The organism is Streptomyces sp. NPDC088923, assembly GCF_044749745.1.
Classification (GTDB): Bacteria; Actinomycetota; Actinomycetes; order Streptomycetales; family Streptomycetaceae; genus Streptomyces.
The window spans coordinates 1-57,671 of sequence record NZ_JBIVIO010000010.1 but is presented as its reverse complement, the minus strand read 5'-3'; the positions used below and the strand labels follow the sequence as shown (position 1 = coordinate 57,671).

The window sequence follows — 57,671 nt, the reverse complement described above, 5'->3', positions numbered from 1 at the left end:
CCCGCTTGCGCCCCGACTTGTCCCGGTCGCGGTAGGTGAAGTAGCGGAACCCGATGTAGTTGAAGACGATCGAGATGATCGTGGCGATGACGCTCGCGCGCACGTAGGCGAGCGAGGTGAAGTGCCGTACGAGGTTGTAGGCGGCCATGTTCACGAGCACGCCCGCGCCGCCGACCGCGCCGAATTTCGCCAGCTCCGCGACGATGCGTCTCAGCCGCGAGGGCGGGGCACTGGCGTTCGTCATAAGGCGTTTGTCCCCAGGAGACGGGTAAGGACGGTCCCGGCCATGCTAGGCGCTGCGGCCGCCGGGCGCCCGGCCACCGGGTGGACCAGCAAGAACGGATAGGCTGGGGAGGTGACATTCCCCGTAGTCGGCATGGTCGGCGGTGGTCAGCTCGCGCGTATGACGCACGAGGCGGGCATCCCGCTCGGCATCACGTTCAAGCTGCTCAGCGATACCCCGCAGGACTCGGCCGCCCTCGTGGCGCACGAGGTCGTCGTCGGGGATTACCACGATCTCGATGTGCTCCGCGACTTCGCGCGCGGCTGCGACGTGATCACCTTCGATCACGAGCACGTCCCCACCGAGCACCTGCGCGCCCTGGAGGCCGAGGGCATCCCGGTCCGTCCGGGGCCCGCCGCGCTCGTGTACGCGCAGGACAAGGGCCTCATGCGCGCCCGCCTCAGCGAGCTCGGCGTCCCGTGCCCCCGGCACCGCCTCGTCGCCGATCCGGCGGACGTGACGAAGTTCGCCGAGGAGGGCGAGGGCTACCCCGTCGTCCTCAAGACGACGCGCGGCGGCTACGACGGCAAGGGCGTGTGGGTCGTCGGCTCCGAGGCGGAGGCCGCCGAGCCCTTCCGCGCCGGGGTCCGCGTCCTCGCCGAGGAGAAGGTCGACTACGTACGGGAGCTGGCCGCGAACGTCGTGCGCTCCCCGCACGGGCAGGCCGTCGCGTATCCCGTCGTCGAGTCGCAGCAGGTCGACGGCGTGTGCGACACCGTGATCGCCCCCGCGCCCGGCCTGGACGAGGAGCTGTCCGGGATCGCGCAGGAGATGGCGCTGCGGATCGCCAACGAGCTGGGTGTCATCGGGCACCTCGCGGTCGAGCTGTTCGAGACGCTTGATGGCCGCGTCCTCGTCAACGAGCTGGCCATGCGGCCGCACAACTCCGGGCACTGGACGCAGGACGGCGCGGCGACCTCGCAGTTCGCCAACCACCTGCGGGCCGTGCTCGACCTCCCGCTCGGCGACCCGCGCCCGCGCCAGCCGTGGACGGTCATGGTCAACGTGCTCGGCGGCGACTTCCCCGACATGTACAGCGCGTACCTGCACTGCATGGCCCGCGACCCCGGGCTGAAGATCCACATGTACGCGAAGGGCGTGAAGCCCGGCCGCAAGGTCGGCCACGTGAACACCTACGGCGAGGACCTGCCCGAGGTCCTGGAGCGCGCGCGGCACGCGGCCGGCTACCTGCGAGGGACGATCACAGAGTGAGCACCACCGCCCAGCCCCTCGTGGGCATCGTCATGGGTTCCGACTCCGACTGGCCCGTCATGGAGGCCGCGGCGAAGGCGCTCGACGAGTTCGCGATCCCCTACGAGGTCGACGTCGTCTCGGCGCACCGGATGCCGCGCGAGATGATCGCGTACGGCGAGGACGCGGCCGACCGGGGCCTCAAGGCGATCATCGCGGGGGCGGGGGGCGCGGCGCACCTGCCCGGGATGCTCGCCTCCGTGACGCCGCTGCCGGTCATCGGCGTGCCCGTGCCACTCAAGTACCTCGACGGCATGGACTCGCTGCTCTCCATCGTGCAGATGCCCGCCGGAGTGCCCGTCGCGACCGTCTCGGTCGGCGGCGCGCGCAACGCGGGCCTCCTCGCGGCCCGCGTCCTCGCGGCGCACGACCCCGAGCTGCTCGCCCGGATGCGCGACTTCCAGCAGGACCTGAACGCGCAGGCCACGGAGAAGGGCAAGCGGCTGCGGACGAAGGCAGCGCAGAACGCGAGCGGGGGCTTCGGGTTCGGGGGCTGAGGCCCGGCGTACGTTCTTCCTCGTACGTCACGGGGGTGACGCCGCGTTCCGCGCGGGGCCGCCCCCGTCCCCCTTTCGGAGAAGAGGTCCCGCCTTGGCCACCCCCCAGCCCTCCCCCGCCCGGCTCGAAGAAGCCCGCGCGCTGCTCGCCAACGCCCCGGTCGTCGACGGGCACAACGACCTGCCGTGGGCCCTGCGCGAGCAGGTGCGGTACGACCTCGGGCGGCTCGACATCGCCGAGGACCAGCGCGGCAGCCTCCACACGGACCTCGCGCGGCTGAGCGCGGGGGGCGTCGGCGGGCAGTTCTGGTCGGTGTACGTGCCGGCCGAACTGGCCGGGGACGAGGCCGTCGCCGCGACGCTCGAACAGATCGACTGCGTGGACCAGCTCATCGCCCGCTACCCCGAGCGGCTCGCCGAGGCACGCACCGCCGACGACATGGAGGCCGCCCGCGCATCGGGCCGGATCGCCTCGCTCAAGGGCGCCGAGGGCGGCCACTCGATCGCCAACTCGCTCGGCACGCTGCGGGCGTTGTACGCGCTCGGCGTCCGGTACATGACGCTCACGCACAACAGCAACACCGACTGGGCCGACTCCGCGACCGACGAGCCCGCTCACGACGGGCTCACGCGCTTCGGCGTCGAGGTCGTGCGCGAGATGAACCGGCTGGGGATGCTCGTCGACCTCTCGCACGTCGCCCCCGCGACGATGCGCGCCGCGCTGGACGCGAGCGAGGCCCCGGTGATCTTCTCGCACTCCTCCGCGCTGGCCGTCTGCGACCACGTGCGCAACATCCCGGACGACGTCCTGGAGCGGCTGCCCGCCAACGGCGGCGTCGCGATGGCCACGTTCGTCCCGAAGTTCATCCTCCCCGAGGCGGGGGAGTGGACGCTGCGCGCCGACGAGAACCTGCGCGCCCGGGGCTTCCACCACCTCGACACGACGCCCGCCGCGATGGCGGCGCACCGCGCCTTCGAGGAGGCCAACCCCCGCCCCTTCGCGACCGCTTCGACCGTCGCCGACCACCTCGACCACATGCGCGAGGTCGCCGGGATCGACCACCTCGGCATCGGCGGCGACTACGACGGCACCGCCTTCACGCCGAAGGACCTCGACGACGTCGCCGGTTACCCGAACCTCGTCGCCGAACTCCTCACCCGCGGCTGGTCCGAGGCCGATCTCGCCAAGCTCACCTGGTCCAACGCGGTCCGCGTCCTGCGCGAGGCCGAGATCGCCGCGAAGGAGATCCAGCGCGGGCGCGGCCCGTCCAACGCGACGATCGAAGAGCTGGACGGCGGGAAGTAGCAGTATCCGCACGGGGGTTGGGGCTGCCGCATCCCCAACCCCCGCCATTCGGCTTCTTGTTGAAACTTGTCGCGGAACCGGACACGAACCAACAGTGGCGAACATTGGTCTATGCCTGGCCTGTTCGGCGTGCCTACTCTCGTCAATGCGGCGCCCCCACAGCGTCGGGGCGTCGTTGTTCCACCCCCACTCCTGGAACAACGAGAGGCCGTCACCCCCATGCATCGCAGACCCGTCATACGCATCGCCCTGTCCACGCTCGCCCTCCTGGGAGGTCTCGGCGTCGCCGCCGGGGCCACCGGTACCGCCCAGGCGGACAGCAGGCCCGAAAAGCCCGCCTCTGCAGGGCTGTTGACCGCCCTGCAGAAGGACTTCCACCTCACCGCGCAGCAGGCCGAGACCCGGCTCGCCGCCGAGAAGCAGGCCGCGAAGACCGACCGCGCGGCCCGCAAGGCTGCGGGCTCCGCCTTCGCCGGCTCCTGGTTCGACGCGAAGAAGGGCACGCTCACCGTCGCGCTCACCGGCACCCGTACCGCCGACGCCGTCCGCTCCACCGGCGCTCAGGTCCGCACCGACGCGCGGCACAGCGAGTCCCAACTCGTCGCTGTGAAGCGGGAGATCGACTCCATCAAGGCGCCCACCTCGGTCACCGGCTGGCGCGTGGACCCGCGCACCAACCGCGTCGTCGTGGACGTCCTGGCCAAGGACCGCTCCGACAAGGCCGTCCGCGCCTTCCTCGCCAAGGCCGAGGCCGCCGGACCCGTCGCCGTCCACGCCGTCGAGGGCGCCCCCGAGAAGCCCCGCCCGCTCGCGGCCGGAACGGTCGGCGGCGACCCCTTCTACACCGGCAACGTCCGCTGTTCCATCGGCTTCTCGGTCGTCGGCGGCTTCGTCACCGCCGGGCACTGCGGACAGCCGGGACAGGCCGTCTACGGCTGGGACAACAGCTACATCGGCAACATCCAGGGCTCGACCTTCCCCGGCGACGACATGGCCTGGGTGAACGTCGGCAGCGGCTGGTGGACGACCCCCGTCGTGCTCGGCTGGGGCACCGTCTCCGACCAGCTCGTGCGCGGCTCCAACGTGGCCCCGGTCGGCAGCTCGATCTGCCGCTCCGGCTCGACCTCGCACTGGCACTGCGGCACCGTCCTCGGCCTCAACGAGACCATCAACTACGCGAACGGACCGGTCTACCAGGCCACCCACACCAACGTCTGCGCCGAACCCGGCGACTCCGGCGGCGCGTTCATCAGCGGCGACCAGGCGCAGGGCGTGACGTCCGGCGGCTTCGGCAACTGCACGAGCGGCGGCGAGACGTGGTTCCAGCCGGTCAACGAGATCCTCGGCCGGTACGGGCTGACGCTCGTCACCTCGTGACGCCCCGCGACGGGCACTGAGACCCGGGTACGGGGCGGGGGCGGCCGGCGGCCCCCGCCCCGTACCGTCACCCGATCGGCCGCTCCGGCGTGAAGGGCGGCGGGCCCCGTGGCACGGTGGGCGCACCATCCCCGTACCACCGCCCCCGTACCCGAGCGAGCACCGGAGCCCTTCCATGGCGCACCTGCGGGACGACGCCCTCCCCGACGACCCCTTCCCCGAAGGCACCGACCCGCTCGGCGGCGACGCCACCGCGCCGCGCTCCGCGCCCGAGGACATCGCGGCCCTGCTCGCCGCCCACCCGGTCGCCGACGGCTACAGCGGGCTCGCCTGGACGCTGCGCCACCTGCCCTGGTGCGAGTTGGAACTCGGCGACAGCGCGCTCGGCGCCGACATACCCCGACTGCGGTCCGGCGGGGTCGGCGCGCAGTTCTGGTCGCTCAAGGTGCCGGGGGACGAGGGCGCGAGCCTCACCCGCACCCTCGAACAACTCGACTTCGCGCGCGCGGTCGTCGCCGCGCACCCCGGGGCCCTGCGCCTCGCCCGCACCTCCTACGACGTCGCCGACGCGCACGGCCGCGGCCGGATCGCCGTCGTCCCCGGCCCCGCCGACGCGCGCGGCATCGACGACTCGCTCGCGAACCTGCGCACCCTCGCGGAACTCGGCGTCCGCTCCCTGACCCTCGCGGGGGCCCGCTGGGCGGGCGAGGAGGGGCTGAGCGTCTTCGGGACCGAGGTCGTACGGGAGGCGAACCGCCTCGGGACGCTGCTCGACCTCACCGGCGCACCCGCCGCCGTCGTCACGCGCGTCCTCGACATCTCGCGCGCGCCCTCGCTCCTGCGCGCCGGAGCCGCCGCCGTCCGCGCGCACGCGGGCAACGCGCCGGACCCGGTGCTCGCCGCGCTCGGCGCAGCGGGCGGCCTGTGCCTCGTCCCGCTCACCGAGCCGCTGACCGGCCCCGCGCTCACCGACACGGCCGACCACATCGACCACGTCCGCGCCGTCGCGGGCCCCGGCGCGGTCGCCCTGTGCGGGGCCCACGACACGGGCGAACCCCACCCCGAGGGCCTCACCGACCCCACCGGCTACCCGCCGCTGCTCACCGAACTGCGCGCCCGCGGCTGGAGCGACACCGAACTGGCCGCGCTCACCTGGGAGAACGTCGTCCGCGTCCTGAAGGAGGCGGACGAGACGGCAAGAGCGACGAGCGCGAGACGCGGCCCGAGCACGGCGAGGCTGGAGGAGCGGGACGAGCTGACGCCGAGGGCGGTGCCGGGACTGGGGTTGTGACGTGCAAGGGTCAGGCCAAATGAGCCCCTCCGGCGTTTGAGGAGCGGGGGTCCGGGGCGGAGCCCCGGGAGGCCACTCAGGCGTTCGGCCGCCCCATCGCCCGGTACGTCCACCCGGCCTCCCGCCACCGCTCCGCGGAGAGCACGTTCCGCCCGTCCAGCAGCACCTTCCGCTGCACGACCTCACCCATCTCCGCCGGATCGATCTCCCGGTACTCCCCCCACTCCGTGAGGTGGAGCACCACGTCCGCCCCCCGCACCGCGTCCAGCGCCGTGTCCGCGTACCCCAGCGTCGGGAAGACGCGCGCCGCGTTCGCCATCGCGCGCGGGTCGTGCACCGTGACCTGGCCGCCCTGGAGGTGGATCTGCCCCGCGACGTTCAGCGCGGGCGAGTCCCGTACGTCGTCGGAGTCCGGCTTGAAGGCCGCGCCGAGCACCCCGACCCGCACGCCGAGGAAGGAACCGCCCACGGTCTCGCGCGCGAGGTCCACCATCTGCGCGCGGCGGCGCATGTTGATCGAGTCGATCTCGCGCAGGAAGGTCAGCGCCTGGTCGGCGCCGAGTTCGCCCGCGCGGGCCATGAAGGCGCGGATGTCCTTGGGCAGGCAGCCGCCGCCGAAGCCGATCCCGGCGCGCAGGAACTTCCGCCCGATACGGGCGTCGTAGCCGATGGCCTCGGCGAGCTGCGAGACGTCGCCCCCCGCGGCCTCGCACACCTCGGCCATCGCGTTGATGAAGGAGATCTTCGTGGCGAGGAAGGAGTTCGCGGAGACCTTCACCAGCTCGGCGGTCGCGTAGTCCGTGACGAGGAAGGGCGTGCCCTCCGCGATCGGGCCCGCGTACACCGTACGGAGCAGTTCCTCGGACTCCTCGTCGCGCACCCCGACGACGAGCCGGTCGGGGTGGAGGGTGTCCTCGACGGCGAAGCCCTCGCGCAGGAACTCCGGGTTCCACGCGAGCCGCGCGCCCTCGCCCGCCGGGGCCAGCTCCGCGAGTCGCGCCGCGAGGCGCTCGGCCGAGCCCACGGGGACCGTCGACTTGCCGACGACGAGCGCCGGGCGGGTGAGCAGCGGCGCCAGCGACTCGACGGCGCTGTCCACGTAACTCATGTCGCAGGCGAGGTCGCCCTGCCGCTGCGGGGTGTTGACGCACACGAAGTGGACGTCGCCGAAGTCGGCGATCTCCTCCCAGGAGCTCGTGAACCGCAGCCGCTTGGTGGAGCCGTCGAGCCCCGCGACGTGCTTGCGGAGCACCTCTTCGAGGCCCGGCTCGTACATCGGGGTCTCGCCGCGCGAGAGCGACTCGATCTTCTCCGGCACGACGTCGATGCCGAGCACGTCGAAGCCCAGCTCCGCCATGGACGCCGCGTGCGTGGCACCGAGATAGCCGAGACCGATGACGGTGATCCGGGGGGACTGGACCGGCGGCTGGCTCATGGACGGCTCCTGTGCGACGGGGATACGTGGCGGGGCTGCGTACGCGCCGCCGGAGCGGCCGACCGGCGGGTCGCGCGGGCGCCTCCCCGGCGGATGCCGAGCATAGTCGGCGGGTGCCGGAGCGCTTCGGGGGCGCGGCCGGGAACGCGCGCGGGCTGTCGGAAAGGTCACTCAAGGTGCGCGTTCCGTAGGCGCGGCAGGCTTCGCGGCCTATCATTCGGAACCGTAGGTTACTAACCGGTAATGAGCGTGCGGGGAAACTCCCGGGGCCCTTCGCGGCACCCCCCGGGACCGTTCGCGCCGGGCCGTTCGAGAAGGAGACCAGCACCGTGTCCGACTTCGACCTGTACCGTCCGGCCGAGGAGCACGACATGCTCCGCGAGACGGTCCGCGCCCTCGCCGAGGCGAAGATCGGCCCGCACGCCGCCGAGGTGGACGAGCAGGGCCGCTTCCCGCAGGAGGCGCGCGACGCGCTCACCGCCGCCGACCTGCACGCCGTGCACGTGCCCGAGACCTACGGCGGCGCCGGGGCCGACGCCCTCGCGACCGTCATCGTCATCGAGGAGGTCGCCCGCGTCTGCGCCTCCTCCTCGCTCATCCCGGCCGTCAACAAGCTCGGCTCGCTGCCCGTCGTCATCTCCGGCTCCGAGGAGCTGAAGGCGAAGTACCTGGGGCCGCTCGCCAAGGGCGACGCGATGTTCTCGTACGCGCTCAGCGAGCCCGACGCGGGTTCGGACGCGGCCGGGATGAAGACGAAGGCCGTGCGCGACGGTGACTTCTGGGTCCTCAACGGCGTCAAGCGCTGGATCACCAACGCGGGCGTCTCCGAGTTCTACACGGTCATGGCCGTGACCGACCCGACCAAGCGCAGCAAGGGCATCTCCGCGTTCGTCGTCGAGAAGGGCGACGAGGGTGTCTCCTTCGGCGCCCCGGAGAAGAAGCTCGGCATCAAGGGCTCGCCCACGCGCGAGGTCTACTTCGACAACGTCCGTATCCCGGCCGACCGCATGATCGGCGCCGAGGGCACCGGCTTCGCGACCGCGATGAAGACGCTCGACCACACCCGCATCACCATCGCCGCGCAGGCTCTCGGCATCGCGCAGGGCGCGCTCGACTACGCCAAGGGCTACGTCCAGGAGCGCAAGCAGTTCGGCAAGGCCATCGCGGACTTCCAGGGCATCCAGTTCATGCTCGCGGACATGGCCATGAAGATCTCCGCCGCCCGCGCCCTCACCTACCAGGCCGCCGCCGCCTCCGAGCGCGGCGACGCCGACCTCACCTACCAGGGCGCGGCGGCGAAGTGCTTCGCCTCGGACGTCGCGATGGAGGTCACGACGGACGCCGTCCAGCTCCTCGGCGGCTACGGCTACACGCGCGACTACCCGGTCGAGCGCATGATGCGCGACGCGAAGATCACCCAGATCTACGAGGGCACCAACCAGGTCCAGCGCATCGTCATGGCCCGCAACCTGCCGTAACGCGCCGGGCGCGGGGTACGGAGCGACGCCGGGCGCCCTGCCCCGCGCCCCCGCCCGCGCCCCCCTCGCGCCCCCGAGTCGCGCCGCGACCCGTGACCCCCGCCCGTCCCCGCCCGTTGTGCTCTGCGTCCGCCCCCCACCCCTGAGAGGGACCCAGACACATGAAGCACGACAAGCTCGCCAAGGCAGTCTTCGCCGCCGGTGCCGTCCTCGCCGCCGGTGCCGCCGCCACCGGCACCGCCTCCGCCGCCGCGCCCACCGACGCGCTCGGCGCCCTGCCCCTCGGCTCCGTCACCGGCGCCCTGCCGGTGGGCGACGTGGCCGGGCAGGTCGCCTCCGGCGAGATCACGGAGAACCCGCTGGAGAACGAGACGGTCGCCGGTGCCGTCCACTCCGTCGAGCAGACCGGTGGTCAGCTCGCGGGCCAGGTCCAGCAGGCCCGCGCGGGCGGCCAGGGCCAGGGCAACGCCCCGATGGTCGGCGGCCTCCCCGCCGCCGGGCTCCTCGGCGGCCTCCCGGTCGGCGGCCTCCTCGGCGGCCTGCCGATCGGCTGAGCCCCACCCCGTGGCGGCGCTCCCGCCGCACCCGCCCCGCTCCCCGCACCCACCGGGGGAGTGGGGCCCTCGTCGTCCCGTACGCCTGGAGGTCCCCATGGACGACCCCTCCGACCGGTACACCGCCCTCGCCCGGCACGAGGAGCGAGTACGGCACGAGGAACGGCGCCGCCGCGAGGCCAGGGCCGCCGCCATACGGCGTGCCGCCGACGAGGCGTGCCGTCCCGCCGCCGTCCGCCGCCCGCGCCCCACCGACACGCTCGTCCCGCCGCGCCCGCACTCCGGCGAGACCCCGCACGTCCCGGGCCCCCGGCCCCGCGCGCTCAGCCTCGACGACTTCGCCGAGTCCGCGATGGCCGTCGTACGCCCCGTACCCGGCCAGGAGGTCGATCTCGACCTGCGCCTCGGCCCGTCACCCGCCCTCGAAGCCCTGGCCGCCCCGCCACCGGCTCGCGAAGCCCCGGCCGCCCCGCCGCCGGCCGCGCCCGCGAGTGCCCCGCCCGCCGACTGGCGTGCCGCGCTGCGCCCCGCCACGGTGCTCGACGCGGCGACGGCGGGGCCGTGGACCGCGTACGGGGTCAGTACGCGCGGGACACCGGGACGCCCCCGCACCGACGCGCTCGCCCTCGCCCCGTACGGCCCCGGGCTCCTCCTCGCCCTCGCGAGCGGACCCGCCGCCGAGGACGCCTGCGCGGCCGTCTACCGGCACGCCCTGCGCACCGCGCCCGCGCTCCACGAGGCCCTGCGCACGCGCGACGCCGAAAGGTACCGGCGGCTCGGCGAGGAGAGCACGCGCGCCTGTGCGGCGGTCCTCGCCGACACGGCCGTACGGCACGGGACGTCGCCCGCCGACCACACCCTGCGCCTCCTCCACGTCCCCGTGGACGACCCGGGGGCACCGTGCGGGCTCGTGGTGCTGGGCGCCTCCCCCGGCTCCGGCGGCGGTACGGCCGTCCTGCGCCCCGGCGGCGACTGGTACGAGACCCCCGCCACCGCCGCCCGCCTCCTCGAAGGCCCGCACCCGGGCGGTGCCCTGCTCCTCACGACCGGCCGCCTGCCCGCCGCCCCGGCCACCCGCGCCCGGCTCGCGGCGGCGTGGGCACCGGGACCACCGCCGACCGGGCCCGTCTCGCTCCTCGGCCAACCGCTCGGCGGGGCGGGGGACATGACGGCCGTGGTGCTGTGGCGGCGCTGAGGCGGGTCAGGGCTTGCGGGCGACCGCCGCGTATCCGGAGCTGAAGGTGCCCTCGCCCGCCGGTACCACCTCGCCCAGCTCGGGGTGCCAGTCCTCCAGCACCACGACGCCCGGATCGAGGAGTTCCAGGCCGTCGAAGAAGGCGGTGAAGCGGGCCCGGTCGCGCAACTCCATCGTCATGGCACCCGACTTGTAGAAACCGGTGACCCCGCTCGCCATGTCCTTCGGGGCGAAGTCGCCCGTCAGGTTCGAGAGCGTCAGGTAACTCCCGGGCGCGAGCGCCGAGACGAGCCGCTCCACCAGAGCGCCCGCCCCGTCCTCGTCGCTGAGGAAGTGCAGCAGCGCGATGAGCGACAGCGCGACGGGTTCGCCGAAGTCCAGCGTCCTCGCCGCCCGTTCGATGATCGTGTCCGCGTCGCGGGCGTCGGCCTGGACGAAGTCGACGGAGCCCTGCGGGGTGCTGTCGAGCAGCGCGCCCGCGTGGGCGAGCACGATGGGGTCGTTGTCGCAGTAGACGACGCGTGCCCCGGGCACCGCCTCCTGCGCGATGCGGTGGAGGTTCGGCTCGGTGGGTATCCCCGTGCCGATGTCCAGGTACTGCCGCACGCCGCGTTCGGCGAGCCAGCGCGTCGAGCGGTGCATGAAGGCGCGGTTCTGCCGTGCCGCCAGGGGGATGCCGGGCGCGATGGCGAGGAGCTTGCGCCCCAGCTCCTCGTCCACCGGGTAGTTGTCCTTGCCGCCCAGGTACCAGTCGTAGAGGCGGGCGGGGTGCGGGCGGGTGGTGTCGATGACGGGAGAGGGGGTGTCAGGGGTCGCTTCGGCCACAACGTTCTCCAAGTCGCCAGCAGGGTGGGGGAATCGGGGGGAGCGCGCCGCGGGATCAGGGCTTGCGCGCCACCGCCGAGTAACCGGCCTTGACGACGTTCTCCTCGCCGGGGACCGGCTCACCGAGTTCGGGGTGCCACTCGCCCTCGGAGACGATGCCGGGCTCGACGAACTCCAGGCCCGCGAAGAACTTCACGAACTCCGCGCGCGGGCGCGGGTGGAGCGAGGCCGTGCCCGACTGGTAGAGGCTGCCGACCTGCTCGGCCTTCTCGGGCTGGAAGTCGGCGGTCACGTGCGAGAGCACGAGGTAACTCCCGGGCGCCAGGAGGTCGACGAGCCCCGAGACGATCTCGTGGGCACCGGCCTCTGTCCCGGTGCCGTCCCCGTTCCCGACGAAGTGGAGCAGCGCGATGAGCGAGAGGGCCACCGGCTTGCTGAAGTCGAGCGACTTGGAGGCCCGTTCGACGATCGCCGCGCTGTCGCGGACGTCGGCCTGCACGTAGTCGACACAACCCTCGGGGTGGCTGCGCAGCAGCGCCTCGGCGTGCGCGAGGACGATCGGGTCGTTGTCGCAGTAGACGACCCGGGCGTCGGGCGCGACCCCCTGCGCCACCTGGTGGAGGTTGGGCGAGGTGGGGATGCCCGTGCCGATGTCGAGGAACTGCCGTATTCCCTGCGAGGCGAGCCACCGCGTGGCCCGCCGCATGAACTCCCGGTTCATCCGGGCGAGTACGGGGACGTTGGGCTCGATGGCGAGGACCTTGCGCCCCATCTCCTCGTCGACGGGGTAGTTGTCCTTGCCGCCGAGGAACCAGTCGTACATGCGGGCCGGGTGGGGGCGGGTCGTGTCGATGTAGGGGGAGGGGGTGTTCGGGGCCGCTTCGCTCATGCCGCTGCTCTCCAAGTCACGCTTCTGCCGTCATGTAGCAGCGAGAATATGCGAGTTGTGGCAGGTGCGCAGGGCGGGGCGGTGGGCTGGGCGGGAGCCGCGCCGGGGCGGCCCGCGCCCGTTGGGCCGGGAACGGCGCGGCGGGGCGCCCCGGACCCGTAGGTGCCGGAACGCCCCGCCGTGAAGGGCCCGTTCAGTTGCCCGAGACCGTGACCTTGTCGTCGTTCTTCAGCTCGTTGACGAGCTGTTTGACCTTCGGCATGTCCCAGGCCAGGTTGCCGCCGACGCTGCCCGAGATCGGCATGTTCATCTGCTTGCCGTCGCCGCCCGTGACGCCCTTCATCGCCCAGAACATCGACACGAGGTTCCACAGGCTCATGTCCTTGTCCACGACGAGCGAGCCGAGACCCGAGCCCATCACGGGGTAGAGCTTGAAGGGGTTGAGGACCGTGCTCGGGGTCGCGACCTGGTGGGCGAGCGCCGCGAGGAACTTCTGCTGGTTCTTCGTGCGGTCGAGGTCGCTGCCGGGCAGCGCGTACCGGGTGCGGACGAAGGCGAGGGCCTGCTCGCCGTTGAGGGTCTGCTTCCCGGCCTTGAAGTCGGCGCCCGACTTCTCGTCCTTGAAGCCCTTCGGGATGTCCATCTCGACGCCCCCGACCGCGTCCACGATGCTCGCGAAGCCGCCGAAGCCGATCTCCGCGTAGTGGTCGATGTGCAGCCCGGTGTTGTACTCGACGGTCCGCACGAGGAGCTCGGGGCCGTCGAAGGCGTACGCCGCGTTCAGCTTGTTCGCGCCGCGCGCCGGGTACATCTTGCCCGAGTCCGAGCCCTTGAAGGACGGGATCGTGACGTTCGAGTCGCGGGGCAGCGAGATCATCGTGGTCCCGTTGTCGCCCGTGTGCAGGATCATCATCGAGTCGGTGCGCTTGCCCTCGGCGGAGCCGGTGTGCAGGCGCTTCTTGTCCTCCTTGGACATTCCCTCGCGGCTGTCGGAGCCGACGATGAGGTAGTTGGTGCCCTTGCCCTCGTCGGGGCGGTCGATGACCTTGGAGAGGTCCACCTCGCGGCGGATCTTGCCGTCGGCCCAGAAGTACGTCGAGACGGTCGTCACGACGAGCGCGGCCACCACGACGATCGCGGTCCACTTGATCCGCTTGCGCCAGTTCGGCGCGGGGCGCGCCGGGCGGCCCTGTGCCGGGCCGCCGGGGCCGCCGGGGTGCTGCGGTCCGCCGGGCGAGCCGTAGACCTGCCCGGTGTTGTAGCCGCTGTCGTACTCGCCGTAGCCGTCCTGGTACGGGCCCTGCCGCTGCCCGTACTGGTCCGGCGGCGGGTACTGGCCGCCCTGCTGCCCGTACTGCTGCTGCGGGGGAACGGGAGCAGGACCCCCGGGCTGCCCGGTCCCTCCGGGCCCGCCGCGCCGCACGTGCGGCATCGAGCGGGCACCCTCGGGCTGCGCCTCGGCGCTCCCGCGCCCGTATCCCCGGCTGTCGGATCGCTCCCCGTCCCAGCTCTGCGGCCTCTCGTTCATGTGACAAGTCTGCCGCCCCCGGGGGCTCGCCATACAGGGCGGGGAAGGAATCGGAGCGGGCCTGTTGCAGAGCTGATGCAAAAGCGGGGGTGACCCGGCGGACATAAAGTGGACGGTATGACTGACCCGGCACCGCGTACGGACCCGGAGATCCCGGGCAAGCCGACCTCGGCATCCCGTACGACGCTCTCCCACATCATGACCGCCACCGACACGAACCTCTACGGCACCGGCCACGGGGGCGTGATCATGAAACTCGTCGACGACGCCGCGGGCGCCGTCGCCGGACGGCACTCGGGCGGGCCCGCGGTGACGGCCTCGATGGACGAGATGGTCTTCCTGGAGCCGGTCCGCATCGGCGACCTCGTGCACGTCCACGCGCAGTGCAACTGGACCGGGCGCACGTCGATGGAGATCGGCGTGCGCGTCATGGCGGAGCGCTGGAACGAATCGACCCCGGGCCAGCAGGTCGGCACGGCCTACCTCGTCTTCGCCGCGGTCGATGCCCAGGGCCGCCCGCGCCCCGTGCCCCCCGTACTCCCCGAGACGGACACCGACGAGCGCCGTTTCCAGGAGGCCCAGATCCGCCGTACCCACCGCCTCGCCCGCCGCCGCGCGATCCGCGAGCTGCGCGAGAAGCGGGTGGCGGAGGGGCTGCTGGACTGAGGGACGCGGGAGCGGGGGGACGGGGCGGCGGGGACGGGGGAGGGGCCCTGCGGCTCATGCGCCCCTCACGAGGGGCACGTCACCTCGTCGCCCCGGACCGCCCCGTACTCGTTCTCCTCCGGAGCCTCGGCCGGGTCCTCCGCGCGGACCCTCGCGACGGCCGGGTGGTCCTTGCCGATCCTCACCTCCAGGGTGGCGGCGAGGCCCTTCTCCTCGACCAGCGCGGCTCCCGGCAGTGCGGTGGCGAGGCTCTTGGCCGAGCGGTCCCAGCCGGGGTCGTGGGCGAGCGTCGTCCGGGCGGGACCGGCCGCCTCCGTCGCCGCCGCCCGCGCCGTGAAGCCCGTCGCCCGCAGCGCCTTCGCCACGCGCTCCGCCTCGCCTCCGGTCCCCGCGCCGCCCAGGACCCGTACCGAGATCTGCCGGGGCGGGACGTCGACCGGGAGGGGGGCCGGGCCCGCGGCCGGCTTGTGGGCGGCCAGGGGGCGGTCCTCGCGCAGGGCCGTGAAGAGGGCCCTCGCGCGGCTCGCGTCCCACACCAGCGTGTCGCCGACGTGCGGGACGTGGCGGCCCTTCGGCGCGAGCGGCATCGAGACGAACTCGGAGGAGGAGGGGCCGAAGCCGCGCATCGCGCGGGCCAGGTCCAGGATCTGGTCCGTGCCGAAGCCCTTGTCGGCCCGTACCGAGGACAGGAGCGCGTTCGCGACGTCGTGCAGCCGGACCGGGTTGAGGAGCGTCCCGCCGCTCGTCGCGCGGTCCACGACGGCCGCCAGGAACCGCTGCTGCCGCCGCATCCGGCCGAGGTCGCTCGCGGCGTCGACGTGCCGGGCCCGTACGTACTGGAGCGCCTGCCCGCCGTCGAGCGTGTGCGAGCCCGCGGCGAGGTCCAGGCCCGTGTACGAGTCCTTGAGCGGCTTCGCCGTGCAGATCTCGACGCCGCCGAGCGCGTCCACGGTCCGCATGAAGCTCGTGAAGTCGACCTCCACGTAGTGGTCGATCTTCACCTTCGTGAGCTTCTCGACGGTCCGCACGGTGAGCTGCGGGCCGCCCTCCGCGTACGCCGCGTTGAGCTTCACGGGGTGCTCGTGGTGGTGCTCGCCCGAGGTGCGGTCGACGTGCGGCGGCAGCATCGCGTACGAGTCGCGGGGCAGGCTCACGACGCTCGCGCGGGAGTGGTCGGCCGACAGGTGCACGACCATCAGCGTGTCCGTGCAGTGGCAGGGCGCGCCGCCGAGCCGGTACCGCTGCCGTGTCCCCTTGTCGAGCCCCGCGCGCTCGTCGGTCCCCGCGAGCAGCAGGTTCATGCCGTGACCCGCGGCCGGGCGCCCCGCGAGGCCCTTGAACGCGTCGACGCGGCCGATCTTGTGATCGACGCCGCTGAGCAGCGTGTGCCCCGCCCCGGCGGTGAACAGCACCGCGAGGGAACAGCCGGTCAGTCCCCGTACCGCCCAGCGCAGTGCCCGGCGGCGACGGCTCGGCGGACGGCGCGGCGGGCGGCGGGCGCTCGGGGCGCGACGGGGACGGGGGGTGGTGTGGCGGCTGGGGGCGGGCACGGTACCTCCGCACGACGGACACCGCCGCGCGGGCGGCACGGCGGGACGGGATGAGCCAGACCGTAAGCCGGTATGACTGTCGTACCGCTGTACTGGCCCATCCGCCGCGCCTCAGATCCCCCCTTCGGCGGCAGGGCACCGCCGAAGGGGGCGCTCACCAGGAGTACGCCGGGTCCACCTTCATGCACGCCGAGTCGTCCGCACCGTTGAGCGCCTGCGCCGACTTCGGCAGCGCGTCGTCGTCATCGTCGTCCTTCTTCGGGAAGCGCGTGCCCTCGCGCCAGTCGGAGCCGATCACGACGGTCACACCCGTGACGTCCGCGCTCTCCTTGACCCGCCGCAGCGGGATCTTCAGGGCCTTCGCGACCGACTGCGCGTCGGCTTCGGCGTCCCCGCCCGGGTAGCGGACCTCCGTCTTGTCCTCGCTGCCCGTGTGCGTCTGGTCGGCGGTCGTGCGCGCGAAGTCCTTGGTGACGAGCTGCTGCGCGATGGTGCCCGCGCGCTCCGGTACGAGGGCGAGCTGGTCGGTCGCCGTGGCGTTGCGCACGGACACCTCCACCTCGCCGGGCGCGGCGGCCCGGTCGCTGATGTCCTTGACCTTCGGCTTCTTCTTGTCCTTGCCGTCGAGCGCGATGTCCTCGCGCACGAGCCGCCACAACTGCTCCGCGTCCCCGGCCTTGGGCGCCACGCGGGCCCCCTCGTAGACGAACGGCATCGTTGTCAGGGTGATGCGCTCCGGGGGCACCGCGCGCAGGTCGTTACTCAGGTCGTAGATCTTCTTGACGCTGCCGAGGGCGTCGTCGACGGTGAGCGCCTTCGTCGCCGCCTCGGCGAGCGCGCGCAGCTTGCCGGGGTTGGTGAGCGTCGCGTTCTCGCGCAGCTGCCGCACCATGGCGCTCATGTACATGTGCTGGGCCTGGGCGCGCCCGATGTCGGTGCCGTCGCCGAAGCCGTAGCGCGTGCGCAGCCACTGGAGCGCCTGCTTGCCCTTGACCGGGTGCGTGCCCTTCTCCAGCTTGAGGCCCGAGCCCTTGCCCGTGGAGGTGTGCGAGTAGATGTTGCGGTCCACGCAGACCGGGACGCCGCCGACCGCGTCGGCCATCGAGACGACGCCGGAGAAGTCGACCATCATGAAGTGGTCGATGTGGATGCCGGTCGTCGCCTCCCACGTCGCGACGGTGCACCCCGGTCCGCCGCGTCCGAGGGTCTCGTTCGTCATGCGCCGGGTGGTCGTGGCCGGGTGGACCTCGCCCGTGTCGGGGTCCTTGCACTCGGGGAGCTTGAGGAGCGTGTCGCGCGGCATGCTCACGACCGACATGTTGCTGCGGTCCGCCGAGACGTGCACGAGCATCTGCACATCGGCGAGCGGCTTGCCGCCCACCGTCTCCTTGGCCCCGCCGAGCTTGAGGTTCTCCTTCGTGTTCCGGCTGTCGGAGCCGATCACGAGGATGTTCAGCGGCGTCTGCCCGGCAGTGTTCGGCGTCGGCGCGGGTGGTCGCTTCTCCGGTGCCACGGGGGTCAGTTCGGCCTTGACGATGTTGCCGTTGAGGTGCTGGTAGTAGAGGTAGCCCGCGGTCGCGGTGCCGGCGATCAGCACGGCGAGCGACAACGCCGACCAGGCGAGGACGCGCCGCGCCCGGCGCCGCTTGCGGGGCGGGGCGGGGGCGGTCGCGACCTCCGGCGCGGGGGCGGTCGCGTCCTCCGGCGCGGGCTCGTGCGCGGTTTCCGGTACGGAGGCGGTCGCGGTTTCCGGTACGGCGTGCGTGGCCGCGTCCGGCTCGGGGGCGTCCGCGGTATCCGGTACGGATTCCGTCTCCGCCGCGGGTCCCGGTATGCCGTCCGCGCCCTGCTCGGGTATTCGCCCGTCGGGGCCCTCGGACGTGTCGCCCGGCGCGGGCCCGGCTGCCGGTTCCCCCGCCCGTACGGACTCCCCCGAACCGAGCCCCGGGAGCTTCCCGCTCGCCGTGTCACCCGTCATCTCGTCCCGCCTTCCCGCCCCATGCCCCTCCGGCACCCCTCGGTGCCGGGCCGTGGCCCCCACCCTCAGACCTGCGAACACACCGAAACGTTGTGCCGCTGGTCATGGTCGGGCCAACATGCCGGGCGGGAGGCTCCCTTGCCTCCCGCCTGCCCCCTTTTTTCCCCCCCGAGCGGGCCCGTTCAGGACGCGCAGACCTTCTTGTCCGCCTCTTGGCGCGGGACGGCCTTCGGCGCCTCCTTGGGCGCCGTGATCGAGACACCGGGACCCTTGAAGTCGGGGCCCAGCACGAGCTTCATCGCCGGCAGCCCCTGGTCGTTCTCGATGCTCTCGCCGGGCTTGAGCGCGGACCCCGGCAGCCCCATGATCTCGGCGAGCTTGCGCGCCTGCGGGGCCTGGTCGGCCGCGTACTCCAGCGTCGTGGCCTTCTGCTGGGGCGCGTCGCCCTGCTGGCTCGACTTGGTGACGCCCTGGTTGGTCTGGAGCCAGGTCAGCTGTGCCTGCGCCATCCCGGTCGCCGCACCGCCGTTGAAGATCTCCACGCGGACGTCGGACGCCTCGGACCTGCTTCCCTTGAGCCGCGCCGCCTCGGCCTGCTTCTCCTTGCTCTCCGCGGCCTTCTTCTTGCTGTTGACCTCGGTGAGCGAGACGTCGTTCTTCATCATCGCGAAGAGCGGTTCCGCGTTCGCCTGGTCGAGGACGACGGTGGCGTGCACCTTCTCCGCCGGGTTGTCGACCACCGGGAGCGTCGCGAAGGTGATGTTCTTCGGGTTGATGTGCTGCAACTCCTTGGCCAGCGACATCAGTTTGGTGATGCTGCCGATCCCGGAGTCCACCGTCAGCGCGTCGGTCGCCGCCTCGGCGACCTTGTAGAGCTTCTTCGGACTCGTCAGCGTGTCCTCGGACTTGAGCTGGCGCGCGAGCGAACCGAGGAACTGCTGCTGGACCTTGATGCGGTCGAGGTCGCCCTGGTTGCCGAAGCTGTGCCGGGTACGGACGAAGGCGAGCGCCTGCTCGCCCTGCACCTTGTGCGTGCCGGCCGAGAGCTTGAGGTGCGAGTCGGGGTCGTCGACGTCCTTCGCCACGCACACCTCGACGCCGTTGACGGCCGTCGTCAGGTTCTTGACCGCGTTGAAGTCGGCCATCATGAAGTGGTCGACCTTGAGCCCGGTCAGCTTCGTCACGGTGCGCATCGTGCAGCCCGGGTCACGGCCCTCCTGCCCGAGGCTCGTGTTGAAGCGGACGTTCTGGGTGCCCGGGATCGTCTTCGTGGAGCCGTCGTCCTGCTTGGTGGGGCAGTCCGGGATGTTCGTGATGAGGTCGCGGGGGATGCTGAGCCCGGTCGCGTTGGTGCGGTCGGCGGAGACGTGCAGCAGGATGTTGGTGTCCGCGTGGCCCGGGCTGTCCTTGTCCCCGTAGCCCTCGTTGCCCTTGCCGGTGCGCTTGTCGGTGCCGATGACCAGGATGTTGATCGGCCCGTCCGGGGCGGCTTCCTTGTTGCCCGCGTCGCCGATGTCGACCTTGTCTATGTTGCCGTTGAGGTGTCGGTAGTAGGCGTAGCCGCTGCCGGCCACCGCGACGAGGACGAAGCCGAGCCCCCCGGCCGTCCACAGCAGCGCCTTCTTCTTGCCGCCGCCCTTGCGTGCCTTGCGCGAGGCGGCCCGCCCGCCGCCCTGTTTACGGGCCGCCGCCCGCCCGCCGCTCGCCGCCTCCTGGCGCGCCGCCGCTCGACCGCCCTCGCGGGGGGTGCTCTCCGCGCGCGGGGGGCGGGCCTGCTCGGGGACACGGGGCCCGGCGCCGTACGGGTCGGTCCTGCGGGGACGCGCGGAGCCGTCGACGTGGTCCCAGGCCCCGCCGCCGGAACCCGACGGCGGCGGCGACTGCTCAGCGGAGCCGCCGAGTCGCAGTTCGTATTCGCCGGTCTGCGGATTGAGTACCCATTGGTCTGCGGGGTCGAATTCTTCCCCCCGCCCACGGCCTTGCGCGTCCACGGTTGTCCAAATCCTCCGTCACGGGGCACGCGGCGCCGACCCGCCCTCCAGGTGGGTTGGAGACGCGGCGGGAGGCACTCGGTCAGTCGGTGACGCGCCGCGATGCGTACGGTCGCGGCCACCGGGATCGCTCACATTAGCCGCCCACCGCCCCGCACGACGACGGCGGTGACACATTCCACTTCCCTTATAACCGGGCATTCCATGGCAATTGTGGAAGTGATTGAACTCCGGGCGGTCATTCCTTTACTTGACGGGGCCGAGTGGCGCACAGACCGCCGACAGCGCGCTCACTTACGTCCCCGAGCACCCCGCGTCGGCCGCGGTCGTCCCCCGGTAGCGGTCCTGCTTCGGGGCAGCGGGCGCGTCACGGCCCGTATTCGTCGCGTCACGACCCGTGCTTGCCGCGTCGCCGCCCGTACCCGCCGGGTCGTGCCCCCTCGCGGCCTCGGCGCCTTCGCGGCCCGCCTCCGTGCGGTCGGGTCTGCCGCTTTTGCCCGGGCTCGCGCTCGCGGTCGGCGCGGGCGAGGCGCTCGGACGCGGGTCCACTCTGACCGGTGAATCACTGCGCAACTGCGCGAAGAGGCGTTCCGCGTCGGGCTGTACCAGTTGGTCCCGGTTCGGGTCGGCCGCGTACGCCTCGCGCGGGACCGTCAGGAAGCGGACGTCCTTGGTCGGTACGGAGCGGACGCCGCGGACCATGCCGTACAGGTCGCGCAGGCTCGCGAGGCCGGGATCGGTGGTGAGCGCCGAGGTCGCGGCGTCGAGCACCGGGTAGAGCTTCGCGGGGTTGTAGAGGACGTCGCCGCCGCTCATCTTCGACACGAGGGCGGCGAGGAACTTCTGCTGGCGGTCGATCCGGTCGGTGTCCGAGCCGTTCCCGAGCGTCTTGCGCACCCGTACGTACCCGAGAGCCTCCTCGCCGTCGAGCTTCTGGGACCCGGCGGCGAGCTTGAGGTGCGCGTCCTTGTCGTCGATGGGCCGCTCGACGCACACGTTGACCCCGCCGACCGCGTCGACCATCTTCTTGAAGCCCTCGAAGTCGACCACGACGTAGTGGTCGATCCGCACGTTCGTCATCTTCTCGACCGTCCGTACGGTGCACGCGGTGCCGCCGCTCTCGAAGGCCCAGTTGAACTGCGCGAGGCGTTCGTTCCCGCGCTTGCCGTCCGCACCCCGGCAGGAGGGGATCGTGACCATCAGGTCGCGCGGCACCGAGACGGCGGTCGCGTGCTTCCTGTCCCGCGAGACGTGCAGCAGGATCGTGGTGTCGGAGCGCTGCGTGCCACCGTCGCGCCCGTACTCCTTGTTCTTGCCCGCGCGCGAGTCCGAGCCGATGAGGAGGATGTTCTGCGCGCCCTTCGCGACGGACGAGGGCCGCTCGCGGTCGTACTTGCGCAGCTCGGCCGCGGCCGAGGTGTCCTCCTTGATGTTCCGGTCGAGCTTGCGGTAGAAGCCCCAGACGACGGCGGCGAGGACGAGCAGCAGCACGGCGAGCCCGAAGGCGACCCAGCGCACCCAGTGCTGACGGAGGACGTGCGCGATGTTCACTGGACCTCCGCCGCTCGGTGTCGCCTGCCCGCGACTACGACGATGCGGCCTGCGGGGCCCGGGCGCGCGCGGCGAGGGGCAGACGGGTGGGCGACGAGGGGCAGACGGGTGGTTCCGCCCCTCCGGGGTCCCGCTCCCCGAACGCCGGAAGGGCTCAGTTCCCGCTGACCGCCGTCACCCGCTCGTCCGCCACGCGCCGCTCCAGCGCCTGTGGCGCGAGCTGGTCCAGGTGGCGGCACAGCACGACGGACGCCCCCACCGCCAGCGGCGCGTAGAGCCCCGCCGCCAGCCCCGCCCAGTCGTCGAAGCCGAGCCCGCTCAGAAGGCGCTCGCCAGGCCCCACGCCCAGCCGCTCCGCGTCCCCCTGCGCGCGCTCCACGAGCTGCGTGCTCGTCAGCTCCTCGCCCGCCACGATCAGCGCCGGTTCCTCCGGGTCGACGGGGGCGAAGGGCGCGAAGCGGTCGCCCTGGGCCGGGACCTCGACCGCGTAGTCGAGGAAGCCCTCGGGCGTCACGGGGAACCGCACGCCGAGCGGGCGCAGGCTGAGCGCGACGCGTTCACCCGTACAGGCGCGGGCCGGCTCCAGGGCCTCCGGGCCCGCCACGACGAGGTCCGCGCGCGCCGGGTCGCCCGCGAGGTCCACGACGAGCCCGGCCGAGGAGGCGGCGACGAGCCAGACGGCCGACTGCCAGTGCGCGGGCAGGTGCAGCGCGAGCCGGTCGCCCGCGCTCAGGGATAGCTCGCCCTGGATCAGGTTCGCGGTCTTGGCCACCCAATTGGCGAAGGTGGCGACCGAGAGTTCCACGCGTTCGCCGGTCGCGTCGTCGTAGTACGTGACGAAGGGGCGGGCCGGGTCCGTGGCGAGCGCGGAACGCAGCAGGTCGGCGGGGGTGCGGTCGAGAGCGGTCACGCGCCCCAGGCTACGCGGGGCGCCGCGCCCCCCGCGTACGTGCCGCCGCTTGGGCGTCACCGGGGTGGCCGACACACCCTCAACTCCCGTGGACAGCGCCCAAAGGTGTGCCCAATATCGTGAATATGCGTACATTTCTCGCCTCTTCGATAGGTGTCACCTGCGCGGCCGTCCTCGCCCTGCCGCTCGCCCCACCCGCCGCCGCGCACCCCGACGCGCGCCCCCACCCCCGCGCCACCGCGCTCGTGCACCCCACCCCGGCCGCGCACCCCGCCCCGGTCCCCGGCTCCACCGCCTCGCTCCCGCTCACCCGCCTGCCCGCCACCCGCGCGGACGGCCACGACCGCTACGGCGCGAGCCTGTCCCGCCGCACCGTCAAGCCCTTCTCGCTCGTCGGCATCGTCTGGGACGACCCCGCGCGCACCCTCACGGGCACCGCGGAGGTACGGGTACGCGACGCCGCCACCGGCGAGTGGGGCGCCTGGCAGGCCCTGGAGACCCACAACGCCGAGCACGCGGCGGACCCGGAGAGCCGCGAGGCCCGTACCCCCGGCCGCCACGGCGGCACCGCGCCGCTGTGGACCGGGGCGGCCGACGCGGTCGAGGCACGCGTGAGCGGCCCCGCGCCGCTGCCCGCCGGGCTCCGGATCGACCTCGTGGACCCGGGCGCCGACCAGCGCGAGGCCACGAGACCGGCGCCGGGGCCCGTGAGACCCCCCGCGGGCCACGGCTCGCTCCCCCGCGGGCAGGCCCCCGAGCCCGCCATCGTCGACCGGGCCGGCTGGGGCGCGGACGAGAATCTGCGCGAACCCCAATTCGGCTACACGGGACCGGTGCGGGCCGCATTCATCCACCACAGCGCGAGCGGCAACAACTACACGTGCGAGCAGGCGCCCTCCGTCATTCGCGGTATTTACCGCTATCACGTCGAGAGCAATGGGTGGCGCGATCTCGGCTACAACTTCCTCGTCGACAAATGCGGCACCGTCTACGAGGGCCGCGCCGGAGGCGTCGCCAAACCCGTCATGGGCGCCCATACCCTCGGTTTCAACACCGACAGCACGGGGATCGCGCTGCTCGGCACGTACACCGACACCGAGCCGTCCGCCGCCGCGCTCGACGGCCTCGCCCAGCTCACGGCCTGGAAACTCGGCCTGAACAACATGGACCCGGAAGGAAAGGTCACTCTCGTCTCGGACGGCGGCAACCTGTACGAGAAGGGCGAGAAGGTCAGCCTCAACGTCATTTCCGGGCACCGCGACGGATTTGCCACGGAATGCCCGGGGAAGTTGCTCTACGAGAAACTCGGCACCCTTCGCAGCAAAGCGGCGGCGCTCCAGGGCAGGTGACCCGGCCCCGGCACCGGGACCCTCCCGCCCAGGGAGGGTTCCGGCTTCCCCGTAAAGATCCTCATCTGCATAAACTGTCCGGCCGAAAGACATTCGGCCCGGCCCCAGCAGGAAGCAGAGAAGTCAGAGTGACTCCAGCACCGGAAGCGATCCTCCTGGTGGGCGGCAAGGGCACGAGGCTGCGCCCCCTCACGGTCAACACCCCCAAGCCGATGGTCCCGGCGGCGGGCGTGCCCTTCCTCGCGCACCAGCTGGCCCGGGCCCGGGCGGCCGGTGTGGAGCACATCGTGCTCGCGACCTCGTACCTCGCCGAGGTCTTCGAGCCGTACTTCGGGGACGGCTCGGCGCTCGGCCTGCGCATCGACTACGTCACCGAACGCGAGCCGCTCGGCACCGGCGGCGCGATCCGCAACGTCGCGTCCCACCTGGAGTCGGGGCCCGACGATCCCGTCCTCATCTTCAACGGCGACATCCTCACCGGGCTCGACATCGGCGCCCTCGTCGACACCCACGTCACCGCCGGGGCCGATGTCTCGCTCCACCTCAGCCGCGTCGACGACCCGCGCGCCTTCGGCCTCGTGCCCACCGACGCCTCGGGCCGCGTCCTCGCCTTCCTGGAGAAGCCGCAGACACCCGAGGAGATCGTCACCGACCAGATCAACGCGGGCGCCTACGTCTTCCGCCGCCGCGTCATCGACTCCATCCCCACCGGGCGCCCGGTCTCCGTCGAGCGCGAGACCTTCCCCGGGCTCCTGGAGTCCGGCGCCCACCTCCAGGGCATGGTCGACTCCACGTACTGGCTGGACCTCGGCACCCCGCAGGCCTTCGTCCGGGGCTCCGCCGACCTCGTCCTCGGCCACGCCCCCTCACCGGCCGTCCCGGGCCGCTGCGGCGAACACCTCGTCCTGCCCACGGCCGAGGTCGCCGAGGACGCCAAGCTCACCGGCGGCACGGTGGTGGGCGAGGGCGCGGTGATCGGCGAGGGCGCGCGGGTCAACGGCTCGACGATCCTCGACGGCGCGGTGATCGCGGCGGGCGCGGTGGTGACGGACTCGCTGGTGGGGGTCCGCGCTAGGGTCGGCGCGCGAACCGTCCTCGACGGGGCGGTCATCGGGGACGGGGCGGTGGTCGGGGCGGACAACGAGCTGCGGGGCGGGGTGCGGGTGTGGTGCGGGGCCGTCCTGCCGGACGGGGCGGTGCGGTTCTCCTCGGACCAGTAGCGCGGGGCGGAACGGCCACCAAAATCAGCCCCTCCGGCGTTTGAGGAGCGGGGGTCTGGGGGCGGAGCCCCCGGGTCCCGGTAGCCTCGACGCGTGGCCGGCCGTTTTCCCCTCCGTATCCCCGCACCCTCCCGTGCGCCCCTGTCACAGGCTGCCCATCACCGCGAGTGGACCCCCGAAGGCCCCCTCCACCTCGCTCAGGTCCTCGGGTGTCTGCGGCGCGGCCCCGGCGATCCCGCCTTCCGTACGGACGCGAGTGGCGCGATCTGGCGTGTGAGCCGTACTCCCGAGGGGCCCGCCACCCTGCGTGTCACGGCCCTCGGCGGGACCGTGCGGGGGGACGCCTGGGGTCCCGGGGCCGCGTGGTTCCTCGACCGGCTGCCCGTCCTGCTCGGCGGGGAGGACAGTCCTGAGGGGTTCGCGCCCCGGCACCGGCTCGTGGCCGAGGGGCACCGGCGCGCGCCGGGGCTGCGGCTCGCGCGGACCGGGCTCGTCCTCGAATCGCTCATCCCCTCCGTTTTGGAGCAGAAGGTCACGGCGGATGAGGCGTACCGGGCCTGGCGCCGCCTCCTCACCCGGTTCGGCGAGCCCGCGCCCGGGCCCGCGCCCGAGGGGATGGCGGTGCCGCTCGCCGCGCGCGACTGGGCGCTCGTCCCCTCCTGGGAGTGGCACCGCGCGGGCGTCGACAACAAGCGGGCCTCGACGATCCTGCGCGCGGTGCGGGTCGCCGCGCGCATGGAGGAGGCGGCCGGGATGCCGCCCGCCGAGGCCCGTGCCCGCCTGGAGAAGATCCCCGGGATCGGCCCCTGGACCTCCGCCGAGGTCGTCCAGCGCACGCACGGCGCGCCCGACGAGGTCACGACCGGGGATCTGCACCTGCCGCGCATCGTCGGCTGGTCCCTCGTGGGCGAGCGGGACGCCGACGACGCCCGCATGCTCGAACTGCTCGCCCCGTACGAGGGCCACCGCCACCGCGCCGTCCGCTACCTCCTGACGGTCGGCTCGATCCCGCCGCGCCGCGCCCCGAAGATGCGGAAGACCGACATCGCGCGCTGGTAGCGCCGCCCCGCCTCAGCGGACGGTCAGGAAGTCCTCCGGGTCCCGCCCCGCCCTCGGCGCCGGCACCTCCCGCGGGTGCCCGATCGCCACCGCCCCCATCGGGTCCCACTCCTCGGGCAGCTTCAGCACCTCGCGCACCACGTCCCGGCAGAACATCGTGGACGACACCCAGGCCGAGCCGAGCCGTTCCCCCGCGAGCGCGACGAGGAAGTTCTGCACCCCCGCGCCCGCCGCCACGACGAACATCTCCCGCTCCGCCGCGTCGCGCCGCGCGTCGCCGTAGTGGTGCGCGCCCTCCGCGACGAGGCACGGGACGGCGAGGTAGGGGGCCTTGCGCAGGACGTCGCCGCGCCGGACCCGCTTCGCGATCGACTCCTCGCTCTTGCCGTCGCGCCGCAGGTCCGCGATCCACGCGTCCCGCATCGCGTCGAGCAGCGCGGTGCGCGCGGTCTCCGACTCCAGGAGGACGAAGCGCCACGGCGTCGTGTGGTGCGGCGCGGGCGCGGTGACGGCGGCGGCCACGGCGCGGCGTACGGAGCCGGGGTCGACGGGTTCGTCGGTGAAGGCGCGGACCGTGCGGCGCTGGGCGACCGCGTCGCGTACCGCCTCCGAGGTCCCGAGCCGGAACATGTCGTCGCGCGCGGCGCGGACGAGCGCCCGCGCGCCCTCGCCCTCCTCGCCGTCCGCTCCGTCCTCCGTCAGGAGGTGCGCGAGGCCGCTCACGACCGCGACCGGGTAGCCGGCCGCCTTGCCCTTCACGAGGTCGCCGGCCGCCGCGATCTCGTCGGCGAGCGCGACGACGGTCGCGCTGAGCGGGTTGCCGTGCGCGTCGGTGCCGCCGCGCAGGTCGTCGAGGACCCGTACGCCCGAGGCGCCGATCGCGACGTCGGTGAGCCCGGCGCGCCACGGCCGCCCGAAGGTGTCCGTGACGAGTACCCCGACCCGCACCCCGAGCGCCGCCCGCAGTCCTTCGCGGATGCGCGCGGCGGAGGCGTCGGGGTCCTCCGGGAGGAGGAGCACGGTCCCCGCGGCCGTGTTCGAGGCGTCGACCCCGGCGGCGGCCATGACGAGGCCCTGCCGGTTCTCGACGATGCGCAGCGGGCCGCGCCGGGCCACGACGCGCACGGTCTCCGCGTCGATCGCCTCCTCGCGCGAGTCGGCGGCCATGATCCGGCCCTCGGCCTTGGAGACGATCTTCGAGGTGACGACGACGAGGTCGCCGTCCGCGAGGGCGGGGTGCGCGGCGGCGACGAGCGCGGCGATGTCGTCGCCGGGGGCGACCTCGGGGATGCCGTTCAGGGCCCGTACGGTCAGGGAGGGGGACGGGGTGCTCACGCCCGTACCTCCTCGGCGAGTTCGAGTGCCGTGCGGGCCATGCGCGCGCTCGCGTCGAGGTCCGTCATGAGCAGCGGTACGGCGCGGCAGCGGATGCCCTCCGCCTCGACGCGCGCGACCGCCGCCTCGTCCACGGTGTCCACGAGCCAGCCGTCGAGCAGCCCCGCGCCGTAGTGCTCGGCGACGGCGGCCGCGTTCGACTCGACGCCGACGGCCGCGAGGACCTTGTCGGCCATGCCGCGCACGGGCGCGTCCCCGATGATCGGCGAGAGCCCGACGACGGGCACGCCCGCCTCGGCGATCGCCTCCCTGATGCCGGGCACGGCGAGGATGGTGCCGATCGAGACGACGGGGTTGGAGGGCGGGAAGAGGATGACGTCGGCCTGCCCGATCGCCTCCAGGACGCCCGGCGCGGGCTTCGCCTGCTCGGCGCCCACGGGGACGACGGCGAGCGCGGGCACGGAGGCCCGCAGGCGGACCCAGTACTCCTGGAAGTGGACGGCCTTGCGCTCCCCGTCCGTCTCGACGGCGACGTGCGTCTCGACGCGGTCGTCCGACATGGGCAGGAGGCGGACGCCGGGCTGCCAGCGCTCGCACAGCGCTTCGGTGACGGCGCTGAGCGGGTAACCGGCCGCGAGCATCTGCGTGCGCACGATGTGCGTCGCGAAGTCCCGGTCCCCGAGCCCGAACCACTCGGGCCCGACGCCGTAGGCGGCGAGTTCCTCCTTCACCCGGAAGGATTCCTCGCTGCGCCCCCAGCCCTGCTCCTCGTTGATGCCGCCGCCGAGCGTGTACATCACGGTGTCGAGGTCCGGGCACACCTTCAGCCCGAACAGGTGGATGTCGTCCCCGGTGTTGCCGATGACGGTGATGTCCGTGCCCTCGGGTACGGCCTGCTGAAGGCCCCGCAGGAATCGGGCGCCGCCGATGCCGCCGGCCAGAACCACAATGCGCATGGGGACAGTCTCTCGCAGGCGGGGCGCGGGGGGATTCAGGGGTCAGGCGTGGGCGGTCGCGCAGTGTGCCGCGCGGCGGCCCTCGTCGGCGGCGTGCATCGGCATCTCGGTCAGGCCCGGGTGGTAGATGTGCAGGCTCACGGCGGGTTCGAGCGCGTCGTTGACGACCTCGTGCACGTACCCGGGCGCGAAGACGCGCTGCGCGCCGGGCGCGAGGCGGCGTTCCGCGCGCGGCGTGCGCTCGGTCAACTCCCCGTCGAGGACGGTCAGTACGCCGCTGGACGGGCCGTGGTCGTGCGGCCCGCTGCCCTGACCGGGCAGCCAGGACAGGAGCCACACCTCGTAGCCGGGACCGGTGCGCAGGCGGTGGTACCAGCGGGTGGTGGCGTCGAAGCGGACGAGGGGGCGCCACGCGGCGTGGGCGGCGGCGAGAGTACGGGCGAGCCCGGCGAACTCGGCGACGGTCGCCGGGTGGGGGCGCGGGGGCTGGAGCAGGTGCGGGACCTCCAGGAGGTCGCCGGCGATCTGGAGGTCGCTGTCGTCGTTCATGGGAGGTGGTTGTCCTCAGGGGTACGGGCCGGTGCGGCTCGAACGGAGGCCGTGCCGCGCGGGTCCGGGGCTCCGGGAGCGGGGGTGGGCCCGGAGGCGGGGCGGGCACGGCGGTGGCGAAGAGAGGGGGAGGGGAGCCCGACCGCTCGTGGCGGGGCTCGGGCGTCTCGGGGCGGGGCTCAGGCGTCGGACGCGGGCCCGGGGAGCGGTGTGGCCCGGGGCGCGCGAGGCGCGAGGCGCGGTACGGGGAGGAAGCTCAGGCCGTACAGCCGGCGGTACACGGCACGCCGGGCGCCGTACGCGGACACGCGCACGCGGATGCGCTGCGGGAGCGGACCATCCGGGCGGGGGCGTAAGGCGCGAACATGCCCACAAGGCAAGCGGTTCACACCTGAGATGTCAACCGAGCCCGGGCGTCCGCCGAGTGATTCACCTCATCGGGTTGACCCGCGTGCTGAAAGGTTTGTGCACCTCGTTCACGGGACACATGGGGCAGCAGTCCCTCCGCGAGGTGCCGTTGCCTGCTCGTGACCTCTCTGTGATCAGGCTCGCAGTACGGGTCCTCCGCGGAACGGGCGCGGATGCGGTGACGTCTCCTCAGTCGTCGGCGGCCGTCGCGGTGTCCGTGCGGAAGGCGTGCAGGGAGTGTGGCGGGGTTTAGGCCGATTTGAACACTTTCCGCACCCCCTTGGTTCCGCAGAGTGAATAAGGGGCCCAATAGCAGATCCCGGCTTGACTGCCTCGGATCAGCACACTTGTAATTTCACTCGTGTCGTTTGGTCGCCATCGGTAACGGCGGCATCACGGGGATGTAAAGACAGACGAGGGGCGCAGATGACCGAGCTGTTTCAGGAACTGCTGGTCGGCGACGCGTTGGACGCCGAGGAGGAACTGGGCTGGCAGGAGCGCGCGCTGTGCGCCCAGACCGATCCCGAATCCTTCTTCCCCGAGAAGGGCGGCTCCACGAGAGAGGCGAAGAAGGTCTGCCTCGCCTGCGAGGTCCGTTCCGAGTGCCTGGAGTACGCCCTCGCCAATGACGAGCGCTTCGGGATCTGGGGCGGGCTGTCGGAGCGGGAGCGACGTCGGCTGAAGAAGGCCGCGGTCTGAACGGACCGCGCGGTGGTCCCCCGGGACCGCGCTTGCGAACGCACGGGCTCGCGCGAGCGGGCCCGTTCCGCATGTCCGGGGGCGGGAGGCGGTGGGCGTCCTGCGGTGGGTGCGTATTGCGCGGGGCGCGTATTGCGGCGGGTGCGCGTTGCGGCGGGTGCGCGGGGCTCCGCCCCGGACCCCGCTCCTCAAACGCCGGAGGGGCTGGGATTTGTCCCCCGGGCGGGTGCGCCGCGGACTCCGCTCCTCACACGCCGGAGGGGCTGGGATTTGTCCCCCGGGAACCCCTCTCCCCGCCCGCGCGTTGGGCTCGCCGGGGGGCCCATTCGACCCTTACGGGATTCGTTCGACCGCCCCCTAAGGGTTCGCCCCGACACACCCCCACTTGGGCCGATATGACGATCGGTTCGTCATCCCCCGCCTGTGGACAGGCGGCCGAGGCGCCACCCCCGTAACGGCTAGTGTGGGGCCCCGTCCGAGACACCCCCACTTCCCCACGAGGTGGCGAGGGGTCCACTGCAGTCCACCGAACCGGGGCCCGTACCTCGATGTCCGTGCACAATCACCCGGCAGACTTCGCCGCCCACCCCGGCTACGGGGACAGCACCGCAGCGCCCGCGCGCTGGGCGGCCGTCGATCCGAGCCGCCCACCCGAGTTCCCGCGCCACGTCGTCACTGCGGTGCTCGTCGCCCACGACGGCGCCCGCTGGCTGCCCGAGGTCCTCGCCGGGCTCGCCGCCCAGGAGCGCCCCGTGCAGAACGCGGTCGCCGCCGACACCGGCAGCGCCGACGACTCCGCGCGCCTGCTCGGCGAGACGCTCGGCGACCCCTGCGTGCTCCACCTCGCCCGCCGCTCCGGCTTCGGCGCGGCCGTCGACGAGGCGAGCCGCGTCGCGGTCCCGCTCGGCCCCGAGGAGCTTCCGTACCTCAAGCGCCCCAGCGGCTGGGACCCCGTCAGCCGTACGTGGCGCGACGAGACCTACGACCTGCCGGAGCTGCCCCACGGTGAGCCCGTCCAGTGGCTGTGGCTCCTGCACGACGACTGCGCCCCCACGCCCACCGCGCTCGCCGAACTGCTGCGCGCGGTCGAGAACGAGGCGGAGCTGGGCAACGACGTCGCGATCGTCGGGCCCAAGCTGCGCGGCTGGTACGACCGCCGCCAGCTCCTGGAGGTCGGCGTCTCGATCGCGCCCAGCGGCCGCCGCTGGACCGGCATCGACCGCCGCGAGCAGGACCAGGGCCAGCACGACTCGGTCCGCCCCGTCCTCTCCGTGTCCACCGCCGGGATGCTCATCCGCCGCGACGTGTACGAGGAGCTGGGCGGCCTCGACCGCGGACTGCCCCTCATGCGCGACGACGTCGACCTGTGCTGGCGCGCCAACGCCGCCGGGCACCGCGTCCTGGTCGCCCCCGGCGCCGTCGTCCGGCACGCGGAGGCCGCCTCGCGCGAGCGCCGTACCGTCGACTGCGTCGGCCGCACGGCGAGCAGCCCGCACCGCGTCGACAAGGCGGGCGCGGTCCGCACCCTCCTCGTCAACACGCGTACCGCCGCGCTGCCCTGGACCGCCTTCCGCATCCTCCTCGGCACCGTCCTGCGCACCCTCGCCTACCTCGTCGGCAAGACCCCGGGCCAGGCCGTCGACGAGATCACCGGGCTCCTCTCCGTCCTGCTGCGCCCGGGACGGCTCCTCAAGGCCCGCCGCGCGCGCGGCCAGTCCGCCGTCGAGCCCGCCGAACTGCGCCCGCTCTTCCCGCCCCCCGGCGCGACCCTGCGCCTCACCGTCGAACAGGTCGCGGGCTCCCTCGCCGGACGCACCGCGCAGGAGGAGAGCAGCGGCGGCCGGCACGGCGTCGTCGAGTCCGGCCCCGGCGGGGACGACGCGGACTACATGGAGGTCGAGCAGTTCGCCCGGATCAAGCGGCTCAGCCGCAAACCGGGCCCCGTGCTCTTCGCCGTCCTCCTCCTCTTCTCGCTCATCGCCTGCCGCAACCTGCTCGGCACGGGCTCGCTCATGGGCGGCGCGCTGCTGCCCGCGCCCGCCCGCGCGGGCGAGCTGTGGTCCTCCTACATCGACGCCTGGCACGCGATCGGTACGGGCTCGACCGAGGCCGCGCCGCCCTACCTCGCGCTCGTCGCGAGCCTCGCGACGCTCTTCCTCGGCTCCACCTCGGCAGCGATGACCGTGCTCCTCGTCTGCTCCGTGCCGCTCGCGGGCGTCACCGCGTACTTCGCGACCCGGCCACTGGTCGAGTCGCGCCTGCTGCGCGCGTGGGCCGCGATCGCGTACGCCTTCCTGCCCGCCGCGACCGGGGCGCTCGCCGACGGCCGCATCGGCACCGCGCTGCTCGCCGTGCTGCTGCCGCTCATGGCCCGCGCCGCGCTCTCCGCGAGCGGCTTCCTCGGCAGGCGCGGTACATGGCGCGCCGCCTGGGCGCTCGCGCTGCTCCTCACGCTCACCATGGCGTTCACGCCCGTCGTGTGGCTCTTCGCGCTCGTCCTCGGCGCCCTCGTGCTCGCCGTGCGCCGCACCGAACTGCCCGCCTACGGGCCCCGGCTCCTCGCCGTGCTCCTCACGCCGCTGCTGCTCCTCGCGCCCTGGTCGTTCACGCTCTTCTCGGACGGCCTGCTCGGCGAGGCCGGGCTCGACGACCGCGCGGGCGGCGCGAGCGCGACCGACCTGCTCGGCATGAGCCCGGGCGGCCCCGGCACGATGACCGGGCTGCTGCTCATCGGCATCGTCCTCGCGGCCCTCGGCGCCCTCCTGCGTGCCGAGCGCCGCACCGCCGTGCTCACCGCGTGGAGCGTCGCCCTCGTCGGCTTCGCCCTCGCCGTGCTCACCAACCGTGACGGCTGGGCGGGCCCGGCGACCCTCGTGCAGGGCGCGGGGCTGCTCGGCGCGGCGCTCATCGGCGCGCAGGGCGCCCGCTTCCGCGTCGCCGAGCAGAGCTTCGGCTGGCGCCAGCCGCTCGCGGCGCTCGTCGGCATCGCCGCCGCGCTCGGCCCGCTCGTCGCCGCCCTCGGCTGGATGGCGGCAGGGGCCGACGGCCCCCTGGAGCGCCGCTCGCCGACCCAGGTGCCGGCCTTCGTCGCCGCCGACAGCGGTACGCAGGACCGCGCCCGCACCCTCGTCCTCGACGGCGACAACGCCTCCGAGGTCCGGTACTTCCTCATCCGCGGCGCGGGCAACCACCTCGGTGACGCCGAGCAGTTCGCCGCCGCGGGTGCCAACGCCCGGCTCGGCGAGACCGTGGGCCGCCTCGTCGCGGGCTCGGGCGCCGACCAGGCCGGGCAGCTCGGCTCGTACGCGATCCGCTACCTCCTGCTCCGCGAGGGCCGCTCGTCGAGCGCGATGGGCCGCGTGCTGGACGCGACGCCGGGGCTCATGCGCGTCAGCAGGCAGGACGGGCTCGCGCTGTGGCGCGTCGATCGCGAGGTCGCCCGCGTCACGCTCACCGACAAGCAGCACCCGCCGCAGCCCGTCGCCGCCGGACCCGTCGACGTCCACACCCGTGTCCCCGCCGGGGCGGAGGGCCGCGTCCTGCGTCTCGCCGACAGCGCCGATCCCGGGTGGACCGCGAGCCTGGACGGCAAGCCGCTCAGCCGCACGACGGTCGACGGCTGGGCGCAGGGCTTCTCGCTCCCCGCGAGCGGCGGCCACCTCGACGTCACGTACGACCAGCCCCTCACGCGCACCCTGTGGGTCGGCGCGCAGGGCCTGCTGGGCCTCGTCCTCGTCGTCCTCGCCCTCCCGGGCCGCCGCCGCGACGTCGACGACGACCTGCCGGAGGAGGAGCTCGCGGTCCCCGCCCAGGCCGTCGACGGCGAGGGCCGCCGCGCCCGCCGCCTGCGCGCGGCGGCGGAGGCCGAGGGCCAGGAGGGGCGGGATGCCGACGCCCCCGGCCCCGAGGCCGTCCCCGCCTACGCGGCCACGGCCGAGTACGACCCCTACGGGTACGGCTCGGGCGGCGGGTACGACACCTACGCGGGCGGGACCGGCTACGAAGGCGGCTACGAGAACGCGGGCGCGCCCTCGTACGACCCCGACGGCCCGGGCACGGGGCAGCTCCCGCCGTACGAGGAGGCGGGCGGCCCGGACACGGGGCAGATCCCGCCCTACGACGCGAGCGGCCCGGACACCGGGCAGATCCCGCCGTACGACCCCAACGGCCCGGACACCGGGCAGATTCCGCCGTACGACCCCGACGGCCCGGACACCGGGCAGATCCCGCCGTACGACCCCAACGGCCCCGACACCGGCCAGTTGCCGCCCTACCAGGACCAGGGCTACGGCTACCCGCCCGCGCCGGACGGGGACGGCTACGGGCAGGACGGCGGCTACGACAGCCCGTACCCACCGGGGCCCCCGTACGGGCAACAGCCCTACGAGGACGAGAACGGCCCCTACGGTCAGCAGCGGGGCCGTGACGGGCGCGAGCACGGGAGCGACCAGTGAACCGCAGCACGATGACCCTGCTCGGCGCCGTCGCCGCGCTCGCCGTCCTGACCGGGGTGGCCACCGCGACCGCCCCGGACGCCGGTGGCGAGAAGCGGCCCGCCCCGGCCGCCGCGCAGCCCGTCCAGCGCTCCAGCCTGCTGTGCCCCGCGCCGGGCGACTCCGCGCTCGCCGAGACGACGTACACCTCGTTCTCGCCGACGACGAGCGGCACGAACGGCAGCGGCGAGGCCGTGCTGCGGCCCTCGCCCACCGAGGTGCGCGACGGGAAGAACGCGGAGCGGGCGCCGAAGGCGGGCAAGCCGCTGCTGACGGCCCAGAAGCAGGGCACACCCGTGAGCGAGGAGCCCGACTCCTCGAAGACGCCCTCGCTCGTCGGCGAGGCGAGCGGCCCGCTCGCCCCGGGATGGACCGTGCAGCAGACGACCCTCGTGGACGCGGGCGCCGACCGCGCCCTGCGCGGGATCTCCTGCGGCGCGCCCGACACGGACTTCTGGCTGCCGGGCGTGAGCACGGCGAAGGACCGTTCCGACTACGTGCACCTGACCAACCCCGACGACACCGCGGCCGTCGTGGACATCGCGCTGTACGGGCCGAAGGGCGAGCTGAAGTCCGAGGTCGGCGAGGGCATCCAGATCCCGCCGCTCTCCACCGTGCCCGTCCTGCTCTCGACGCTCAGCGGCTCGCCGGAGAAGGACCTCACCGCGCACGTCACCGCGACCACCGGGCGGATCTTCGCCGCCACGGACGCGAGCACGCAGGGCGCGGGCGGCGACTGGCTCGTCCCCGCGACGGACCCGGCCGCGCGGCTCGTGCTCCCCGGCATCCCGGGCGACGCCACGAAGATCCGTCTCGTCGCCTTCGCGCCGGGTGCCAACGACGCGGACCTGAAGGTGCAGTTCGCGCAGAAGGGAAGCACGATCGTCCCGGCCGGGCACGAGAACCTGCTCGTCAAGTCCGGGATGACCGCCTCGCTCGACCTCGACGACATCACGCACGGCGAACCGGGCAGCCTCGTCCTGAGCCCGGAGGACCCCAAGGCGGCGACCCCGGTCGTCGCCGCTCTCGACGTCACGCGCGGCAAGGGCGCCGACCAGGAGACGGCGTTCATCCCCGCGACGTCCCCGGTCGGGGAACGGGCCTCGGTCACGGGCAACACGGGCAAGAGCGTGCGCCTGACCCTGGCGGCGCCCGAATCGGCGGCGAAGGTCGGGGTCACGATCTCGGCGGGCACGAAGGGCGGCAGTCCGGTCACGAAGACGTACAACGTCCCCAAGGGCACCTCGCAGGCGCTCGACATCGCACCGGGCAAGGGCACGAAGGGCGAGTGGTCCCTCACGCTCGCCCCCGGGAAGGGCAGCGGCCCCGTGTACGCGAGCCGTCAGCTCACGGCCAAGTCCGACTCGGGCGCGTCCCTCTTCACCATCCAGCCCCTGGAGGACGACAAGGGCATGGTGCGCGTCCCGCGGACGGTGGAGGACCTGCGGGTGACGGAGGACTGAGGGGGCGGGGGAGCACGGAGCGAACCGCGCCCGGGTCCCTCACTCCTCCCCGTACCTCGGGTCCACCGATTCCGGGGTGAGGCCGAGGAGCTCGGCGACCTGCTCGACCACGACCTCGTGGACGAGCAGGGCGCGCTCCTCGCGGCCCTTGCTGCGGATCTCGACCGGTCGGCGGTAGACGACGACGACCGGGGGGCGGCCGTCCTTCGCGCCCACCGCCGTGCCGAGCGGGACGGGCTCGTCCTGCCAGGCGTCGGGCGCGCTGCCCCCGCCGGGGACGTCCAGAACCATGAAATCCACGTCGGCGAGCTGGGGCCAGCGCCGTTCGAGGCGGTCCACCGAGTCCTGCACGAGGTCGGCGAAGCTCTCCGCCCTGCTCGCCGAGATCGGCACCTGCGGCGGCGCGACGGGACCGCGCATCCCCCGCCCGTGGCGGTCACGGCGGCGCGGGCCCCGAGAGGCGGACGAGGGCGGAAAGGAGCTGTCCATCACCTGAGAAGGGTAGTCCCCGGGGCCCGCCGAGGGGATGCGGCGGCACGCTCCGTGCGGGGCCGGTGACGGGACGGGACGCGTACGCGAGGCGGACCGGACGGGCACGGCGGCGCCGGGGGCGTCGTAGGGGGCCGCGGCCGGGATCGTACGGGCCGGCCCCTGCGGCCTGTGGTCGCGCCTCGGCTTCCGTCGGTGACTGTCCGCGAGGGTCCGACACATGCGGGACACGTATGCGACGGGCGTATTCGGCGGCGGTTTCCGGACACCCCGGTGACAGGTTTTCAGACGCCGACCGCTCGGGGGCGTCCCGGACCGCGTCGCTGTCCCGGGCTCTCTCGCTGTCCGACCCGTACCGACTTCGGCGGACATACGACGACCGGTCTGCCCCCGAGCGGTGCCGAACGCGTACCAGCGGGGGCCTGAAGGGGGTTTCCGTCCGTCTGCCCGGCTTGGGCCGTGGCGACGGTTTCCGGCCACGACACGGCGCGTACCGGCTGATGGGCGTCGTCGCGGCCCGTTCAAGAGTGCGGTACCGTCCAGGACCGTGAGCCCTGTACGTCGTTGTTCTCGCACCGCGTGCGGCAGCCCTGCCGTCGCCACGCTGACGTACGTCTACGCCGACTCGACGGCCGTCCTCGGGCCCCTCGCCACGTACGCCGAACCGCACTGCTACGACCTGTGCGCCGAGCACTCGGAACGGCTGACCGCGCCGCGCGGCTGGGAGGTCGTCCGCCTCGCCGACGCCTCCGCGCCCCCGCGCCCCTCCGGCGACGACCTCGAAGCACTCGCCAACGCGGTCCGCGAGGCCGCCCGCCCCCAGGACCGCCCCGCCGAACGCGAGGCACCCCGGGCGGCGGACCCCATGGAGGTCGCCCGCAGGGGCCACCTCCGCATCCTCCGCTCCCCGGAGAACTGACCCCCGGGCCTACGCCCGAGCCCGCCCCGGAGTCCCCGGCCGCTCCCCGGGGGAGGCCGGACCGCCTTCCCCTGCGGTTCCCGCCGTGACGCGGCGCGCGCCGTCCCGCTGAGCAGCACCGCCCCCGCCAGGCCGCCGAGCCCGACGCCGTTGCACCAGCGCAGCACCGGCTCGCCCGCGTACGTCGAGCCGTCCTCGCGGACACAGGTGAAGCCGAGCGGCAGGTAGGAGTGGCGGGCCGACCACAGGCCCTCGGCCGTCGCGGCGTCGACGTCGCGGCAGGCCGGGGCGGGCGAGGAGTCGGCCCCGTGGGAACTCTCGTTGACGTCGAAGAGCACGAGCCCCGCCCCGAGTACGTAGACGGACACCGCCAGCACCGCGAGCAGCCGGGCGCCCCACCTCGCCAACGCGCCCCGCTCGCGCGGCGCACCTCCCGGCAGCGCGAGCGAGACCGCCTTGAACAGGGCGGCGAACACCACCCCGCACAGCGCGAGAGCGGCGAGCGGCACGAGGAGGAGAAGCGGCAGTGCGAGCATGGCTCGGCCTTCCTGGACGGGACGGGTGCCGGTGGGACGGGTGCCGGCGGAACGGGCGTCGGCGGAACGGGTTTTGCCGCCACGGGCTTTGCCGCCACGGGGGTGACGGCTCGTGAGCGGCGTCACCGCTGACGAGACCCGCGCGCGCCGCGAAAGGTTGTGGCGGGCCGCCGGCGGTCGGCGGTGGCCATGGGGCGAGGGCGCGGCCGGGTAGGTTGTGGTCCGTACCGGAGCGACCGCGTACCTGCCCGGGGGACCGGCGGACGGTGGACGCGGGTCAGCAATCGGGAGCCAGGCAATCGGGAGGCAGGCTGTGGCCGATCTGTCGCAGATCGTGAAGGCGTACGACATTCGCGGGACCGTCCCCGAGCAGTGGGACGAACATCTCGCCGAGCTGTTCGGCGCCGCCTTCGCCGAGGTGACGGGCGCCGAGGCGATCGTCGTCGGGCACGACATGCGGGCCTCGTCGCCGGGGCTCGCCGCCGCCTTCGGCGCGGGCGCGCGGGGGCGCGGCGCCTCCGTCACCGCGATCGGGCTCTGCTCGACCGACCAGCTCTACTACGCCTCGGGCGCGCTCCACCTGCCCGGCGCGATGTTCACCGCCTCGCACAACCCGGCCCGGTACAACGGCATCAAGCTGTGCCGCGCGGGCGCGGCCCCCGTCGGGCAGGACACCGGGCTCGCCGACATCCGCGGGCTCGTCGAGAGCTGGATCGAGGAAGGCGCCCCGGCCCCCGTGGCCCGTACCGGCACGCTCTCCACGCGCGACACGCTCGGCGACTACGCGCGCCACCTGCGCACCCTCGTCGACCTCGCCGGCATCCGCCCGCTCAAGGTCGTCGTCGACGCGGGCAACGGCATGGGCGGCCACACCGTGCCCACCGTCCTCGCGGGCCTGCCGCTCGACCTCGTGCCGATGTACTTCGAGCTGGACGGCTCCTTCCCGAACCACGAGGCCAACCCGCTCGACCCGGCGAACCTCGTGGACCTCCAGGACCGGGTCCGGGCCGAGCACGCCGACCTCGGGCTCGCCTTCGACGGCGACGCCGACCGCTGCTTCGTCGTCGACGAGCGCGGCGAACCGGTCCCGCCCTCCGCGATCACCGCGCTCGTCGCCGCCCGTGAACTCGCGCGCAACGGCGGCGAGGGCACCGTGATCCACAACCTGATCACCTCCTGGTCCGTCCCCGAGGTCGTCCGCGAGCACGGCGGCACCCCCGTGCGCACCCGCGTCGGGCACTCCTTCATCAAGGCCGAGATGGCGCGCAGCGGCGCGATCTTCGGCGGCGAGCACTCGGCGCACTACTACTTCCGCGACTTCTGGAACGCCGACACGGGGATGCTCGCGGCGCTCCACGTCCTCGCGGCGCTCGGCGAGCAGCCGGGACCGCTCTCGGGGCTCGTCGCGCAGTACGACAGGTACGTGGGCTCGGGCGAGATCAACTCGACGGTGAGCGACCAGGCCGCGGCGACCGACCGTGTCCGCCTCGCCTTCGCGTCCCCCGACGTCACGATCGACACCCTCGACGGCCTCACCGTCACCGCCGCCGACTGGTGGTTCAACCTCCGCCCCTCCAACACGGAACCCCTGCTGCGGCTCAACGTGGAGGCACGGGACGCGGGGACCATGACGAAGGTGCGGGACGAGGTGCTCGGGCTCGTACGGGTCCCGTGACGGGCGGCGGGCTAGGCTGGCCCCCGTACCCGTCACCGCCCGCGGAAGGACCCCTCATGCCTCTCGAATCCGGCCTCCTGGAGATCCTCGCCTGCCCCGCCTGCCACTCCCCGCTGGAGGAGCGCACGACCGAGGACGCCGAGGAACTCGCCTGCACCGGCTCCGACTGCGGCCTGATCTACCCGGTCCGCGACAGCATCCCCGTCCTCCTCGTCGACGAGGCCCGCAAGCCGGAGTGAGGGTTGCCCCGGACCCGGCGAAATCCAGCCCGAGAAATACAGCCCGTCTGGGGGCACCTCCCGGCCGAAGGCTGGGGGAGTTTGAGGACCGGGGTCCGGGGCGAAGCCCCGAAAACGCCGCCGCCCCGCCAGGGAGACGCCATGCTCGACGACCTGCTCCTCGACGACCCCACCGCCCTCGCGCAAGCGGACCCGTACGGACTGCTGCCCACCGCCGCCTCGGCCGGCGCCCTGGTCCGCACCGCGCAGCGGCTCGCCGCCGAGGCCGGGCTCACCTCGCTCAAGCCCGAGGGACGCCCCCGTTCGATCCTGCTCGCGACCTCGGGCCCGGCCGCCGAGACCGCCGCCGACGTGACGAGCGCGCTCGCCGCGGGCGCCTGCCCCGTACTGCGCCTCGCCCCCACCGGAGTGGCCGCCGCGCCCGGCGCGCTGCGCTGGGCACTCCCCGGCTGGGCCGGCCCCGTCGACCTGCTCCTCATCGCCACGCCCGACGGCTCCGAACCCGGCCTGCGCCTCCTCGCCGAGCAGGCGTACCGGCGCGGCCTCACCGTCGTCGCGGTCCTCCCGCGCCGCAGCGCGCTCGGCGAGATCGTCGACGGCTCACGCGGCCTCCCGCTCCCGCTCGCGACACCGCCCGAGCCCGGACAGGCGGTCTCGCCCTGGCCCTTCCTCGTCCCGTTCCTCGGCCTCCTGGACCGTACGGGCCTGATCGGCGCCGACGAGGAGACGATCGAGCGCCTCGCGGACCGCCTCGACACGACCGCCGAACGCTGCGGGCCCGTCAGCCCGACCGGCGCCAACCCGGCCAAGTCCCTCGCCGTCGAACTCGACGAGTCGCTGCCGCTGCTGTGGACCGAGGGCCCCGCCTCGGACGCCGTCGCGCGCCGCCTCGTCCGGCTCCTCGCCGCCCGCGCGGGCCGCGCCGCGCTCACCGCCGCGCTCCCCGAGGCCCTCACCGCGCACGCGGCGCTGCTCAGCCGCCCCGCCGAGACGGACAGCGGGGACGACGGCATGGACGACTTCTTCCGCGACCGCGTCGAGGACACCTCCGGCCCGCGCCCCCGCGTCGTCCTGCTCCGTACCCGCACCGCGGACGGCCTCACCGCGGCCCCCGCCGTCCGCGAACTCGCCCACGCCCACCGGGTCCCCCTCACCGAACTCGCCCTCCCCGAGGGCCAGGACCTCGACGTCCTGGCCGAACTCCTCGCCCTCACCGAGTACACGGCGGCGTACCTGTCCCTGGCGGGGCAAAGCTGAGCGGAGGTCACCCGACCCGCGACGGGGGAGGGCGCCCCGCCCCATCCGCCCCGTACGCTCGACACCGGCCGCCGACCTCCACCCGTCCGCCCGCCCGTTGAAGGAACCATGGACCGCCTCCGCAACACCATCCGCCCCTACGCCTGGGGCTCGCTCACCGCCATTCCCGAGCTGCTCGGTGTCGAGCCCAGCGGGGAACCGCAGGCCGAGATGTGGATCGGCGCGCACCCCGGGGCCCCCTCGCACCTCGATCGCGGGCAGGGCGAGGAAGCGCTCTCCGCCGTCGTCGACGCCGACCCCGTACGCGAACTCGGCGCGCCCGCCGCCGAGAAGTTCGGCCCCCGCCTCCCCTTCCTCCTCAAGATCCTCGCCGCGGGCTCGCCGCTCTCGCTCCAGGTCCACCCCGACCGCGCGCAGGCCGAGGCCGGTTTCGCCGAGGAGGAGCGGCGCGGCGTGCCGATCGACGCGCCGGAGCGCAACTACAAGGACGCCAACCACAAGCCCGAGATGATCTGCGCGCTGACGCCCTTCGACGGCCTGTGCGGCTTCCGCGAGCCGACCGCCGCCGCGGCCCTCCTCGCCGGGCTCGACGTCGACAGCCTCAAGCCGTACGTGGACCTGCTGCGCGCCCACCCCGAGGAGGCCGCGCTGCGCGAGGTCCTCACCGCGATCCTCACCGCCGAGCCGCGCGCGATGGCCGCGACCGTCGAGGAGACCGCCCTCGCCTGCGAGCGCCTCGGCGGCCCGTACGAGCCCTACGCGCGCGTCGCCCGCGACTACCCCGGCGACCCCGGCGTCCTCGCCGCGATGCTCCTCAACTTCGTGCGCCTCCAGCCCGGCCAGGCCCTCTACCTCGGCGCCGGAGTCCCGCACGCCTACCTCCACGGACTCGGCGTCGAGATCATGGCCACCTCGGACAACGTCCTGCGCTGCGGCCTCACCCCCAAGCACGTAGACGTCCCCGAACTCCTGCGCGTCGTCCGCTTCGCCGCGACCGACCCCGGCGTCCAGCGCCCCGAGGCCGCCCCCGACGGCGAGGAGGTCTACGCGACCCCCATCGACGAGTTCCGCCTCTCGCGCTACGTCCTCGCCCCCGACGCCACCACCCCCGACCTCACCTCGCCCGGACCGCAGCTCCTGCTCTGCACGGCCGGGCGCGTCACGGCGGGCGAGGAGGCGCTGAGCCCCGGCGAGGCGGTCTTCGTCCCGGCGGGCGAGCGCGTCACCGCGAGCGGCGAGGGCACGCTGTTCCGCGCGGGGGTACGGATCTGAGCCGACGGGCCCCGCCCGGCTCCCACCCGGCCCCGAGGGGCCCCTCACCTCGCCCCGGCGCGGATTCCGCCGCCCGCGCCGGGGCACCCGTCCCCCGTACGGGAGAATGACGCGTCCCGGGAACACCGGCCGACACCGACGACCCAGATGACCCACAGGGGAGACGAGCAGAGATGAGTGCGTCAGGCGGCACCAAGGCGATCGTGGCGGCGCTCTCCGCCAACCTCGCCATCGCCGTGTCGAAATTCGTGGCCTTCGCCTTCAGCGGTTCCTCCTCGATGCTCGCCGAGGGCGTCCACTCCATCGCCGACTCCGGCAACCAGGCACTGCTCCTCCTCGGCAAGAAGCGCTCCGAGCGCGCCGCCACCCCGCAACACCCCTTCGGCTACGGCCGCGAGCGCTTCCTCTACGCCTTCCTCGTCTCCATCGTCCTCTTCTCGGTCGGCGGCATGTTCGCGCTGTACGAGGGCTACGAGAAGATCAAGCACCCGCACGAGCTGGAGCACTGGTACTGGCCGGTCGGCGTCCTCGTCTTCGCGATCATCGCGGAGGGCATGTCCTTCCGTACGGCGGTGAAGGAGTCGAACACGACGCGCGGCACGATGTCGTGGGTCGAGTACATCCGCCGCGCGAAGGCCCCCGAACTGCCCGTCGTCCTCCTGGAGGACTTCGGCGCGCTCATCGGCCTCGTCCTCGCCCTCGGCGGCGTCGGTCTCTCGCTCGGGACGGGCGACGGCGTGTGGGACGGCATCGGCACGCTGTGCATCGGCGTCCTGCTCATCTGCATCGCGCTCGTCCTGGCCGCCGAGACGAAGTCGCTCCTCGTCGGCGAGTCCGCGAACCCGCAGACCGAGGAGACCATCTCCGCCTCGCTCGTCGACGGCACCCTCGTCACCGGGGTCATCCACATGCGCACGCTCCACCTCGGCCCCGAGGAACTCCTCGTCGCCGCGAAGATCGCGGTACGCCCCGACGCGACCGGAACGGAGATCACCGAGGCCATCGACGGCGCCGAGTCCCGCGTCCGCGAGGCCGTCCCGATCGCCCGCGTCATCTACCTGGAGCCGGACATCTTCACCGAGGCGGAGGCCGCGGCGGGCCCGCACCCCGAGGCCACCCCGGGCGGCCCCGTACCGCACCCGGCCGGGGACCACTGACCGCTCGGCACCACCGCGGGGCACCGGGCCCGGGAAGGACACCGTCCCTCCCGGCCCCCCTGTCCCTTCCGGGCCGGGCTGGTAGCTTGGGGGCAGCCAGACGTCGCTGCTGATGGCGGTCGGGCGGCCCCCGCGAGGGGACCGGCCGAGGGAGAGAGGGCCTCCGACGGACTGCGCCGCGCAAGAGGACGGGACACGTGTGTCCGCGTCCGGTCCGGCACGTCCCGTACGTCCTTCCGGGGGTACGGGGACGAGGCCCGGCCTCGGACGCCTCGCACTCGCCCAGGCGCGGCCAGCACACCCGTACCCGCGCCCCGACCCGAGGAGCAGCAGAGCATGACGTCCGCCACCACCCCGCAGGACTTCAAGGTCGCCGACCTCTCCCTCGCCGACTTCGGCCGCAAGGAGATCACCCTCGCCGAGCACGAGATGCCCGGCCTCATGGCGCTGCGCGCCGAGTACGCCGAGTCGCAGCCGCTCAAGGGCGCCCGCATCACCGGCTCCCTGCACATGACCGTGCAGACCGCCGTCCTCATCGAGACCCTCACCGCGCTCGGTGCCCGGGTCCGCTGGGCCTCCTGCAACATCTTCTCCACCCAGGACCACGCCGCCGCCGCCATCGCGGTCGGCCCGAACGGTACCCCGGACAACCCGCAGGGCGTCCCGGTCTACGCCTGGAAGGGCGAGAGCCTGGAGGAGTACTGGTGGTGCACCGAGCAGGCGCTCACCTGGGCCGACGCCCCCACCGGCGGCCCGAACATGATCCTCGACGACGGCGGTGACGCCACTCTTCTCGTGCACCAGGGCGTGGCCTACGAGAAGGAGGGCAAGGTCCCCGACCCGGCGACCGAGGCCGAGAACGACGAGCACCGCGTCATCCTCGAACTCCTCACCCGCACCATCTCCGCCGGCTCCCAGAAGTGGACCAAGCTCGCCTCGGAGATCCGCGGCGTGACCGAGGAGACCACCACCGGCGTCCACCGCCTCTACGAGATGCAGCGCGACGGCTCGCTGCTCTTCCCGGCGATGAACGTCAACGACGCCGTGACGAAGTCGAAGTTCGACAACAAGTACGGCTGCCGCCACTCCCTCATCGACGGCATCAACCGCGCCACCGACGTCCTCATCGGCGGCAAGACCGCCGTCGTCTGCGGCTACGGCGACGTCGGCAAGGGCTGCGCCGAGTCGCTGCGCGGCCAGGGCGCCCGCGTCATCATCACCGAGATCGACCCCATCTGCGCCCTCCAGGCCGCGATGGACGGCTACCAGGTCACGACGCTGGACGACGTCGTCGACAAGGGCGACATCTTCGTCACGACGACCGGCAACAAGGACATCATCATGGCGAGCGACATGGCCAGGATGAAGCACCAGGCGATCGTCGGGAACATCGGCCACTTCGACAACGAGATCGACATGGCCGGGCTCGCGAAGATCCCCGGCATCGTCAAGGACGAGGTCAAGCCGCAGGTCCACACCTGGACCTTCCCCGACGGCAAGAAGATCATCGTGCTCTCCGAGGGCCGCCTGCTCAACCTCGGCAACGCGACGGGCCACCCCTCCTTCGTCATGTCCAACAGCTTCGCGGACCAGACGATCGCGCAGATCGAGCTGTTCACGAAGCCGCAGGAGTACCCCGTCGGCGTCTACGTGCTGCCGAAGGCGCTCGACGAGAAGGTCGCCCGCCTCCACCTCGCCGCGCTCGGCGTGAAGCTCACGACGCTCCGCCCCGAGCAGGCCGAGTACATCGGCGTGAAGGTCGAGGGCCCGTACAAGTCGGACCACTACCGCTACTGAGTCCCCTTCGCCCGTACGCGGACGCAGGACGCGTACGGCGGAGTGACGACGTGACGGAGTGACGGCCCGGAAGCCCCGCGCTTCCGGGCCGTCACGCTTCCCCCGCAGCCCCCCGAGCACCCACCCCAGGACACCCCCCGATGCCCCGAGGCCGCTACTCCCTCCACGACCCGCACGACGGCGGCCTGCTCGCCGAGGAGCACTTCCAGTGCGCGCCCGGGCCCTCCGGCTGGCGGTACGTCGCCCGGCTCACCACCCCCGTGGGCGAGCCGGACGCCGGCACCGTCGACCTCACGCTCGACTCGCGCGGGCGTCCCCTGCGACTCGAACTGCGCGCGGGCGGCTGGCAGGTCCGCGGCGGCGCCCTCGAAGGGCTCACCTGGGTCAGGTCGGACCCGGAGGGGAACCACGCCACCGAGGGCAACGCGCGCGCCCACGCCTTCGGGGGTACGTCCCCCGCCTTCTACGTCGCCACCGCCCGGCTCCTGCGCCTCACCCCGCAATCTCCCCCCACCCGCATCCGACTGGTCTCCTTCAGCGCACCGGTGCTCGCCACCAGGACGGCCGACCAGTCCTGGCAACTGACGGACACCCAAGCACACGCCACTGACAACGGACCCCTGCGCGTGGACTCGTACCAGGTCAGCGACCTGGAGACGGGGGAGCGGCACGAGGTGCACCTGGCGGGGGACGTGGTGCTCGCCGCCCCGGGGATCGAGCTGGAGGACCTGGAGTCCCCGCCGAACGAGTTCCCGCCGGAGCCCGGGGAATGACGAAGGGGGCGGCCGGTGCGCGGCCACCCCCTCGGTCATCCGGCGGTCAGCTCCTGCGCAGCCGCACCGTCAGGATCTGGAACGGCCGCAGCGCCAGCGCGATCCGCCCCTCCACGACCTCCAGCTCCGCCACCGGCTCCTCAAGCAGATCCGTCACCGCCGCCGAGCCCACCGCGAACCCCGCCCCCAGCGAAGCCCGCACCGACCCGCCCCGCGACTCGTAGAGCCGCACGACGACGTCCCCCGAACGGTCGTCCGCGAGCTTCACCGCCTCCACGAGCACGTCCCGGTGCGAGACGCTCACGAGCGGAGCGGCCCCAGCACCCGGCACGACCCGCAAGGGCAGGTTGAGCGCGTACCCGCCGGCCGCCGCGCCCCCGACGTCCGCGCCCGCCTCCAGCGCGTACACGAACGCGTGCCGCCCCCGGTCCGCCTCGGGGTCCGGGCTGTGCGGGGCGCGCAGGAGCGAGAGCCGCAGCGTCGTGGTCGTGCCGCCGTCCGCGCGTGTGTGCCGCCGCACGTCGTGCCCGTACGTCGAGTCCGTGAGCAGCGCGGCGCCGAAGCCGTGCTCGCCGACGTGCACCCACCGGTGCTGCCACACCTCGAAGCGGGCCGCGTCCCAGCTCGTGTTCTCGTGCGTGGGCCGTCGCACGTGCCCGAACTGCACCTCGGCGCTCTCGTGCTCCGCGTGCACGTCGAGCGGCCACGCCGCCTTGAGCACGGCGTCCCGCTCCTGCCAGTCGATATCGGTACGGACCACCAATCGCCGTGCCCCAGCGGTCAGTTCGAGGTCCTGCGCGAGCCGCGAGGTACCGAAGGCGCGCGTCACGCGCACCCGCGCGAGCAGCGGGCCCGCCTCCGTCAGCTCGACCGACTCGGCCCCGGTGAGGTCGCGGACGGTGTTGCGGTAGGAGGCGTCCAGGTTCCAGGCGCTCCACAGCGTCGGGTCGTCGTGGTGCAGTTGCAGCAGGTTGCCCGGCTCGTCGGGGGCGAGCGTCTCGCGGTCCGTGCTCAGGTCCACTACGGAGCGCACCAGCCCTTCGGCCCGGTCGATCCGCACCCGGACGAGCCCGTTGTCGAGGACGAAGTCCCCCTCCTCCTCGCTCGCGGTGACCGGCCGCGGGGCGTCCCCGCCGTCGTCCAGGGTTCCCGCGCCGTCGTCCAGGGTTCCCGCGCCGAGCGCCGGGGCGTGCGCGAGCACCGCGCGCGAGCCGTCCGTCAGCTCCTGCCCGCCCGCGACCGCGCCGGGCACCACCACGACCTCGGTACGGTCCTGCGGCGCCGCGTTCAACACCGCGAACCCCGTACGCGGCGGCCCGAGTTCGCGCGCGGCCGACCCGATGACCTCCTCCAGCGCCGCGTGCACCTCGCGGTACATCTCCTCTGCCTGCTCGTGCACCCAGGTGATCGAGGTGCCGGGCAGGATGTCGTGGAACTGGTGGAGCAGCACCCGCCGCCACAGGGCCTCCAACTCCTCGTACGGGTACGCGCGCCCGCCCCGTACCGCCGCCGTCGCCGCCCACAGCTCCGCCTCCCGGAGCAGTGCCTCCGAGCGCCGGTTGCCGCGCTTCGTACGGGCCTGGCTTGTGTACGTGCCCCGGTGGTTCTCCAGGTACAACTCGCCCCGCCACACCGGCCTTCGCGGATACTCGCGGGCGGCGATCCCGAAGAACTCGGACGGCTTCGCGATCTCGACGCGCGGCGAACCCTCCAGGTCCCGCAGCCGCCTGGCGCGCTCCATCATCTCCCGGGTCGGCCCGCCGCCCCCGTCCCCGAAACCGAAGGGCGCGAGCGAGCGCCCCGCGACGCCCTTCTCCGCGAAGTTCGCCTCGGCGTGGGCGAGTTCGCGTCCGGTCAGCTCGCAGTTGTACGTGTCGACGGGCGGGAAGTGCGTGAGGATACGGGTCCCGTCGATGCCCTCCCAGTCGAAGGTGTGGTGCGGCAGCCGGTTCACGGCGTTCCAGGAGAGCTTCTGGGTGAGGAACCAGCGGGCGCCCGCGAGCTTCGCGAGCTGCGGGTACGCGGCGCTGTAGCCGAAGGAGTCGGGCAGCCACACGCCGTCCTGCTCGACGCCGAACTCCTCCGCGAAGAAGCGTCGCCCGTACACCAGTTGGCGGGCCAGAGCCTCGCCGCCCGGCAGATTCCCGTCCGCCTCCACCCACATGCCGCCCACCGGCACGAAACTCCCCTCGGCCACGGCCTTCTTGATCCGCGCGTACACGTCGGGGCGCCGCTCCTTCATCCACGCGTACTGCTGCGCGGAGGAGCAGGCGAAGACGAGTTCCGGGTACTCCTCGGCGAGCGCGGTGACGTTCGTGAACGTCCGGGCGCACTTGCGGACGGTCTCGCGCAGCGGCCACAGCCAGGCGGAGTCGATGTGCGCGTGGCCGACCGCGTGCACGGTGTGCGCGGAGGCGTGCGCGGGCCGCGCGAGGACGTCGGCCAGGACCTCGCGGCCCCGCCCGGCCGTCGCCGCCACGTCCCAGGGATCGACGGCGTCCACGACCTTGTCGAGCGCCCGCAGGATCTCCCACCGGCGCGGCGCCGACTCCGGTAGCTGGTCCATGAGTTCGCCCAGGACGGCCATGTCCTGGAGCAGGTGCCACACGTCCTCCTCGCGCACCGCGAGATCGGCGACGAGCAGCCGGTAGAGCGGGTCGTCGCCCGAGGTCCGCGGGGAGCTGTAGCGCATCCCGAGCGCCGCGCTGCCCGCGATCTTCGGGTTCGCCGCGAGTTCGACCAGGAGGCTGATCTCCTCGCCCCCGGTGGCGGGTTCGGCGAGCCGGACGGTGCGGTGGTAGGGGTGCAGGCCCTGGAGGGGTTCCCCGGCGGCGGTGTGCACGAAGCCCTCCGCCTGCCCGCCGGGCCCCTGCGTGAGGTCGAAGTCCAGGTCGAAGACGGCCTCGACCCGCCTGCCCGCCCAGTGCGCGGGCACGGTGCCCCTGGCGCGCAGCCACGTCGTGCCCCAGGCCGGGCCCCAGTACTCGCCGGCCTCGAAGGGCTCGTACGTGGCCCGCAGCGCCTCGGCGACGGGCACCGGCTCCCCGGGCACCCGCCACACCTCCAGCGCGAGCGGCAGCGGCTCGGAGTGGAGGGCGGGTCGCAGCCTGCTGGAGACGAACCGTGCGATGCGGTCCTCGGTCGCGGTCCGGTCGTCGTGCATGGTGAGGGTTCTCCTCGGGTGGTGGTGCGGGGTGGGGGAGTAGGGAGGATACGGACAAGGTGGTGGGCGCCCGCGCGGTCGCGTGCCCGGCGCCCGGGTCAGCCGTGCAGGCTCGCCCAGGCCTTCTCGTACTCGGCGCGCATCCGGTCGCCGCCCTCGCGCCGCCACATGCGGACGGTCTCGTCGAGCGAGGAGAGCTTCTCGCGGCCCTGCATGATGCCCTTGAGGACGTCGTCGGTCTTGAGCTTGAGCGCGCCGAACGTCTTCGCGTTGGTCTCCGAGTAGATGCCCTCGGTCGGATTGCGCACGAGGACCTCGGCGGCCCGCGTCTGGAAGGAGTGCTGGCGGTCCACGACGTCGGGGCGCTCGGGGAAGTAGAGCGAGAGCGGCGCGTCCGTGATGAACCCGGTGGGCAGCGCGGTCTCCGTTGTGCCGTCCGGGGTGAGGATCGGGTCGGTGCCCCGACGTGTGTGGTCGTGGCCCTCGATGCCGTACTTGCGCAGCTTGTACGCGTCGGTGCCGAAGGGCGCCGCCATCGCGTTGGCGAGCCGGAGGATCTGCCGGACCCGGGACTTGGGGGCCTTCTTGATGGCGAGGACCGCGAAGCTGGAGTACCCGGCCCAGTGGCTGCCCCTGCCGCCGTCGAAACCCGGCGCGAGCATCCCGTCGATCTCCAGTCCCTTGTTGTTCGGCGCGTACTGCCGGTAGAAGTCGTTCCAGCCCGCGTTGCCGTCGTAGTGCAGCGCGATCTGCCCGTTGCCGAACCAGTCCTTGAACTTCCCGACCACGCTGTAGGCGTCGGGGTGGAGCAGGTGTTCCTTGGTGAGCCTGCGCGCCGCGTCGAGGGCCTCGCGTATCTCCTCGGACTCCAGCCAGAAGGTGAACTTCCCGTCCTCCTCGCGCCAGATGTTCGGCCCGCCCACCATCTCCATCATGAAGTTCAGCGTCGTGATCGGGTCACCGAGCGCGTACCGGCTGTGCTTGGGGTCGGACACGTCCCTGCACAACTGCTGGAACTCCTTGAAGTCCTTCGGATTCGGGTCGAGTTCGCGCTCCTTGAAGCGGTCGGAGCGGTAGAACATGATGCTGCCCGCGTTCGCGCGCGGCATCGGAAGCGCGTAGATCCCGCCGTTGTAGACCGTCCAACGCCAGGCGTCGGTGGGGATGTTGGCGAGGTAGGGGTACTCGCGCACCGCCGGGCCCGACAGGTGCTCGGTCAGGTCCTCGAAGAGCGCGTTGAACATCGCCGGCTGCTGGCTCGCGGTCGGCAGCACGAGCATCGCGTCCGGGAGGTCCCCGCCCGCGACGACCACCGAGAACTTGTTGGGGTAGTCGCCCACGGGCACGATCTCGACGTCGAGATCCGTGCCGAGCTGCTCGTCGAGCGCCCGCCAGTACGGGTTGCGGCCGCGCGGCGGCGGTACGGGATTGAAGGTCAGCGTCATGACGCGGACCCCGGGCCCCTTCGCGGGCGGCCCGTCCGGGAAGGCCGGCGCCGGGTCGGCCGGGTAGTGCCGGTAGCCGTTGAGCACGCCGCCCTTCGTCCCGGCGAGCGCCGGCTTGACGCCCTGGTACGGGACGTAGTCGGGCAGTACGACCTTCGCGTTGTCCGCGAGCGGGATCGCGGGACCGCCGTCGCCGCAGCTCGCGAGCGCGAGGCCGGCCGCCGCTCCCGCCGAAGCGCGCAGCAGTCCTCTGCGCGAGATGAGAGGGCCCATGGGGCTGCTCCTTCGTCGTCGGATGGATCAGGGGTGGAGCGGGGGCCTCAGCCCTTGACGGCGCCGATCATCACGCCCTTGTTCATGTGCCGTTGCAGGAACGGGTAGACGAGCACGATCGGCACGATCGAGAGCACGATGATCGCCGCCTGGAGCGCCTGTGAGGGCGGCAACGGCGCCCCGGCGGCGGACGCCTCGCCCGCGCCGATCGCCGCGTTGTTCACCACGTACGTGCGCAGCACGAGTTGCATGGGCCACTTCGCCGACTCGTTCATGTACAGCAGGGCGTTGAAGAAGGCGTTCCAGTACGAGACCGCGTAGAACAGCCCGACGACGGCGACCGACGCGCGCGAGAGCGGCAGCACGATCTTCGTCAGGATGTTCAGCTCGCTGGCCCCGTCGATCCGCGCCGCGTCCACGAGTTCGCGCGGAATGCTCTGGAAGAAGGAGCGCAGGACGATGACGTTGAAGGCGTTCACCATCGTCGGCAGGATCAACGCCCAATAGCTGTTGATGAGATGGAGCTGCTTGATCAGCAGGTAGCTGGGGATCACGCCCGGCGCGAAGAGCATCGAGAAGAGCAGGATCATCAGTACCGGTTTGTGCCCGAAGGACCCGGGCCGGCTCAGCCCGTACGCGAGCGTGATGCTGGAGAGCAGGCTCAGCGCCGTACCGACGACCGTGACCCCGATGCTCACCGCCATCGCCCGCGTCACGAGCCCGCCGCGCAGGATCGCCGCGTAGGAGTCGAACGAGGGGTGGTCCGGCCACAGTACGAAGCCGCCCGCCTCGTTGACCTGCGCGTTGTCCGCGAGCGACGTCGAGATCACCGTGAGGAAGGGCAAAATCACGGCGAGGCAACAGAGCAGGATGATCAGCGACTTCAGGACGCGCCACGGTGGCGAGGCCGGGGTCTGGCCCGGTATCCCCGCGTCGACGCGGCGCGGCTTTCGGCCCCGCGGTGCGGAGCGCCGGTCGCGGGGTCCGGGAACGTCCGCGGAAGCGGGCGTCGTGGGAAGCTGCGCGGTACTCATGAGCGGTAGATCCCTTCCTCGCCGAAGAAGTGCGCGAGCTTGTTCGCGCCCAGCACCAGCACCACGCCCACCAGGCCCTTGACGAGCCCCACGGCCGCCGAGACGCCCCACTGCCCGGACAGCAGACCGTTGTTGTAGACGTAGGTGTCGAGCACTTCGCTCGCCGGCAGCCCCACCCCGGCCTGTTGCAGGATGATCTGCTCGAAGCCGACGCTCAGCGCGTCCCCGAGCCGCAGGATCAGGAGCAGCACGACGAGGCCGCGCAGCGCGGGCAGCGTGACGTGCCACGTCTGCCGCAGCCGCCCCGCGCCGTCCATCGCCGCCGCCTCGTACAGATCGGTGTCGACCCGCGAGAGCGCGGCGAGGAAGAGGATCGTGCCCCAGCCCGTGTCCTTCCAGATGACCTGCGAGGTCAGCAGGCCCTTGAACAGGTCGGGGTCGCCGATGATGTTCCACGTGCCGAGGTCCTGCGCGCGCAGGAAGACGTTGACGAGCCCGCCGCTGCCCAGCATCTGCTGGAAGAGCGCGACCACCACGACCCACGACAGGAAGTGCGGCAGGTAGAGCACGTTCTGCACGGCCTTCTTGACCCGCTCGCTCACCAGGCTGTTGAGCGCCAGCGCGAGCAGGATCGGCGCCGGGAAGACGAACACCACCTGGATGATCAGGAGTTGGAAGGTGTTCGAGAGCGCGTGCAGGAAGGCGGAGTCCCCGTTGAAGAGCACGGAGAAGTTGTCCAGCCCTGACCAGCGGCTGTGCGTGATGCCGATGAACGGCTGGTAGTCCTGGAAGGCGATGACGTTGCCGAGCAACGGCACGTAGTGGAAGAGCAGTACGACGGTGATGCCGGGCACGGTGAACCAGAAGAGGCCGCGATCGACGCGGCGTTTCTTCCGCGGGCCGGTGAGCTGGGACATGGGCTGAGCCCTTCAACGGTGGAGGGCGGGCCCGGCCTTCGCTCGGTGGGCCCCTCGGGGCGCTATGTAAAATCAATGGATTGCTTTGAGTCAATGCGTCTGACAGCGCTTTCCGTCCGATGCCGCAAGGGATTTTCGGCGGTGCACACGCGGCTTCCCTTGGCCGGAGGGTGTACGGGGGCAGGATGTGGAAGCGAAGTTCTTTATCAGCTGCCACGGCGAGGATCGTGACGGTACGGAGGCGGGAGCACGATGCGCGAGGCACATACGGAAACGACACCGAACCCCACGACGGCCACGGCGACGACCCCACCGACGCCCCGTCCGGCCGCCCCCGCCCCCGGCTTCGCCCTCACCTCCGCCGACCGCACCCGCCTGCGCGGCTGGGCACGCGGCTCGGGCGCCCGCGCCCTGCGCGCGCAGATCGTCCTGGACGCCTCTGCCGGTACGGGCGTCATCGACAGCGCCCGCCGCCTCGGCGTCTCCCGCCCCACCGTCACCGCCTGGCGCCGCCGCTACGCCGCCGAAGGACTCGCCGGACTCGAACACCGCCCCCGCAGCGGCCGCCCCTCCCGCGTCGACGAAGCCGCCCTCGTCGCCCGCTCGCTCACGCCCGCCCCGGACGGCGCCCCCCTCTCGGTCCGCGCGCTCGCGGCCCGTACCGGCGTCTCGCACACCACCCTCGCCGCGGTCCGCCGCCGCTGGGGCCTCGGCGCGGGCCCCGGCACCGCGGGCCTCACCGTCCCCGCCGACCCGCCCTGCCCCCTGCGCGACCTGGACCTACTCGCCGTCCACGCGAGCCCCGGCCCCGAGGGCGGGCAGCGCGCCCTCTTCGTCCTCGCCCCACCCCCCGAGGGCCGCCCCCGCCCCTCCCGCCGCGCCACCGCGCTCGTCCGCGACGCGACGGCATACGTGTACGGGGCGCTCGACGCGCTCGACCCCGGCCCCGCCGCCGCGCCCCGCCGGAACGCCGCCGCTCCGCCCCCGTACGAGGAACTCCTCGCGGCCGTACGCGAACGCCACCCCGGCCGCACCCTCCACACCCTCACCCTCGGCCCCGTCCCCACCCTCGAAGGCGCCGCGCCCCACACGCTCCCCGCCGCGACCCGCTGGCCCTCCCTCCTCCGCGTCCTCCTCCTCGCCGAACTCGCCCGCGACCCAGTGGCGTTGGCCGCCGCGCTGGTGGAACCCCTCTCCGCGGATCTTGGGACGGAAGGTTCCCTCCACTGGGTACGTCCCCCCGCCCCGCCCACCGCGCAGTCCACCCCGCGCCCCGCCCCCCGCGCCTTCAACCAGCTCGCGCTCGGCTCGTACAACGAGAAGCTCGTCATCGAGAGCATCCGCGAGGCGGGCACCCTCAGCCGCGTCGAGATCGCCGCCTCGACCGGGCTCACCCCGCAGGCCGTCTCCCGCATCACCCGCAACCTGCTGACCTCGGGACTCATCGTGCAGGACGAGGGCCGCTCGGCCGGCGCGGGCAAGCCCCGTATCCCGCTGCGCCTGCGGCCCGACGCCGGGTACGCGGTCGGCATCCACCTCGACCCGTGGATGATCACAGCCGTCGCCGTCGACCTGTGCGGCCAGGTCGTCGCCCGCCGCCGCTTGCCGCTCGAAGCCCCCCGCGACCCCGACTGGTGCCTCGCCCAGATGGCCGCCCTCGCCCGCGAGGCGGCGGCCGAAGTACCGGCCGCGGGGCCCGTACTGGGGTACGGGGCCGCCCTGCCGGGACCGCTCGACCGGCGCGCGGGCGTCCTGCTCGATCCGCCGCTCTTCACGGGCTGGGAGCGCGTGGACGCCGGCGCGAAACTCAGCGCCCGGCTCGGCAGTTCCGTCGTCGTCGAGAAGGACGCGACCGCGGCGGCCATCGGCGAACGCTGGCTCGGCGCCGCGGAACGCGCCGAGGACTTCGTGTACCTGTACCTGGGAGCGGGCGCGGGCAGCGGCGCCTTCCTGGGCGGCGACGTGCACCGGGGCGCGACGGGCAACGCGGGCGAGCTGGGCGAGCTGTGCGCCCCGCGCCCCCGGCCCGCGGGCGACGACGTGCCGCGCTCCGCCGAGGAGTGCGCCCCCATCTCGACCACCCTCGCCCGCGTCCGCGCCGCGGGACTGCCCGTACCGCGCGGTGAGGACGCCTACCCGTGGGTCTGCGCGCGCGCCGCCGAGGGCGATCCCGTCGTCCGCGAGGTCGTCGACGGCGTCGCGCGCGTCCTCGCCCGGGGCGCCGCCGGGCTCGTTGGACTCTTCGACACCGAACTCCTCGTCGTCGGCGGCCCCGCCGTCCTCCCCGGCGTCCGCACCCGCTACCTCGACGTCATCACCGCGGCCGTCAACACCTTTCCCCTCGCCCACCACGTCCGCACGGTGCGCGTCGCCCCCTCGCACCTCGGCGAGGAGGCGGCAGCCGTCGGCGCCGCGTCCAGCGTCTTCCACGCCACCTTCACGCCCAGCCTGAAGGCCGGGAGACGGGCAAAGAACTAGGCGACCACGAGGGAAAGGTACAAGGCGTACGCGTCCCCATCTCCCTTGTCCCGCTGGGAAATCGATTTCGCCCAAGCGGTTGACGAGGTACATCCGAGGGATTTTCATGGCGGCACCTCACCGGTGCCGCGCTCGTCCCCGAAGCTCCCTCCACGGAACCGAGGACCCCCATGCCCAGACGCCGTACCCGTCTCTCCCTCGCCACCGCCGCGAGCCTCACCCTCCTGGCCACCGCACTCGGCACCCAGGCCGGAGCCGCGAGCCCCACCGCCGCACCCCCCACCCTCAAGGGCCACGTCTACGCGGGCTACCAGGGCTGGTTCAACCACCCCTCGGACGGCTCCCCGCTCGGCGCATGGCGCCACTGGGCGGGGTCCCAGCCCTCACCGGGCAACCAGACCTTCGAGCTGTGGCCGGACACCCGCGCCTACCCGGACTCCGCCCTCGCCGCCACGGGTTACGCCCCGCTCGGCAACGGCGATCCCGCCCGCCTGTTCTCCTCGTACCCGGCCGCCGTCGTCGACCAGCACTTCGACTGGATGCGGGACAACGACCTCGACGGCGCGGCCCTCCAGCGCTTCGGCAGCGACGTCTCCGACCCCGCCTCACCGCGCGCGGCCGTCCGCAACTCCGTCGCCGACAAGGCCCGCAAGGCGGCCGAGCGCACGGGCCGCGGCTTCTACGTCGAGTACGACGTGAGCGGCCTGACCGACGCGAACTTCGAGCAGGTGCTCCAGGACGACTGGACGAACGTCGTCACCGGCTCCCTCCACCTCACCGATTCCCCCGCCTACGTCCACCAGGACGGCAAACCGGTCGTCGAGTTGTGGGGCCTCGGCTTCAGCAACCGCCCCGGCTCGGCGGAGCAGTCCGAGCGGATCGTGAACTGGTTCAAGAGCAAGGGCCTCTACGTGGTCGGGGGCGTCCCAACCGGCTGGCGCACCGACTCCAACGCGAAGCCGGGCTTCGGCCCCGTCTACCAGGCGCTCGACATGCTCTCCCCGTGGATGGTCGGCAACGCGGGCGACAACGCCCCGCAGATCGCCGCCGACCTCGCCGCGCTCACCCCGCGCGGGCAGGACTACCTCCCGGTGATCTATCCGGGCTTCTCCTGGTCCAACTGGAAGGACGGCCCGCGCAACGAGATCCCCCGCCGCTCCGGGGACTTCCTGTGGCAGCAGGCGGTGAACGTCAGGAAAGCGGGCGTGGGGCAGGCGTTCCTCGCCATGTTCGACGAGTACGACGAGGCCACCGCGATGGCCCCGGCCGCCGAGGACTCCTCGATGATCCCCACCGACCAGTACTTCCAGACCACGAGCGCGGACGGCACCTATCTCTCCGCCGACTTCTACCTCCGCCTCGCCGGCGCGGCCACCGGCATGATCAGCGGCCGCGACCCGCTCGACCCGGAGATCCCCATCCCGCCGTCCACTGGGCCCGTCCAGTTCCGCACGGGGTTCGAGCCGGGCACGGACGCCCGCCCGACGACGGGCGTCACGGCGAAGGGCGTCGCGGTGACGACCGCCGGGGGGAGTGCCCACCGGGGGAACACCTCGCTCACGGTGAAGGGGACCGGCAAGGCCGCCGCCCCCACCTCGTACGCCGTCTTCGACGTGGACATCCCCGTGACAGCGAGGACGGAGCTCACCTATTACCTGAAGCCCACCGACGCGGCCGGCCGCGCCGTCACCGTCGACCTCCTCCTCGACAACGGCGAGACCGTCCGCACCCGTCCCACCCGGAAGACCCCGCTCTCCGCCTGGACCGAGGTGACCCGGCGGCTCAACGGCTCGGCACGCGGCCACCGCATCGAGAAGCTCCTTGTCACGGCACCGGCCAAGGGGACCGCGTCGCTCGACGACGTGACCGTCACGAACCGCTGAAACCGCGGGTGGCGCCCCCTTGTGGAGCGGCCTCACGAGGGGGCGCCCAGCGGATGTGCATTGCCCCCTGACGACCTGCTACTGTCCTCCACGCCCCGAAAGAACCGCCCTACAGCGGAACAGGGTGGGCACCTCTCCGAACAATGCGGAACGAAGGACAGCCGGTAAAACGGCCGCCGAAGATCTGATAAAGTCGGAGACGCCGAAAGGGAAACGGAAAGGCCGAAAGGCCGGGCCGGGAACCGGAAAGCACCGAGGAAATCGGGCCCGAGAGAGTC

The 57,671-nt window shown here is 73.1% G+C and carries 44 protein-coding genes (1 of these 44 running past the window's edge); 26 read left to right on the top strand and 18 right to left on the bottom strand.

Translation table 11 applies throughout. The annotated features are described in order from the left end of the window. Window positions 1–244, bottom strand: partial view of a GtrA family protein gene (locus ACIP4O_RS27760; RefSeq protein WP_401578578.1) — the 5' end (the start) only. The gene continues 395 nt to the left of window position 1, outside the view; the window shows 244 of its 639 coding nt (coding positions 1–244); its start codon is at window positions 242–244; the stop codon falls past the left edge of the window. A 111-nt stretch (window positions 245–355) separates the two neighbouring features. Here ACIP4O_RS27760 and ACIP4O_RS27755 point away from each other — a divergent pair, with 111 nt between their 5' ends. The 5 genes from ACIP4O_RS27755 to ACIP4O_RS27735 all read left to right on the top strand — a co-directional run bounded on the left by ACIP4O_RS27755 (window position 356) and on the right by ACIP4O_RS27735 (window position 6,005). Further along, window positions 356–1,495 (top strand): 5-(carboxyamino)imidazole ribonucleotide synthase, encoded by a 1,140-nt coding sequence (locus tag ACIP4O_RS27755; protein WP_401578576.1) that lies wholly within the window; start codon window positions 356–358, stop codon window positions 1,493–1,495. Window positions 1,496–1,527: 32 nt separating this feature from the next. Then, entirely contained in the window at window positions 1,528–2,031 is a 504-nt protein-coding gene (purE, locus tag ACIP4O_RS27750) for a 5-(carboxyamino)imidazole ribonucleotide mutase (RefSeq protein WP_401578833.1), read from the top strand. Between the two features lie 94 nt (window positions 2,032–2,125). Then, window positions 2,126–3,337 carry a dipeptidase gene (locus ACIP4O_RS27745; RefSeq protein ID WP_401578574.1) on the top strand — a complete coding sequence of 404 codons (1,212 nt, stop codon included), beginning with the start codon at window positions 2,126–2,128 and terminating at the stop codon, window positions 3,335–3,337. Window positions 3,338–3,556: 219 nt separating this feature from the next. Then, window positions 3,557–4,714: a S1 family peptidase gene (locus tag ACIP4O_RS27740; RefSeq protein ID WP_401578572.1), complete on the top strand. Its 1,158-nt coding sequence runs from the start codon at window positions 3,557–3,559 to the stop codon at window positions 4,712–4,714. Between the two features lie 175 nt (window positions 4,715–4,889). Continuing rightward, window positions 4,890–6,005, top strand: coding sequence for a membrane dipeptidase (locus ACIP4O_RS27735; protein WP_401578570.1), 1,116 nt, complete (start codon window positions 4,890–4,892; stop codon window positions 6,003–6,005). Between the two features lie 76 nt (window positions 6,006–6,081). Here ACIP4O_RS27735 and ACIP4O_RS27730 read toward each other — a convergent pair whose 3' ends face one another. Beyond that, on the bottom strand, window positions 6,082–7,440 hold the full coding sequence (locus tag ACIP4O_RS27730; RefSeq protein WP_361328729.1) for a UDP-glucose/GDP-mannose dehydrogenase family protein: 1,359 nt from the start codon (window positions 7,438–7,440) through the stop codon (window positions 6,082–6,084). Between the two features lie 371 nt (window positions 7,441–7,811). On the opposite strand from ACIP4O_RS27730, the gene ACIP4O_RS27725 reads away from it, so the two are divergent. The 3 genes from ACIP4O_RS27725 (at window position 7,812) to ACIP4O_RS27715 (ending at window position 10,667) form a co-directional block, all read left to right on the top strand. Continuing rightward, a complete protein-coding gene (locus ACIP4O_RS27725; RefSeq protein ID WP_401578831.1) occupies window positions 7,812–8,918 on the top strand; it encodes an acyl-CoA dehydrogenase family protein in 1,107 nt (368 codons plus the stop codon). 161 nt (window positions 8,919–9,079) lie between these two features. After that, window positions 9,080–9,472: a hypothetical protein gene (locus tag ACIP4O_RS27720; RefSeq protein WP_164289385.1), complete on the top strand. Its 393-nt coding sequence runs from the start codon at window positions 9,080–9,082 to the stop codon at window positions 9,470–9,472. A 97-nt stretch (window positions 9,473–9,569) separates the two neighbouring features. After that, entirely contained in the window at window positions 9,570–10,667 is a 1,098-nt protein-coding gene (locus ACIP4O_RS27715) for a hypothetical protein (protein ID WP_401578568.1), read from the top strand. 6 nt (window positions 10,668–10,673) lie between these two features. Here ACIP4O_RS27715 and ACIP4O_RS27710 read toward each other — a convergent pair whose 3' ends face one another. The 3 genes from ACIP4O_RS27710 to ACIP4O_RS27700 form a co-directional block, all read right to left on the bottom strand. Continuing rightward, window positions 10,674–11,492 carry an SAM-dependent methyltransferase gene (locus ACIP4O_RS27710; RefSeq protein WP_401578566.1) on the bottom strand — a complete coding sequence of 273 codons (819 nt, stop codon included), beginning with the start codon at window positions 11,490–11,492 and terminating at the stop codon, window positions 10,674–10,676. 55 nt (window positions 11,493–11,547) lie between these two features. After that, window positions 11,548–12,381 (bottom strand): SAM-dependent methyltransferase, encoded by an 834-nt coding sequence (locus tag ACIP4O_RS27705; protein WP_401578564.1) that lies wholly within the window; start codon window positions 12,379–12,381, stop codon window positions 11,548–11,550. A gap of 193 nt (window positions 12,382–12,574) precedes the next feature. Continuing rightward, window positions 12,575–13,909, bottom strand: coding sequence for an LCP family protein (locus ACIP4O_RS27700; protein ID WP_401578562.1), 1,335 nt, complete (start codon window positions 13,907–13,909; stop codon window positions 12,575–12,577). A 117-nt stretch (window positions 13,910–14,026) separates the two neighbouring features. Here ACIP4O_RS27700 and ACIP4O_RS27695 point away from each other — a divergent pair, with 117 nt between their 5' ends. After that, a complete protein-coding gene (locus ACIP4O_RS27695; protein ID WP_361334831.1) occupies window positions 14,027–14,575 on the top strand; it encodes an acyl-CoA thioesterase in 549 nt (182 codons plus the stop codon). Window positions 14,576–14,640: 65 nt separating this feature from the next. On the opposite strand, the gene ACIP4O_RS27690 is transcribed toward ACIP4O_RS27695, so the two are convergent. The 5 genes from ACIP4O_RS27690 to ACIP4O_RS27670 all read right to left on the bottom strand — a co-directional run bounded on the left by ACIP4O_RS27690 (window position 14,641) and on the right by ACIP4O_RS27670 (window position 22,555). Next, a complete protein-coding gene (locus ACIP4O_RS27690) occupies window positions 14,641–16,164 on the bottom strand; it encodes an LCP family protein (protein WP_401578559.1) in 1,524 nt (507 codons plus the stop codon). A 115-nt stretch (window positions 16,165–16,279) separates the two neighbouring features. Continuing rightward, on the bottom strand, window positions 16,280–18,103 hold the full coding sequence (locus ACIP4O_RS27685) for an LCP family protein (RefSeq protein WP_401578557.1): 1,824 nt from the start codon (window positions 18,101–18,103) through the stop codon (window positions 16,280–16,282). 182 nt (window positions 18,104–18,285) lie between these two features. Next, window positions 18,286–20,094 carry an LCP family protein gene (locus ACIP4O_RS27680; protein ID WP_401578555.1) on the bottom strand — a complete coding sequence of 603 codons (1,809 nt, stop codon included), beginning with the start codon at window positions 20,092–20,094 and terminating at the stop codon, window positions 18,286–18,288. 294 nt (window positions 20,095–20,388) lie between these two features. Then, the gene (locus ACIP4O_RS27675; RefSeq protein ID WP_401578553.1) at window positions 20,389–21,645 is read right to left on the bottom strand and encodes an LCP family protein; all 1,257 of its coding nucleotides are present in this window, start codon (window positions 21,643–21,645) and stop codon (window positions 20,389–20,391) included. Between the two features lie 154 nt (window positions 21,646–21,799). Next, window positions 21,800–22,555, bottom strand: a complete 756-nt coding sequence (locus ACIP4O_RS27670; protein WP_401578551.1) for a TIGR03089 family protein — start codon at window positions 22,553–22,555, stop codon at window positions 21,800–21,802. A 125-nt stretch (window positions 22,556–22,680) separates the two neighbouring features. On the opposite strand from ACIP4O_RS27670, the gene ACIP4O_RS27665 reads away from it, so the two are divergent. The 3 genes from ACIP4O_RS27665 (at window position 22,681) to ACIP4O_RS27655 (ending at window position 26,183) form a co-directional block, all read left to right on the top strand. Further along, a complete protein-coding gene (locus tag ACIP4O_RS27665) occupies window positions 22,681–23,904 on the top strand; it encodes an N-acetylmuramoyl-L-alanine amidase (RefSeq protein ID WP_401578549.1) in 1,224 nt (407 codons plus the stop codon). Between the two features lie 128 nt (window positions 23,905–24,032). After that, a complete protein-coding gene (locus ACIP4O_RS27660) occupies window positions 24,033–25,124 on the top strand; it encodes a sugar phosphate nucleotidyltransferase (RefSeq protein WP_401578547.1) in 1,092 nt (363 codons plus the stop codon). Window positions 25,125–25,217: 93 nt separating this feature from the next. Then, window positions 25,218–26,183, top strand: a complete 966-nt coding sequence (locus tag ACIP4O_RS27655) for a DNA-3-methyladenine glycosylase family protein (RefSeq protein WP_401578545.1) — start codon at window positions 25,218–25,220, stop codon at window positions 26,181–26,183. A gap of 12 nt (window positions 26,184–26,195) precedes the next feature. Here the strand turns inward: ACIP4O_RS27655 and ACIP4O_RS27650 are convergent, their stop codons facing one another. Genes ACIP4O_RS27650 through ACIP4O_RS27640 form a run of 3 tightly spaced genes read right to left on the bottom strand, consistent with a single transcriptional unit; the run spans window position 26,196 to window position 29,023 of the window. Continuing rightward, window positions 26,196–27,518 (bottom strand): coenzyme F420-0:L-glutamate ligase, encoded by a 1,323-nt coding sequence (locus ACIP4O_RS27650; RefSeq protein ID WP_401578543.1) that lies wholly within the window; start codon window positions 27,516–27,518, stop codon window positions 26,196–26,198. Further along, window positions 27,515–28,474, bottom strand: a complete 960-nt coding sequence (gene cofD / locus ACIP4O_RS27645; RefSeq protein ID WP_401578541.1) for a 2-phospho-L-lactate transferase — start codon at window positions 28,472–28,474, stop codon at window positions 27,515–27,517. The genes ACIP4O_RS27650 and cofD overlap by 4 nt, the downstream gene beginning before the upstream one ends. Window positions 28,475–28,516: 42 nt before the next feature. Next, the gene (locus ACIP4O_RS27640) at window positions 28,517–29,023 is read right to left on the bottom strand and encodes a cysteine dioxygenase (RefSeq protein ID WP_401578539.1); all 507 of its coding nucleotides are present in this window, start codon (window positions 29,021–29,023) and stop codon (window positions 28,517–28,519) included. 834 nt (window positions 29,024–29,857) lie between these two features. On the opposite strand from ACIP4O_RS27640, the gene ACIP4O_RS27635 reads away from it, so the two are divergent. The 3 genes from ACIP4O_RS27635 (at window position 29,858) to ACIP4O_RS27625 (ending at window position 36,086) form a co-directional block, all read left to right on the top strand. Beyond that, window positions 29,858–30,130 carry a WhiB family transcriptional regulator gene (locus tag ACIP4O_RS27635; protein WP_007822987.1) on the top strand — a complete coding sequence of 91 codons (273 nt, stop codon included), beginning with the start codon at window positions 29,858–29,860 and terminating at the stop codon, window positions 30,128–30,130. 548 nt (window positions 30,131–30,678) lie between these two features. Further along, window positions 30,679–34,584: a glycosyltransferase gene (locus ACIP4O_RS27630; RefSeq protein ID WP_401578536.1), complete on the top strand. Its 3,906-nt coding sequence runs from the start codon at window positions 30,679–30,681 to the stop codon at window positions 34,582–34,584. Next, window positions 34,581–36,086 (top strand): DUF5719 family protein, encoded by a 1,506-nt coding sequence (locus tag ACIP4O_RS27625; RefSeq protein WP_401578534.1) that lies wholly within the window; start codon window positions 34,581–34,583, stop codon window positions 36,084–36,086. Before ACIP4O_RS27630 ends, ACIP4O_RS27625 begins: the two co-directional genes overlap by 4 nt. Window positions 36,087–36,125: 39 nt before the next feature. Here the strand turns inward: ACIP4O_RS27625 and ACIP4O_RS27620 are convergent, their stop codons facing one another. Then, the gene (locus ACIP4O_RS27620; RefSeq protein ID WP_401578829.1) at window positions 36,126–36,575 is read right to left on the bottom strand and encodes a metallopeptidase family protein; all 450 of its coding nucleotides are present in this window, start codon (window positions 36,573–36,575) and stop codon (window positions 36,126–36,128) included. Window positions 36,576–37,122: 547 nt separating this feature from the next. Between ACIP4O_RS27620 and ACIP4O_RS27615 the strand changes: the two genes are divergently transcribed. The 9 genes from ACIP4O_RS27615 (at window position 37,123) to ACIP4O_RS27575 (ending at window position 46,200) form a co-directional block, all read left to right on the top strand. Then, window positions 37,123–37,494: a DUF3499 domain-containing protein gene (locus ACIP4O_RS27615; protein WP_007822975.1), complete on the top strand. Its 372-nt coding sequence runs from the start codon at window positions 37,123–37,125 to the stop codon at window positions 37,492–37,494. Between the two features lie 308 nt (window positions 37,495–37,802). Continuing rightward, window positions 37,803–38,162 (top strand): hypothetical protein, encoded by a 360-nt coding sequence (locus ACIP4O_RS27610; RefSeq protein WP_401578532.1) that lies wholly within the window; start codon window positions 37,803–37,805, stop codon window positions 38,160–38,162. Between the two features lie 181 nt (window positions 38,163–38,343). Further along, a complete protein-coding gene (locus ACIP4O_RS27605; RefSeq protein WP_401578530.1) occupies window positions 38,344–39,705 on the top strand; it encodes a phosphomannomutase/phosphoglucomutase in 1,362 nt (453 codons plus the stop codon). A 56-nt stretch (window positions 39,706–39,761) separates the two neighbouring features. Beyond that, window positions 39,762–39,944 (top strand): Trm112 family protein, encoded by a 183-nt coding sequence (locus tag ACIP4O_RS27600; protein WP_361334783.1) that lies wholly within the window; start codon window positions 39,762–39,764, stop codon window positions 39,942–39,944. A 141-nt stretch (window positions 39,945–40,085) separates the two neighbouring features. Beyond that, window positions 40,086–41,201 (top strand): SIS domain-containing protein, encoded by a 1,116-nt coding sequence (locus ACIP4O_RS27595; RefSeq protein WP_401578528.1) that lies wholly within the window; start codon window positions 40,086–40,088, stop codon window positions 41,199–41,201. A 108-nt stretch (window positions 41,202–41,309) separates the two neighbouring features. Continuing rightward, window positions 41,310–42,473 carry a mannose-6-phosphate isomerase, class I gene (gene manA / locus ACIP4O_RS27590; RefSeq protein ID WP_401578526.1) on the top strand — a complete coding sequence of 388 codons (1,164 nt, stop codon included), beginning with the start codon at window positions 41,310–41,312 and terminating at the stop codon, window positions 42,471–42,473. A 173-nt stretch (window positions 42,474–42,646) separates the two neighbouring features. After that, complete coding sequence (locus ACIP4O_RS27585; RefSeq protein ID WP_361334775.1) at window positions 42,647–43,630, top strand: cation diffusion facilitator family transporter; 984 nt, start codon at window positions 42,647–42,649, stop codon at window positions 43,628–43,630. A 336-nt stretch (window positions 43,631–43,966) separates the two neighbouring features. Then, on the top strand, window positions 43,967–45,427 hold the full coding sequence (ahcY, locus tag ACIP4O_RS27580) for an adenosylhomocysteinase (protein ID WP_401578524.1): 1,461 nt from the start codon (window positions 43,967–43,969) through the stop codon (window positions 45,425–45,427). A gap of 140 nt (window positions 45,428–45,567) precedes the next feature. Next, a complete protein-coding gene (locus ACIP4O_RS27575; RefSeq protein WP_401578522.1) occupies window positions 45,568–46,200 on the top strand; it encodes a hypothetical protein in 633 nt (210 codons plus the stop codon). A gap of 46 nt (window positions 46,201–46,246) precedes the next feature. On the opposite strand, the gene ACIP4O_RS27570 is transcribed toward ACIP4O_RS27575, so the two are convergent. From ACIP4O_RS27570 to ACIP4O_RS27555, 4 genes are all read right to left on the bottom strand, one after another. Further along, on the bottom strand, window positions 46,247–49,363 hold the full coding sequence (locus ACIP4O_RS27570) for an alpha-mannosidase (protein WP_401578520.1): 3,117 nt from the start codon (window positions 49,361–49,363) through the stop codon (window positions 46,247–46,249). A 98-nt stretch (window positions 49,364–49,461) separates the two neighbouring features. Next, window positions 49,462–51,081 carry an extracellular solute-binding protein gene (locus ACIP4O_RS27565; RefSeq protein ID WP_401578518.1) on the bottom strand — a complete coding sequence of 540 codons (1,620 nt, stop codon included), beginning with the start codon at window positions 51,079–51,081 and terminating at the stop codon, window positions 49,462–49,464. Between the two features lie 47 nt (window positions 51,082–51,128). Then, window positions 51,129–52,115 carry a carbohydrate ABC transporter permease gene (locus ACIP4O_RS27560; protein ID WP_401578516.1) on the bottom strand — a complete coding sequence of 329 codons (987 nt, stop codon included), beginning with the start codon at window positions 52,113–52,115 and terminating at the stop codon, window positions 51,129–51,131. Further along, window positions 52,112–53,032 carry an ABC transporter permease gene (locus ACIP4O_RS27555; RefSeq protein WP_401578515.1) on the bottom strand — a complete coding sequence of 307 codons (921 nt, stop codon included), beginning with the start codon at window positions 53,030–53,032 and terminating at the stop codon, window positions 52,112–52,114. The genes ACIP4O_RS27560 and ACIP4O_RS27555 overlap by 4 nt, the downstream gene beginning before the upstream one ends. A 252-nt stretch (window positions 53,033–53,284) precedes the next feature. On the opposite strand from ACIP4O_RS27555, the gene ACIP4O_RS27550 reads away from it, so the two are divergent. Next, on the top strand, window positions 53,285–55,510 hold the full coding sequence (locus ACIP4O_RS27550) for an ROK family protein (RefSeq protein WP_401578513.1): 2,226 nt from the start codon (window positions 53,285–53,287) through the stop codon (window positions 55,508–55,510). 170 nt (window positions 55,511–55,680) lie between these two features. Beyond that, window positions 55,681–57,393, top strand: a complete 1,713-nt coding sequence (locus ACIP4O_RS27545) for a glycoside hydrolase family 71/99-like protein (RefSeq protein WP_401578511.1) — start codon at window positions 55,681–55,683, stop codon at window positions 57,391–57,393. Window positions 57,394–57,671 lie beyond the last annotated feature (278 nt).

What these genes read in the sequence shown, in the direction of transcription:
- ACIP4O_RS27560 (WP_401578516.1), bottom strand. Translation starts at nt 52,115, where the DNA reads ATGAGTACCGCGCAGCTTCCCACGACGCCCGCTTCCGCGGACGTTCCC.
- ACIP4O_RS27555 (WP_401578515.1), bottom strand. Translation starts at nt 53,032, where the DNA reads ATGTCCCAGCTCACCGGCCCGCGGAAGAAACGCCGCGTCGATCGCGGC.
- ACIP4O_RS27595 (WP_401578528.1), top strand. Translation starts at nt 40,086, where the DNA reads ATGCTCGACGACCTGCTCCTCGACGACCCCACCGCCCTCGCGCAAGCG.
- ACIP4O_RS27635 (WP_007822987.1), top strand. Translation starts at nt 29,858, where the DNA reads ATGACCGAGCTGTTTCAGGAACTGCTGGTCGGCGACGCGTTGGACGCC.
- ACIP4O_RS27715 (WP_401578568.1), top strand. Translation starts at nt 9,570, where the DNA reads ATGGACGACCCCTCCGACCGGTACACCGCCCTCGCCCGGCACGAGGAG.
- ACIP4O_RS27640 (WP_401578539.1), bottom strand. Translation starts at nt 29,023, where the DNA reads ATGAACGACGACAGCGACCTCCAGATCGCCGGCGACCTCCTGGAGGTC.
- ACIP4O_RS27550 (WP_401578513.1), top strand. Translation starts at nt 53,285, where the DNA reads ATGCGCGAGGCACATACGGAAACGACACCGAACCCCACGACGGCCACG.
- ACIP4O_RS27600 (WP_361334783.1), top strand. Translation starts at nt 39,762, where the DNA reads ATGCCTCTCGAATCCGGCCTCCTGGAGATCCTCGCCTGCCCCGCCTGC.
- ACIP4O_RS27565 (WP_401578518.1), bottom strand. Translation starts at nt 51,081, where the DNA reads ATGGGCCCTCTCATCTCGCGCAGAGGACTGCTGCGCGCTTCGGCGGGA.
- ahcY (WP_401578524.1), top strand. Translation starts at nt 43,967, where the DNA reads ATGACGTCCGCCACCACCCCGCAGGACTTCAAGGTCGCCGACCTCTCC.
- ACIP4O_RS27725 (WP_401578831.1), top strand. Translation starts at nt 7,812, where the DNA reads ATGCTCCGCGAGACGGTCCGCGCCCTCGCCGAGGCGAAGATCGGCCCG.
- manA (WP_401578526.1), top strand. Translation starts at nt 41,310, where the DNA reads ATGGACCGCCTCCGCAACACCATCCGCCCCTACGCCTGGGGCTCGCTC.
- ACIP4O_RS27545 (WP_401578511.1), top strand. Translation starts at nt 55,681, where the DNA reads ATGCCCAGACGCCGTACCCGTCTCTCCCTCGCCACCGCCGCGAGCCTC.
- ACIP4O_RS27720 (WP_164289385.1), top strand. Translation starts at nt 9,080, where the DNA reads ATGAAGCACGACAAGCTCGCCAAGGCAGTCTTCGCCGCCGGTGCCGTC.
- ACIP4O_RS27695 (WP_361334831.1), top strand. Translation starts at nt 14,027, where the DNA reads ATGACTGACCCGGCACCGCGTACGGACCCGGAGATCCCGGGCAAGCCG.
- ACIP4O_RS27665 (WP_401578549.1), top strand. Translation starts at nt 22,681, where the DNA reads ATGCGTACATTTCTCGCCTCTTCGATAGGTGTCACCTGCGCGGCCGTC.
- ACIP4O_RS27730 (WP_361328729.1), bottom strand. Translation starts at nt 7,440, where the DNA reads ATGAGCCAGCCGCCGGTCCAGTCCCCCCGGATCACCGTCATCGGTCTC.
- ACIP4O_RS27630 (WP_401578536.1), top strand. Translation starts at nt 30,679, where the DNA reads ATGTCCGTGCACAATCACCCGGCAGACTTCGCCGCCCACCCCGGCTAC.
- ACIP4O_RS27740 (WP_401578572.1), top strand. Translation starts at nt 3,557, where the DNA reads ATGCATCGCAGACCCGTCATACGCATCGCCCTGTCCACGCTCGCCCTC.
- ACIP4O_RS27575 (WP_401578522.1), top strand. Translation starts at nt 45,568, where the DNA reads ATGCCCCGAGGCCGCTACTCCCTCCACGACCCGCACGACGGCGGCCTG.
- ACIP4O_RS27620 (WP_401578829.1), bottom strand. Translation starts at nt 36,575, where the DNA reads ATGGACAGCTCCTTTCCGCCCTCGTCCGCCTCTCGGGGCCCGCGCCGC.
- ACIP4O_RS27705 (WP_401578564.1), bottom strand. Translation starts at nt 12,381, where the DNA reads ATGAGCGAAGCGGCCCCGAACACCCCCTCCCCCTACATCGACACGACC.
- cofD (WP_401578541.1), bottom strand. Translation starts at nt 28,474, where the DNA reads ATGCGCATTGTGGTTCTGGCCGGCGGCATCGGCGGCGCCCGATTCCTG.
- ACIP4O_RS27700 (WP_401578562.1), bottom strand. Translation starts at nt 13,909, where the DNA reads ATGAACGAGAGGCCGCAGAGCTGGGACGGGGAGCGATCCGACAGCCGG.
- ACIP4O_RS27585 (WP_361334775.1), top strand. Translation starts at nt 42,647, where the DNA reads ATGAGTGCGTCAGGCGGCACCAAGGCGATCGTGGCGGCGCTCTCCGCC.
- ACIP4O_RS27685 (WP_401578557.1), bottom strand. Translation starts at nt 18,103, where the DNA reads ATGACGGGTGACACGGCGAGCGGGAAGCTCCCGGGGCTCGGTTCGGGG.
- ACIP4O_RS27735 (WP_401578570.1), top strand. Translation starts at nt 4,890, where the DNA reads ATGGCGCACCTGCGGGACGACGCCCTCCCCGACGACCCCTTCCCCGAA.
- ACIP4O_RS27570 (WP_401578520.1), bottom strand. Translation starts at nt 49,363, where the DNA reads ATGCACGACGACCGGACCGCGACCGAGGACCGCATCGCACGGTTCGTC.
- purE (WP_401578833.1), top strand. Translation starts at nt 1,528, where the DNA reads ATGGGTTCCGACTCCGACTGGCCCGTCATGGAGGCCGCGGCGAAGGCG.